Origin of the sequence: Moraxella boevrei DSM 14165 (genome assembly GCF_000379845.1) — a bacterium.
In the GTDB taxonomy this organism is placed as follows: Bacteria; Pseudomonadota; Gammaproteobacteria; order Pseudomonadales; family Moraxellaceae; genus Faucicola; species Faucicola boevrei.
Window position 1 is genome coordinate 173,014 of record NZ_KB903770.1, and the last position, 43,475, is coordinate 216,488.

The window sequence follows — 43,475 nt, forward strand, 5'->3', positions numbered from 1 at the left end:
TCATCTTCTTTCATACTGGTTGCTGATTTACCACGTCCGCCACGTTTTTGGGCTTGATAATCGGACAAAGGTTGGGTTTTGGCATAGCCAGTTTGTGAAATAGTCAAAACAATTTGCTCTTCAGGAATTAGGTCTTCTCGGGTAAAATCGGCTCGGCTATCCACGATTTCGGTTTTACGAACATCGCCAAAGTTGGTTAAAATCTCATTTAACTCATTTTTAATCACTTGCATAAGCTTGTCAAAATTTGCCAAAATACTTTGTAATTCGGCAATTTGGGCCAAAATTTGTTTAAATTCCGCTTGGATTTTGTCTTGTTCCAAGCCTGTCAAACGGTGCAACTGCATATCTAAAATCGCATTGACTTGGTCAGGCGATAGGCGATAATGCTGATTGTTATCAATCAAGCCAAACGGTGCGTTCAAATCTTCGCCTTCGATAAATTCTGGACGAATTGAGCCACTGCCAGCCGATTCCAACATGGCAATCACACCACCAGATTGCCAAACATTTACCAATAAATTATCACGGGCTTGTTGGCGGTTGGCAGATTGTTTAATGGTTTCAATGATATTGTCAATATTGGCTAAAGCAATGGTTAGACCTTCTAATAGATGTCCACGAGCCAACGCTTTTTTTAGCTCAAAAATAGTACGGCGAGTAACCACTTCTTGACGATGTCGCACAAAGGCAGAAATCAAATCTCGCAAGGTCATAAGCTTAGGCTGTCCATTATCTAGGGCAACCATATTAATACTAAAACTGGATTCTAATGGTGTTTGTAAAAATAAATTGTTTACCAAGACTTCAGCATTTTCACCACGTTTTAAGTCAATGGCAATTCGCATACCATCTTTGTCAGATTCGTCACGGATTTCGCTAATGCCGTCTAATTTTTTATCACGCACCAATTCGGCGATTTTTTCAATGAGCTTGGCTTTATTCACTTGATAGGGAATTTCGGTAAAGACAATGCGTTCACGGTCTTTATTTGCACCACTTTCTGCCATTTTTTCAATGTGATAACGCCCACGCAAATGCAAGCGACCTTTACCAGTGCGATACGCATCTACAATACCACTGCGACCATAAATAATGCCACCTGTCGGAAAGTCAGGACCTGTGATATATGCCATTAAGCCTTCACCTGTGATGTGTGGATTGTCGGCATAGGCAATACAGGCGTTGATAACTTCGGTTAAATTATGAGGTGCCATATTGGTCGCCATACCGACGGCAATCCCTGTTGCACCATTTACCAACAAATTTGGAATACGAGCAGGTAACACAGAGGGCATTTGCTCTGAACCGTCATAGTTGGCTTCCCAGTCAATCGTGTCTTTGTCAAGGTCGGCAAGCATTTGATGGGTGAGTTTTTGCATACGCACCTCGGTGTAACGCATGGCAGCTGGCGGGTCGTCATCAACCGAGCCAAAATTTCCCTGACCATCAACGAGCATATACCGCATACTAAACGGCTGTGCCAAACGCACAATCGCATCATAGACGGCGGTATCACCATGTGGGTGATATTTACCAATAACATCACCGACCACACGGGCAGATTTTTTATAAGGTTTGTTATAATCATTAGAAAGTTCGTGCATCGCATACAGTACACGGCGATGAACAGGCTTTAGCCCATCTCGTACGTCTGGCAAGGCACGAGAAACAATCACACTCATGGCGTAATCTAGGTAGGATTGTTTGAGTTCATCAACAATGCCAATGGGGCTAATTGAATCGGTCGTCATGGGTGTTCCTTAAAATACGGTTAACAAATTCGCCAAAATTTTGTTCGTTAATTTTTAACAAGCACAGCGAATATCACAAAGGCAACATTATAACACAATTTACACTTTTTTTGCTTGATTTTGCTTAAAAATTAGCGAAAACCATTATCGAACCGAGTCAAATAACCGTCAGGTTTTTGCATGGTTAATTGCCAACAAGTCTCCTCCCTTGCCAAATATTTCACTTCAAAATGTGTGCGTTCGCTATCGCTTGGCACGGTGGTTTTTTGCGTGGGTAATTGCCAAATATCTACCGCTTTTTGTAAGGCTTCATCTGCATAATCAGCGATATTGGTCGCCAAAATCAGCTCTCCGCCCACTTTTAACCGAGACAATAAAAACTCAAAAAACGGCATATTTAGCCAACGTTGATTGGCATTATGTGGTTCTGGATTGGGGTATAAAATAAAAATTTTGCTTAGGCTATTTTTTGGTATACCATGCACCACCCACGCCACCGCATCGGCATGAATGATGTGTAAATTGGGTAAATTTGCCAGCGTTGCGGATTTTTGCATAGCGGTAAATTTTTCTTGCGTGCGTTCAATCGCAATCAGCTGAGCGTCAGGATTTTGCGTGGCGAACTGCATAGCATGCTTGCCCTTGCCTGCCCCAATTTCCAAACAAATATTGTCTTTTTGCCAAAAATCTGCTGATAAAGGCTGAAAATCTCTGGGGTGACGGATTTTATCGGCTTGAAAATAGCGTTCGGCACGGTGTGAAAGGTGGGATAAAGATTGGTTTAACAGGTTTTGGCTCATAAAAACTCTTTTTCATCTTGGCAAAAAATGCTATAATTTTGGCAAATTTTAACAACTAATCACCACAATCTCAAGTCATTCGACCCACACTGCAATATTATGGCTAATTCAGAAAACTTTACACAAAACCTTTCAGAAAACCCAAGCAACCTCAATGAAAATCAGCCAATTCAACCGCTTAAATCCTACCCTTGCCCACAATGCAAAAAGTTAACCGCTTGGCAAGGTAATGAATTTAAGCCGTTTTGTAGTGAACGCTGTCGCTTGATAGATTTTGGGGCGTGGGCAAATGAAGATTATAAAATCCCAACCCAAGAAATCGATTTTTCACAGCAGTTTGAACACTAAAAAATGATTAAATCATCTGATGATTTGCTAAAAAATTATCGCTTATCGTAGAATTTTTGGTTATAATCTGTGGTTAAATTTCACTTATTTTAAGGGAATTCTGATGCCTTACAATCTTAACAACCGCCATTTATTAAGCCTTGTCAATCATACTGAGCGAGATTTACACTTTTTATTGGACTTATCTCGTGATTTAAAACGTGCCAAATACGCAGGCACTGAACAGCAACATTTAAAAGGCAAAAATATTGCGTTAATTTTTGAAAAAACTTCTACCCGTACACGTTGTGCCTTTGAAGTCGCCGCTTACGACCAAGGGGCAAACGTTACCTATATTGACCCAAATTCTTCACAAATCGGTCATAAAGAAACCATGAAAGATACCGCTCGTGTGCTAGGGCGTATGTATGATGCCATTGAATATCGTGGTTTTAAACAAAGCGTGGTGGAAGAATTGGCAGAATACGCTGGTGTGCCTGTGTTTAACGGCTTGACCGATGAATACCACCCAACGCAAATGCTCGCAGACGTTTTGACCATGCGTGAACACAGCGACAAGCCATTGCACGAAATCAGCTATGTTTATGTTGGCGATGCTCGCAACAACATGGGTAATTCGTTGTTATTGGTCGGTGCAAAATTAGGTATGGACGTGCGTATCTGTGCCCCAAAAGATTTGCAACCCCACGAAGCATTGATAACAATATGTGAAGAGTTTGCAACATTAAGCGGTGCAAAAATCACCATTACCGAAGACGTACAACAAGCGGTAAAAGGCGTGGACTTTATCCATACCGATGTTTGGGTGTCTATGGGCGAGCCAATTGAAGCGTGGGGCGAGCGTATCAACCTACTTATGCCTTATCAAGTCAATATGGATTTAATCAAGGCATCTGGCAATCCACGTGTGAAATTTATGCACTGCTTGCCAGCGTTTCACAATACTGAAACAAAAATCGGACAGCAAATTGCTGAACAGTATCCACAGCTTACAAACGGCATTGAAGTTACCGAAGAAGTGTTTGAATCCCCCTACAACATCGCCTTTGAACAAGCAGAAAACCGTATGCATACTATCAAAGCGGTGATGGTCAGCTCATTAGGTGGTCTGTAATTTGACTTAATGATTAAATTAATTTTATTTTAAAAAAATTGATAAAAATATGAAAAATGCACTTACTTTAAAAGACATTCCTAACCCCAGCCAAACAAAAGTCATCGTCGGTATGTCAGGCGGTGTGGACAGTTCGGTGTCAGCGGTTTTGTTAAAAGAAGCAGGTTTTGATGTTGAAGGTCTGTTTATGAAAAACTGGGAAGAAGATGACGGCACCGAATACTGCACCGCTCTCACCGACCTTGCGGACGCCCAAGCAGTGGCGGATGCACTCGGTATCAAACTTCACACAGCAAATTTTTCGGCGGAATATTGGGACAATGTCTTTGAGCATTTTTTGGACGAATATAAGGCAGGTCGCACGCCAAATCCTGATATTTTGTGCAATAAAGAAGTTAAATTCAAGGCGTTTTTGGACTATGCAACCAATCCCAAATTCGGGCTTGGGGCAGATTATATCGCCACAGGACATTATACTCGCAGAAGCTTTAGCGAAAATGGCAAAGCCGAGCTTTTGCGTGGGCTTGACAATAACAAAGACCAAAGTTATTTTTTGCACGCAGTATCAGGCGATAAAATCGCCAAAACTTTGTTTCCTGTGGGCGAATTAGAAAAACCGCAAGTGCGTGAAATTGCCGAACGTTACAACCTTGCCACCGCTAAGAAAAAAGATTCTACAGGCATTTGTTTTATTGGCGAACGGCGATTTAAAGACTTTTTACAACAGTACCTGCCTGCCCAAAAAGGCGATATCTACACCGATGATGGTCTAAAAATCGGTACACATGACGGATTGATGTATTATACTATCGGTCAGCGTGGTGGTATCGGTATTGGTGGGGTGAAAAATCGCCCTGAAGAGCCGTGGTTTGTCTTGCATAAAGACTTAAAAAATAACCGCTTAATCGTGGGTCAAGGGCACGACCACCCACAAATGCAATCCAACCAGCTCATTGCCTACAAATTAGACTGGATAACTAATATTCCTGCTGAAATTTTTAGCGAAAATGGTTATAAATGCACCGCTAAAACTCGCTACCGCCAACCTGACCAACGTTGTACAGTTTTTGCAACAGATGACACAGGGTTACAAGTCAAAGTCATATTTGACGAGCCACAACGAGCGGTTACTTGCGGACAGTCCTGTGTATTTTATAATGGTGAAATTTGCCTAGGTGGTGGCGTGATTAAGTGGGTAAATACCCCTGTTGAATGTTAAATAAATTTATATGATAATGAAGCTATGTTAAATCATTTTATTGCCATTTATCCGTCATATTTTTCATATTCACTTAGCATTATCCTTATTGTGAAAATGCTAAAAAACCGCTACAATAACCCACCTTTTAGCAAAAAACAACACCGATGACAAGCTTGCCATTTACCCCACATATTTTGATTATTGAAGATGACCCAGCCATTGCCAGTACCCTACAATTTGCGTTAGAACGTGAAAATTGGCAAACCACGTGGCTAGATACCGTCAACCAAGTCAAGCCATTTTTGCAAACAACCGAACAATTATCGGTTATTATTATGGACGTGGGCTTGCCTGACGGCGATGGTTTTTCGTTGTGCCAACAAATCCGTTTTGGCGACTGCCACCAACACATACCGATTTTATTTTTGACCGCAAGAGATGACGAATTAGACAAAATTATCGGCTTGGAAATGGGGGCGGACGACTATATCACCAAGCCGTTTAGCCCACGAGAAATCATCGCACGCGTTAAAGCTATGCTCCGCCGTGAGCAAATGCACCAAGCAAGCCACCAGTTAGAGACAGCTACTAATTTGGGCAAAGATTTTCACAAAACCTTAAATTCAGGCGAATGGCAATACCTAGATGACGTGTGTCATTTAACTTGGCAAAACCAAGTGCTAAATTTAAGTAAAACTGAATTATCAATTATGCTAACCTTATTAAATAATCCAAGCCGAATTTTGAGCCGTGAGCAAATTTTGGCAACTATCAGCGATTTTCCTGAACACCGTTTAGCACGCACCATTGACAGCCATGTCAAAACTTTACGCCAAAAACTTGCCGAAATACAGCCTGATTGTGAAGTAATTATCACGCATCGTGGACTCGGTTATAGTTTGTCATGATTGAGCATTTTTACATAATGATTTGTTTAATATTTTTACAATTATGTGTCAATGAAGATAACGATAAACTTGTTATCAAGACTTGATTATAGTAGAATAAATCCAGAATTTTCTAAAAAAGGAGCTTTTATGAAATCACCTATCTATATCATGTCATCATTGATGCTGTTAAGCTCGCTCACAGGCTGTAGCAGTAGCCTTGATTTAGGCAAACAGCTTAACGCTCAAAATCCTACCAATCCAACCACCCCTTCTAAACAAGACATCGCCCCAGAGCAGGGCTATGGATTGACAGAGCAAAAACTCACCCATTCCAAAGACTTTATGGTTGCCAGTGCAAATCCGTTGGCAACACGGGCAGGTTATGATATTTTGGCAAACGGTGGTACGGCGGTAGATGCCATGGTCGCTGTGCAGACGACTTTAAGCCTTGTAGAGCCTCAGTCGTCTGGGCTTGGCGGTGGGGCATTTGTGGTATATTGGGACAATGAAAACAAAAAATTAACCACCTTTGACGGACGTGAAACCGCCCCCATGTCGGTAGATGAAAATCTGTTTATGAAAGATGGCAAACCTATGGGCTTTATGGACGCTGTGGTTGGCGGTCGTTCGGTGGGTGTGCCTGCCATTCCGCTATTAATGCAAGATTTGCACAAGCGTTATGGCAAATTGGAATGGAAAAACCTCTTTGGCACGCCTATCCGTCTTGCAACCGACGGTTTTAAAGTGTCGCAACGCATGGCAAACTCCATTGAAAGCAATCAAATTTCACTATCAAAATATAAAACCACGGCAGACTACTTTTTGCCCAATGGCACACCACTCAAAGCAGGCGATTTGCTAAAAAATATTGAATTCGCCAAAACGGTACAAACCCTTGCTAACGAAGGCAGTGAGCCATTTTATCACGGCAAATACGCTCAAAATATCGTACAAGTTGTCAATCATGCCGATAATAAAGGCACGCTTAACATGGCGGATTTTGGGGCATATCAGGTGATTGAACGCACGCCTGTTTGTGCCGATTATCGCCAATATCAAGTCTGTGGCATGGGAGCTCCAAGCTCGGGCGGTATTGCATTGGGGCAGATTGTTGGCATTTTGAACCAATTTTTGCCAAATCAATTGCCGATTAATCACGACCATACTTTAAGAGTGCTTGGCGATGCGTCAAGACTTGCATTTGCTGACCGTGAACAATATGTTGCCGACCCAAAATACGTTAACGTTCCCACCGCCCAAATGCTCTCTAAACAATATCTGGCACAGCGTGCAGAGCTGATTAAAACCAGCAATGTTTCCCTCAAAAACGTCAAAGCAGGCGAAATATCCACAACTTTTGCCCCCGCTCCAAGCCTTGAATTGCCCTCTACAAGCCACATCAGCATTGTCGATAAATATGGCAATGCGTTATCCATGACGACTTCTATTGAAAACGCCTTTGGCTCAACTTTAATGGCAAATGGCTATCTGCTAAACAACGAATTGACCGATTTTTCTTTTGAACCAAGCAAAAACGGCAAACCTGTCGCCAACCGTGTGGAAGGTGGTAAACGCCCACGCTCATCGATGGCACCAACAATTGTTATGAAAGACGGTAAGCCTTATATGGCAGTCGGCTCACCAGGTGGCTCTCGCATTATTGGCTATGTTGCCAAAACTTTGGTCGCTCATGTGGATTGGGGCATGGATATTCAACAAGCGATTAATTATCCAAACGTGTTAAACCGTTTTGGCAGTTATGAAATTGAAAAAAGCAGTAGGGCTGAAGAGCTGAACACGCCTTTAATGAATTTGGGATATAAAACCGATATCAGAGACCTAAATTCTGGTGTACAGGGCATTATCATTACCGAGACAGGTTTGCAAGGTGGTGCTGACCCTCGCCGTGAAGGTAGAGTCATGGGTAAATAATGCGTTATTTTTAATCATTCATGATAATCAAGATTCTTCAGGTTAACTTGGCTAATCTTGTTTTATTTTAAACATTTTTTTAGCACAATCTCATTCCCAGTTATCATTATTTTGCTAAATAATGTTATAATAGCTGTTTTTATTTAGCAAAACAAGATTATGAAATTTACACTCCACAAAACCGATAAATCCACACGAGCCAGACGAGGCACAGTTCACCTTGCACACGGCGATGTCCAGACGCCCGCCTTTATGCCTGTTGGCACGTACGGCACGGTTAAAGGTATGCTACCACGAGATATTCACGCCATCGGAGCTGATATTATTTTAGGCAATACTTTTCATTTGTGGCTACGACCGACCACAGCCGTGATTGATAAATTTGGCGGATTGCATGATTTTATTGGTTGGAATAAGCCGATTTTGACCGATTCTGGCGGATTTCAGGTGTTTTCATTGGGAGCCATGCGAAAAATCAAGGAAGAAGGCGTATATTTTCGCTCACCGATTGACGGGGCAAAGGTGTTTTTATCACCTGAAATTTCCATGCAAATTCAAAAATCGTTAAATTCTGACATTGTCATGCAATTTGACGAGTGTACACCTTATCCTGCCACCTACTCAGAAGCAGATAAATCACTTGAATTGTCGTTACGGTGGGGCGAGCGTTGTATTAATGAACATCAAAAATTGGGTAATAAAAACGCCTTATTTGGGATTATTCAAGGCTCGATGTATCGGGATTTGCGTGAAAAATCGTTGCATAGCTTATTACAAATGCCGTTTGACGGCTACGCCATTGGCGGACTGTCGGTCGGTGAGCCAAAAGATGAGATGCTTGGTGTGTTAAATTATCTACCTGATATGATGCCAGCCGATAAGCCACGCTATCTGATGGGGGTGGGTACACCCATTGACATTGTGGAAGCGGTACGCCGTGGGGTGGATATGTTTGACTGCGTGATGCCAACTCGTAACGCACGGAACGGGCATTTGTTTGTGTCCACAGGTGTCGTTAAAATCAAAAATGCGGTGCATCGTTTTGACGAAAGTCCGCTCGATAGCGAATGTGACTGCTACACGTGCCAAAACTTTAGCCGTGCCTATCTACACCATCTGCATAAATGTGGCGAAATGTTATCTGCTCAATTAAACACCATTCATAATTTACGCTTTTATCAAAATCTTATGCAAGGCATTCGTGATAGCCTAGATAATGGCACGTTTGATGAATTTGTCAGTGAATTTTATCAAAAGCAGGGGCTTGAGAAGCCGAGTCTAACCCATTAAACGTGATGAAAAAGGTAATTTCGTAAGCTATTGCCTTTTTTCTCAAGACAAATCAAGTTAAACAACATGACCCAAAACCAGATTAAAGTTTACTTAGTCGGCGGTGCGGTGCGTGATACGCTGTTAGGTCGCTCCATTACCGAACACGATTATGTCGTGGTTGGAGCAACGCCAGAATACATGGTTGCCAAAGGCTTTGTCCAAGTCGGAGCGGATTTTCCCGTATTTTTGCACCCAATCACCCATGACGAATACGCCTTAGCCCGCACCGAACGCAAGACAGGCAACGGCTATCTTGGCTTTGCCGTCCACGCCGACCCAAGCGTCACGCTAGAAGATGACCTAATCCGCCGAGATTTGACCATTAACGCAATGGCAATTGAAGTCGGCGGTTTGTTTGACAGCAATTTTAAATATGGTAAATTTGACAAAAATTATGTCATTGACCCTTACGGTGGATTAAATGACTTAAAAAACAAAAAATTACGTCATGTATCGGACGCTTTTGCCGAAGACCCTGTGCGAGTATTACGCTTGGCAAGATTTGAGAGCCGTTACGCACCGCTTGGCTTTAGTATTGCTGATGAAACGGTAGCATTGGTGCAAAAAATGCGAGATGACGGTGAATTAAACCACCTAGTCGCCGAACGTGTGTGGGCAGAAACTCACAAGGCATTAAGCCAAGCATGGGCAGACGTGTATTTTTCTACTTTAAGCAAATTGGGCGTATTAGGCATTATCATGCCTGCGTTAAGTATTGCCAGAGATGAAGGGCTTTATAGCGAAAAGCAAGCGATTGTCAGCCACGCATTACGCCTTGCTCACGAGTTTCACCTAAATGAAGTCAGCCGTTTTGCTTTACTTTGCACAGCTTTTTTGAATGTTGAAAATAATAAAAATCTAAAATATTGTGAGCTCTTTAAGGCTTTTTACCAACAGTTAAAAGCCCCAAAATCTTACAGTCACTTTAGCCAATTATTTTTAACCCAGTTAGACAATTTAGAAAACTTTAATCAACTGACTAGTGAACAGCTTTTTGACTTAATAAAAACTTGCAATGCGTTAAAACAACCCGAACTTTTACAGCAACTTTTAAGCCTTGTTAAAGTCTATCAACTGGCTTGTGAACAGGTTATACTGAATAAAATCATTAGCACATTACAGCCTATTTCAGCCAAAGACGTGAGTAGCGAATTGACAGGCAAAGCGATTGGCGATGCGATTGATACGTTGCGTTTGGCAAAATTAGATGAAATTATTTCAGCAAAAGGATAAAAAATGAAAAAACATATTTTAGTGATTAACGGTGCAAACTTAAATTTACTTGGCAAACGAGAACCGCAGATTTACGGCTACCAAACCTTAGCTGATATTGAAGTAGATTTAGCACAGCGAGCGTTAGCACATGGTTTACAACTTACATTTTTTCAGTCCAATGCCGAATATGAACTGATACACAAAATTCAATATCACGGGTTATTAACTCTAGATGAGCGGGAAAAAATTGATGCCGTGATTATCAATCCTGCAGGCTTTACGCACACATCTGTGGTACTGCGTGATGCGTTGTTGGCGATTGACAAGCCGTTTGTAGAAGTGCATTTATCCAACATTCACCACCGTGAACCGTTTCGTCATCATTCATTTTTTAGCGATAAAGCTGATGCGGTGATTTGTGGTTTAGGGGCGTTGGGTTATATATCAGCGTTGGATTATTTTATTGATAAATTTGCTAAGTGATTGATAAATAATTGTTTTCAACTTAAAATACGAGCTATTCTGTCATCAAATTAAAAAGGCAAACGAATTTGTTTGCCTTTTTTCTTAAAGCCAACTTATTAATTTACAACAAAATTTTACGTGGGTCTTGCAAAAGTTTTGCGATGTAACGTGTGAACACAGCGGCATCCGCCCCATTAATCACACGGTGGTCGTATGACAATGACAGTGGCAACATCAAGCGTGGCTCAAACTCTTTACCATTCCAACGTGGTTGGAAAGTAGACTCTGACACGCCCAAAATCGCAACTTGTGGCCAGTTAACGAGTGGTGTAAAGTACGTTCCGCCTAAGTTACCTTGGCTAGAAATGGTAAATGATGCCCCTTGCAATTCTTTGACAGTTAACTTGTTATCACGGGCTTTTTTGGCAAGTTCGCCGATTTCTTTGGCAAGTTGCACGATGCCTTTATCTTGCACGTTTTGGATGACAGGCACAGTAAGACCATTATCAGTTGCCACTGCAAAACCCATATGTACCGATTTACGTACGATGATTTGGGTATTATCATCGGATAAATGGCTATTGAATTTCGGATGTTTTTGCAAGGCATACGCAGTTACTTTCATGATAAATGCAAGGATTGTCAAAGACACGCCTTGTTTTTTCATGTCGTCTTTTAACTCGCCACGCAGATTTTCGGTGTCGGTAATATCCGCCAAATCAAACTGGGTTACCTGTGGCAACAGGGTATTATAATTTAGCTGTGGAATAGACACTTTTTGCAAACGACTTAAATCTTCGGTATAAGTCTCTCCCCAAATATCCACTTTTGACATATCAGGTAGCGGTGGCAAGCCTGCACGCACGCCTGTTGTTTGTGATATAGTGGTGGTTTGTGGGTTTTGCAGTTGTTGTTTTACATAGGCAAACAAGTCTTCTTTGACCACACGCCCGTTAATGCCTGTGCCTTTAACTTGGGTAATGTCCACGCCAAGCTGACGGGTAAGTTTACGCACGGCAGGACCTGCATACGCATCGCTTAATTTAGCGTTTACTTGTTGCTCAGTTAATGCTGAGGCTTGGGTTGGTTTAGTATCCGCTTTTGGTGCAGGTGCTGATACGTTAGTTGTAGCAGTCGGTGCAACGCTTGGGCTTTCTGCTTTTGGGGCAGTTGGCGTGCTTGGCGTGGTTGCAACAGGGGCAGAACCCACGGTTTCAATCACGATAAAATCTTGTCCATTTTTGGCAACATCACCTGAGTTTAACAAGATTTCTACCACTTTACCGCTCGCAGGGGCAGGCACTTCTACTGATGCTTTGTCAGATTCTACCAAAATCACAGGTTGGTCGACTGCTACTGTATCGCCCACATTGACCATAATTTCAGCAACTTGGGCTTCTTCCACGCCCAAATCAGGCAAGGCAAACGTTTGTTCACCACCCGACTGCATTGGCAACTCATTTGTTTGTGGAGTCGTTTGTGCTTGAGTTGGTTGTTCCGCTTGTTCCGCTGTTAGCCTTTGGGGTTCGGCTTTTGGGGTTTCGGTTGTTTGGCTTTGTATCTGTTGGCTAGGCTCAGCTTGGGTGTTTGCACCGTCTGATTCTAGGGTTAAAATCACGTCGCCTTCTTTGAGTTGGTCGCCAAGCTTAATTAAAATTTCGGTAATTTTACCTTGTGCGGTGCTTGGTACTTCTACTGATGCTTTGTCAGATTCTAACAGTACAATGTTGTCATTGACGTTAATCACATCACCAACTTTTACCATAATTTCGCTGACTTCGGCACTTTCAACGCCTAAGTCTGGGAGTGTCATTTGCATGATTTATCCTTTTTTAAATATAAATTTAGCAAAAATTAATTGAATTATTAAATTTTTGATAAGTGCCCAAAAATAATTAGCATTTTAATTTGGTGGGTTACGCCAAAATTATGACTAACCCACTCCTTAAAATAAATTAAGCATTAATGAATAATTATTTATCATCTAACACAGGGGCATCGGCTTTATCTTCAGCTTTGCCTTCACTTGAGATTTGGTCGTCATCTTCTTCTACCAACTGCGGTACAGGTTTGACATTCACGCCTGTGCCTTGAGTAATCGGTGCGTCAGGCGATTGGTCAATTTGTTGCTGTGGGTGCCAAGCAGGGCTAGCATCAGCATCAATACCAAGGCTTACAATCGCATCTTTGACAAGACGTGGCTCAACTTCACCAACATCTGCCAGTTGTTTTAAGGTGGCAACCACGATGTGAGCGGCGTCTACTTTAAAGAAACTACGCAAGTTTGCACGGGTATCCGAACGACCATAGCCGTCTGTACCAAGCGTGGCATATGGGCGACCTTCTGGTAACCATGCACGGATTTGTTCTGAGAATTGACGCATATAGTCGGTTGATGCCACCACGATACCATCATGTTGGGCAAGTTGTTCGGTTACCCATGCCACTTTTTGTTCTTCGGTTGGGTGCAAACGGTTGTATTCATCGCACGCCATGGCTTCACGCGTTAGTTCGTTAAAGCTGGTTACGCTCCAAACGTTTGCCGAAATGTTAAATTCTTCTGCCAAAATTTCGGCAGCTTTTTCCACTTCACGCAAGATGACACCTGAACCGAGTAATTGTACTTGTTTTGAACCATTGTCTTTTAACAAATACATACCTTTTTTGATGCCTTCTTCCACATATTCACGATTGGCAGGCAAGGCAGGCTGTACATAGTTTTCATTCATCAAGGTAATATAATAATAAACACGCTCACCTTCACCGTACATACGGCGTAAACCATCTTGGATAATCACTGCCAACTCGTAGCCATAGCATGGATCGTAAGTGACACAGTTTGGAATGGTATTAAATAAAATCAACTGATGCCCATCTTGGTGTTGCAAACCTTCACCGTTCAAAGTCGTACGTCCTGCCGTACCACCGAGCAAGAAGCCTTGTGCTTGGCTATCGCCTGCTGCCCACGCCAAATCACCCACACGTTGGAAACCAAACATTGAGTAATAAATGTAAAATGGTATCATCGGCAACGCATTGGTTGAGTAGCTAGTTGCCAACGCAATCCACGCACTCATCGCCCCTGCTTCGTTGATACCTTCTTCTAACATATGTCCGTCAACCGCTTCACGATAACCCATTAAGGCCTCGGCATCTTCGGAAACATATTTTTGTCCATTGGCAGAATAAATACCTAACTGACGGAACATCCCTTCCAAACCAAAAGTACGGGCTTCATCAGGCACAATTGGCACAACACGGTCTTGAATGGTTTTGTTTTTTAACAAGGCAGATAACAAACGCACAAACACCATAGTCGTAGATTGCTCTTTATCGCCACTGCCTTGCAATACTTTATCAAACACATCAAGGCTTGGAATTTCGAGCGGAATGTGTCCACTACGACGACTTGGCAGATGTCCACCCAACGCCTGACGGCGACCCATCAGATATTTATATTCGGTAGAATTTTCATCTGGACGATAGAACGGCAACTCTTCTAGCTGTTCATCGGTAAACGGTAAATCAAAACGGTCTCTAAAATATTTTAGATTTTCAATTTCTAATTTCTTAATTTGGTGGGTTTTATTCACCGATTGTGATTGAGCGGATAAACCATAGCCTTTTACCGTTTTTACCAACACAACGGTTGGCTGACCTTTAGTTTTCATCGCTTCACTAAAGGCACTATAAACTTTGACAGGGTCATGACCACCACGGTCAAGGTGTTGAATTTCGTCATCGGTCCAATCTTTCACCATTTCGGCAAGTTCTGGATACTTGCCAAAAAAATGCTCACGCACAAATTTACCATCACGGGCTTTGTATAGTTGATACTCACCGTCAACCGCTTCTTCCATGCGTTGTTTCAATGCACCTGAGTGGTCTTTATCTAGTAGCGTGTCCCATTTTCCGCCCCAAATCACTTTAATTACTCGCCAGCCTGCACCACGGAACACAGACTCAAGCTCTTGAATAATCTTGCCATTACCACGCACTGGTCCGTCAAGACGTTGCAGGTTACAGTTAATCACCCAAATCAAGTTTTCTAATTTTTCACGACCTGCTAGGCTAATCGCACCAAGGCTTTCTGGCTCATCGGTCTCACCATCGCCCAAGAACGCCCAAATTTTACGCCCTTGTTTTGGCAATAAACCACGGTTTTCCAGATAGTTTTGGATATGTGCTTGATAAATAGACATCAATGGACCAAGACCCATTGATACCGTTGGAAATTGCCAATAATCAGGCATTAAGTACGGATGCGGATAGCTTGACAACCCTTTGCCACCCACTTCACGGCGAAAGTTAATCAGTTGCTCTTCGCTCAAACGTCCCTCCAAAAACGAACGAGCATACATCCCCGGTGAACCATGACCTTGATAATAAATCATATCACCACCAAAATGCTCATCTGCGGCACGCCAAAAATGGTTAAAGCCCGTTTCATAAAGCGTTGCACTGGATGCAAAAGTCGCCAAATGTCCGCCTAAATCATCGTCATTTTTGTTGGCACGCATCACCATTGCCAACGCATTGTAACGGATTAACGCACGGATTTTACGCTCGAGGGTTAAATCCCCCGGATAAGACGGTTGGTCTTCCACAGGAATGGTGTTAATATATGCGGTATCAAGGCGGTTAAACAACACGCCTTCTTGTACCGCTTTATTATACAAGGCTTTTAACAAAAATGTCGCACGCTCTTTATCGGTATGTTTAATCACTGATTCAAAAGCATCAAGCCATTCTTGGGTTTCTTGTTTATCAGCATCATTGTAGTAAGTCATGATGATTTCCTATAGGTTGTGAAAAATAAAACAATGTTTTAAAAGGGTTTACAATGGATAAAACTTAACAAAAAATTAACAAAATTTTATTAACAAAATTTTATTAACAAAATTTTATCCCTAATCCGCATTTTACCGCAAATCAAGGATTTTTTGTATTTCGCTAATTTTTGACAAACATATTTGGTATTTATTTAAAAAATAACAAATAAATACTGTTGAATAGCTATTATTGATATAAAAACACCGCTTTGTCAGATGAAAGATAGCAAAATGGTCAAACCATAAACATGTTTGACACTTTAACAAGCTAGGTACAAATGAGCGTTAGCTTAAAATTGATTTTCTCCACCTTTTGCTACCGCTTGTTGGTAGGCAGGACGAGCATGGCAACGTTTTAACCAGTTATAAATATTGGCAAAACGTGGCTCAAGTTGGCGAGTTTTTTGCATGGCGTCAATGGCAAATTCTAACTGAATATCCGCCCCTGTAAACTGCTCGCCTGCCACCCAATCATTTTGTGCCAAATGTTTGTCCAACATTAATAATTCTGCATTTAACGTTTTATTGAGATACGATTGTTCCACACCTTTGCTAAGTAATTTTGCCACTTGTTTGATACCGATTGGCGATTGTTGAACCATTTTACCAAACAATAATCGGATAATTAATAAAGGCATCAACGAACTTTCGGTAAAATGCAACCAATAACGGTAATGTTCATAGGCTGTCGTACCGTAGTCAGGACGAAACTGTTTGTTAATCACTAAATTTGCCAACAATTCAGGCTTAAACTCTGCCATATTTTTACCAGCCATGTCATAATTATCAATCAAATATTCAATGATATGTGCCGACTCAATCAACGTTTTTTGTGCATCTTGTAAAATTGGAGATTTTCCCATAGAATGAACGGTTTTGAGCGATTTTGGGGCAAGTCCATTCTCACGGTCATAGCTAGTCAATTGATAAGGAATACTTAACTCTTCTAGTAGCCAAATGATACGAGAAGAGCGAGAATTTTTTAGGTGATGTAGGTGCAAATTTGACATAGATTTTCCTAATTTTGCAAGTTTTTTTAAAATGGTTAATCAAAGATTTTAGCTGTAAAATCGGTTATCCACTAGCCTACTATTTTTTATGATGAATGAAAAGCAAAAAGGTGTTGTTATTTTGTTGAGATGTGTTATTATTCTCACTTAATTGCAAAACAAATTTTGCAATCCTGCTATTTTTTAGTCCTAAAAACCCAAACCAATCAAATAACCAAAGAAAAAGGTGTCCTATGGAAGAAGCAAATTTTTCAAACAAAACCGACAAAGAGCAATTTGAGCAAGCTGCTCTACACTATCATGCCAATCCTGTGCCAGGTAAAATCGCCGTCACACCAACCAAACAACTGGCGAACCAACGTGACCTAGCGTTGGCGTATTCACCAGGGGTTGCTGTGCCATGTTTAGAAATTGAAAAAGACCCAAAGTTGGCTGCCAAATATACCGCTCGTAATAACCTTGTTGGTGTCGTAACCAATGGTACGGCGGTGCTTGGTTTAGGAAATATCGGACCGCTTGCATCAAAGCCTGTGATGGAAGGTAAAGGTGTTTTGTTCAAAAAATTTGCGGGCATTGATGTGTTTGACATTGAAGTTGCCCAAAATGACCCTGACAAGTTTATTGAAGCCATTGCATCGCTTGAGCCGACTTTTGGGGGTATTAACCTTGAAGATATCAAAGCCCCAGAGTGTTTTTATATTGAGCGTGAATTACGTAAACGCATGAATATTCCCGTATTCCACGATGACCAACATGGGACGGCGATTATTACTGCAGCGGCGTTGTTAAATGCGTTGCAAATCACTGGCAAAAAAATTGAAGAAATTAAAATCGTGTGTTCTGGTGCAGGGGCAGCGGCGATTTCTTGCTTAGATTTAATCGTGGCACTCGGTGCGAAAAAACAAAATATCACGGTTGCCGACTCTAAAGGTATTATTTCTACTTCTCGTGAAAATTTGGACGAAAGCAAACAACGCTATGCCATTGATACGACAGCAAGTAAACTTAGCGAAGTGATGAATGATACGGATATGTTTTTGGGATTATCGGCGGCGGGCATGTTGACCCAAGACATGGTCAAACAAATGGCAAAAGACCCGATTATTTTTGCCCTTGCCAATCCAAATCCAGAGATTTTACCTGAAGATGCCAAAGCGGTACGTTCCGATGTGATTATTGCAACAGGTCGCTCGGATTATCCAAATCAAGTGAATAATGCGTTGTGTTTCCCTTACATTTTCCGTGGGGCGTTAGACGTGGGTGCGACCACCGTTAACGAAGAGATGAAAATCGCCTGTGTGAAAGCGATTGCTGCCATGGCTCACGTAGAAGCCACACCAGAAGCTGGACAAAAAGACACGGATGAAAGTAAACGTTTTGGACGTGAATATTTAATCCCCGGTCCGCTTGAACCAAATTTGATTTTGGAAATCGCCCCTGCGGTTGCCAAAGCTGCAATGGAGTCTGGTGTAGCAACCTTACCGATTGATGATATGAAAGCCTATCGTCAAAAACTCTCAGAATTTGTGTACAACTCAGCGTTTGTCATGAAACCGATTTTTGCCAAAGCCAAAGAAAATCCAAAACGCATTGTGTTTTGTGAAGGTGAAGATGAGAACGTATTACGTGCTGTTCAAGTCGTCATTGATGAAGGTTTGGCATACCCAATTTTGGTCGGTCGTCCAGAAGTAGTTGAGCATCAGATTGACCGTTTAGGCTTACGCATTCAAGCAGGCAAAGACTTTGAGCTGATGTATGCTGAAACTGACCCACGCTATGATAGCTATGTGGATTTTTACTACAAAAAAGCCAACCGTCAAGGCATTACCCTAGAATTAGCTCGCCGTGACGTACGCCGTAAAACATCGCTGATTGGTTCGCTCATGGTGGAACGTGGCGAGGCAGATGGGATGATTTGTGGTACTTTTAGCCATTATCACCACCACTTACGCTATGTCACCAAAGTGATTGACAAACAATCACACGTCAATGAATATTACGCAATGAATGCGGTGCTGATGCAAGGGCGTAATATCTTTATCGCTGATACTTACATTCACGAAGACCCAACTGCCCAGCAACTTGCAGAATTAACGGTGCTTGCTGCCAATGAGATGAAACGCCTTGGTATTACCCCACGTGTGGCGTTGTTGTCGCATTCTAACTTTGGTACATCAAACTTTGACAGTGCCAAAAAAATGCGTGAAGTACACCGCCTGCTAACCGAGATGGGGGTAGATTTTGAATTTGACGGTGAAATGCACGGCGATTCGGCATTAGACGAGAACTTGCGTAACCGTAACTTTGATTTTTCAACGTTGAAAGGTTCGGCGAACTTGTTAATTATGCCTGATTTAGATGCAGCCAATATTTCGTATAATCTGTTAAAAACCGCAACCAACAGTGCGGCGATTGGACCATTCTTACTTGGGGCGGATAAACCTGTGCATATCTTGACTCCGTCAGCAACCGCTCGCCGTATCGTGAATATGACAGCGATTGCAGTAACTCAAGCTCAAGATTTGGCATAATAATTTTTTAGTCAAACCTTAAAAAAGGCAATTTCTCAGGATATTGCCTTTTTTACGTGAAATTTTGCATCAAATTGATTTGGCATTTTTAAGCATTTAAATTTAATTATTTTTTAATAAAGATTAAAAGAATTAGCCTCATGAACCAACCTTTGTTAAATCTTTCTACCCAAGAAGCCGTTATTATCGCCAGCATCATTGTCGCCCTGATGGGCGTGATGATGATTGGATTGGGGTTTACCCCACATTTGGCGTTAATTGTAGTTTTATGTGTGTTATTTGCGTTTGGCAAATTCAAAGGTTTGGACTTTGAGGTATTGCAACAACATATGGCAAACGGCGTCATGAGTGGCATTGGGGCGGTTTATTTATTCTTTTTTATTGGGCTATTGGTAGTGTCGCTGATGACTGCAGGGACAATTCCAACTTTGATGTATTATGGTTTTGAAATCATTTCGCCCAATTTATTTTATCTGTCGGCTTTTATTTTGACATCCATTATCGGCATGGCGTTGGGCAGTAGCCTAACGACCTGTGCGACAGTTGGTGTCGCCTTTATGGGTATGGCGACAGCATTTGGGGCAAATCCTGCAATTGTCGCAGGAACGGTGGTGTCTGGGGCATTTTTTGGCGATAAAATGTCGCCATTGTCGGATACAGGCACGATTGCGTCATCGGTGGTTGGTATTGATTTGTTTACCCATATCAAAAATATGATGTACACCACCTTTCCTGCATGGCTACTCTCGGCAGGAATTTTTTATGCGTTATCAAGCTCGCTACATCAAGCGAGTTTGGCAAATATTGAACAAATGCAACAACTATTGATAAATAGTCAGCTCGTGCATTTGAGTGCGTTTTTGCCGATTGTGGTGTTAATTGGCTTAATCGTGCTTCGTGTCAATGCGATTTATACCATTATTTTGAGTATTTTGGTGGCGATTATCATCACTTATAGCCATTCTAGCCCAAGTATTCAGGATATGGGCAGTTATTTTTTTGCTGGGTTTAAAGCCCCACAAGAGCTTGGCGTGGTGGCGGATTTATTATCACGTGGCGGGTTAGAAAGTATGTTTTTTAGCCTTGCGATTGTGATGCTAGCGTTGTCATTGGGCGGTTTGTTACAAGCATTGGGCATATTGCCTGCGTTACTCAATGCGATGAAGCATCTATTAACCAAACCAAGCCGAGCCATTACCGCTACGGCGTTCACAGGGCTTGGCATTAATATTTTGATTGGTGAACAATATTTGAGTTTATTGTTGAGCGGGCATACATTTCGTGAGTTATTTGCCAAATTTGATTTGCACCCAAAAAATTTATCTCGCACTTTAGAAGATGCAGGTACGGTGATTAACCCGCTCGTACCGTGGAGCGTGTGCGGGGTGTTTATCAGTCAGGTGCTAAATGTGAGTGTACTCAGTTATCTGCCGTATGCGTTTTTTTGTTATTTTTGTTTTTTATTGACGTTGATTTTTGGTATAACGGGGTTTACCATCAGTAAAATTGATGAAAAATAATGATTTTGTTGGTTTTTTAATTGGAGTGCTAGACTACAATTTTAGCCTGTGTTAGACTAATAGCCTATTTTACTGAATGGTTTTGAATACGTTGTTTGGCTTGGTGCAAAAAAAGGTCAGTTATGTTGAATAGAGATGTATAAAATGACAGCTCAAGTTAGTGAAAATCTGGTTATAGCAAACGAAAATTATTGGATTAGTGACTTTTCAACTCAAATGTAATGTATAGCGAAAGAAATTAATTTCTGATACAAAAAGGCGAACATCTTTCCTTATATATTGAAAATGGCATAATCACAGGCTTGCCTGAATATAAAAAAAATTAGTTCCACTTGATAGTTTTAATATTTAAAAAGAAAAACCATGAAAAATCAAACCCTTATCCAAGTTACAAACCTAACCAAAAAATACGGCACGCCGGAAAATGTTTTTGAAAACGTCAATTTTGACATTTATAAAAATGAATTTATCTGTTTAATCGGACATTCTGGCTGTGGCAAATCCACGATTTTAAACGCTTTGGCAGGATTAGAAAACGCCACCAGTGGACAAATTCTCATGCACGACAAAGCAGTTACCAAGCCAAGCCTTGAACGTGGCGTAGTGTTCCAAAGTCATGCCTTGTTACCGTGGCTAAGCGTTGCTGACAACATCGGTTTTGCCCTAAAAGCCAAAAATCCCAACATTAAAGCAGACGAACTTCACCAAAAAACTGACCACTATTTAAATCTAGTCGGTCTTGGCAAAGTCAAAGACAAAAAACCGTCCGAACTGTCAGGCGGTATGAAACAGCGTGTCGGTATTGCTCGTGCCTTTAGCACCGAGCCAGAACTGCTACTCATGGACGAACCATTTGGAGCGTTAGATGCTCTCACTCGTGGCGTTATTCAAGACGAACTTGTAAACATCGTGGAAGACACGCACCAAACGGTGTTTATGATTACTCATGATATTGACGAAGCGATTTTGCTCGCTGACCGCATTTTTTTGATGAGCAATGGTCCACAGGCGTTTTTAGCCGAAATTGTGGAAAACACCATTCCAAAGCCCCGCCACCGTGATAATATTCACCACAATAGTCAATATTACGCCATTCGCAATCATTTGCTTGACTTTTTGGTGCATCGCAGTAAGTCACTCCAAGCCCAAGAATATCGTCCAAATGAACCTGCCGTGATTAACTTCAACCGAGAACAATGGAGTGGTTTGTAATTCATGATGAAGATTGGCTAAACTAAATAGCTAAATAGACCAATCTTCCACTGCCCAATGATGTGCCAACGCATGAGCGTGCAGACGTTCGTCAGGTGACACACAGACCGCCATATTTGCCCATGCTAATAATGGCAAATCATTAAACGAATCGGAATAAGCGTAGGTTTTCTTATAGTGGACACCCTGTTGGTTTTGCTTGCTAATCCATTGATTTAAATGATAAATTTTACCATCTTTAAAGTTCGGTCTTCCTGCTACTTTACCTGTATAGCCTTGTTCGGTAGCTTCTAATTCGGTTGCCAAAATATTGTCAAAAGCCACGCCAAATAGCTGATTGGCAATCGGTTTTACCACAAACGCATTGGTCGCCGATACCACGAGAATATCATGCCCTGCATTGCGGTGTTTTTGTAGGGTTTGCACTGCTTTTGGACGGACAAACGGTGCGATTTCATCTACGATATAGCTTGCTCGCCAATCGTGTAGCTGTGCTAAAGAATGCTGTTTTAAAAAATTGGCGACAAATTCATTATATTTCACCGCATCTAGCGTACCTGCGATATAATCTTCATAGAATTCACGGTTTTTGGCACGGTAGTCCGCTTCGTTGACGAGCTGATTTTTTACCAAAAATTCGCCCCACATATAATCGCTGTCAGTGTTGATTAGGGTATAATCTAAGTCAAACAGTGCCAACTCTTTGCTAATTACGGTCATTTTTTCACCATTTTATCAAGCTATTCATAAGGATTTGCCACGCCAAGCGTGTTTAACACGGAAATTTCAATACTTTCCATTTCGTCTTGCTCCGCCTGCCCAAGTTCATGGTCAAAACCCAACAAATGTAAAACACCATGTACTAACAAATGAGTCAAATGTTGCTCAACGGTTTTTTGCTGTTCATCCGCTTGTTTGGCAACCACATCATGACAAATAATTAGCTCGCCAAGTGGCAAGCTCGGTATCATTTCGGCAATATTTGACGGTAAATCACTTGGATACGATAAAATATTGGTCGCATAATCTTTACCACGAGCCTCCAAATTAATCGCCCTTGCTTCCACAGGCTTGGTCACATAAATATCTAATTCTAATGATTTTTTTAGCCAATCACGTTGTAGATTAGGAATGATAATTTCTGTATGATTGTCTAAATAAGTTAAAGTTTTTGATAATATTTGATAAATTTTATCAATATGATAATAATTTTCAGTATCAGCAAAATTTTGTTGATTAATTAGGTCTTCATGAAAACTTACCACGATGTCTAATGTTTGCTTACTCGTCATTTTTCACCATAACATTTGCTGAAATATTGTCAACATCATCGGTTAAATGTTGAGCAAGCGGTTGTTCGAACTCTGCCAATTTTTGAGCCAAGCGTTCTTGTTTTTTGGCTTGTTTAATTGCTTCTTGTTCTTCATCAAATTTATCATAAGCTTGCACGATTTTTTGCACCAACTGATGACGCACCACGTCTTTGCTATCAAATTTGGTAATGTGAATTTCGTCAATATCACTTAGAATATGCAAAGCTTGGCGTAAACCTGACTGCGTGCCACGGGGCAAATCCACCTGCGACATGTCGCCCGTAATCACCGCACGAGAGCCGAAACCGAGCCGAGTTAAAAACATTTTCATCTGTTCGGGCGTGGTGTTTTGGGCTTCGTCCAAAATGACAAAACTATTGTTAAGTGTTCGCCCACGCATATAGGCGAGTGGGGCAACTTCAATAATCTGACGTTCCAAAAGCTTGCCCACTTTTTCAAAGCCCAACATTTCGTACAACGCATCGTATAACGGACGCAGATAAGGGTCAATTTTTTGAGTCAAATCCCCCGGCAAAAAGCCCAATTTTTCGCCTGCTTCCACTGCAGGACGTACTAGCAAAATCCGCTCAATCTCGTTGCGTTCTAGCATATCCACCGCACACGCCACTGCCAAATAGGTCTTGCCCGTCCCTGCAGGCCCAATGCCAAATGACACATCGGATAGCAGAATTTTTTTCACATATTGCTGTTGGTTATAACCGCGGGGAATAATTTTACCTTTGCGAGTTTGTAGACTAATCGGCGTAAACTCATGGGCAGGTATCGCTTCACTAGTGGATTGATGTGGTTGGTTTTTTTGGTCGGCAATAGGATTATTGGTCAACATTGGCTCTCTTGCAAAACTGGTTTGGATAAACAAATGTAGGGTTTCTGGGCTAATATGTTCACTAATTTCAAGCTCATCAAGCATCTGCTCAAGCACTTGCTCAGCACGTTCCACCGCCCCCAAATCCCCTGACAATACAAGGGTGCTTCTACGCTGTTGAATAGTCAGCTCAAGGCGGTGGGTAAGGTAATTTAAATGGGTGTTATATTCGCCCAATAGGGCTTTAAAAATTTGGGGAGAAAGTTCGCTAAAATCAAGGGTTCGGCTAATAGTATCGGTCAAGTGATTGTCCTTTTTTTGACAAAATTTTTGTAAAAATATTAATATAATGGTTAATATGGTAAATTTTTACCAAAATTCAAGCAAACAGCGTGAAAAAATCTTAAAAAATTACAAAAAAATCAAACAGCTTTTGTGTTAAAATTTAACCGAATAATTGATGCTAACAAATTCTGTAAAAATTAGGAATATAAAATGACAATACCAACCGATTTACAAATTCATTATTTAACCAATGCCGATTATGAAACTACGCATGATGCGATGTTAACTAAAACTTTACAACGCATTGAGCAAAAAAAACAAGGCATCACCACGCCTGATGAGTTGTGGATTGTGGAGCATCAAGACGTTTATACGCTTGGACAAGCAGGCAAACCTGAACATATTTTACAAAAAAATGATACGCCAATTATCAAAACCGACCGTGGCGGTCAAGTAACATGGCACGGCAAAGGGCAATTGGTAGTGTATTTTTTGTTTGATATCAATGAATTAGGTTGGGGTGTACGAGATTTGGTAACCCATGCCGAAAACATCATTATTGCGACGGTAAGACCGTATTTGCCAAGTAATTTTAGCGTAAAAGCACGCCAAGATGCCCCCGGTGTCTATGTTTATAACGCTGATGATATGGAACTTGGCAAAATCGCATCGCTTGGGTTTAAGATTAAACATGGCTTTAGCTATCATGGGATTGCGTTAAATTTGGTGAACGATTTGACCCCATTTAACTTGATAAATCCGTGTGGCTATGCAGGGATGGCCATGTTACGGTTGGCGGATTTTGCTAAGATTGACATGGCACAAGTTACCCATGAGTTTATTGAGCAAGTTCGGCTCACTCGTCAAACTAAAACACAAGTATCGACTAAGGATAAAGCCAAAATTTACCCATAATCGTGAATTTTGGGCTTTTTATCCAAAATGTTAAGTAAATGTTGCTAATCGTTGCAGATTTTATGTTAAAATCGCCCAAAAAATTTTTAAGGATTTGCAACATGGCAATCAAACTTCCCAATCTAAAAAACAATTTGAAAAAAAAACCTGCTGAGCCAACTCAAAATATGGAATTACATGACTTGTTAAATGACATTCCAACGTTACCAACCAATTCGGCAAATGGGTCGGCAAAACCTGCAAAAAAACCATTATTCACCCTAAAACGCACGCCAAAAGTCGCTATCGCCACTGACGGCAAAAAACCAATCGACAAAAAAACCATGATAATGGCAGGTTTTTTGGGATTTTTGGTGGTAGTTGGTGCGTTGATAATGTTTGTTTTGCCAATATTGACGAAAACCGAAGAGCCAACCCCTGTCGCTGAGCGAGTTGCTACCCCTGTAGTCGAACCAACCGCCACCGCTTCCAACCCTGTAACGGCAAATGCCAGTGCGACAGCAGACAACCTACGCACCGAAGAAGTCGTAATTACAGGCGAACAGCTCGGCAACGGCGTGCCATCTAGCACCGCATCTACCCCTGTTGTAGCGACCGAAAACCCACCAAATGCAGACAATTCAGACAACCAAGCAGTCATTGTCGCAGAAAGCGAAACCACACCGCCACCTGCTGAACAGCCAAGCCAAGAACTCATGCAAACCGAACAAAAATCCAAAAAAGGCAATGCAATTAGCAGTGGACAAAAAGGCACGATGTCATATGCCGAGTTTGTCAAAGCATCAGAACAGCAAGTATTTAGTGATAGATAAGCGTTTGATAAATACCAGGTTATTGTATCACAAACTCTTTTAACACAGCGATTTTATCACGGATTTTCATTGCCTCTTCAAATTTCAATTCTTTTGATAAGGCTTGCATTTGCTTTTGTAACTGCATGATATGTTTTGCCAACAAATCAGGGGATCGCAAAATCTGCATATCCACATCAGCAATCGCTTGATGTTTGGCGGTATCTTGGATAAACATCTGATTATCGTTGAATTCTTCTGTGTCACCTACGTCAATCTTATCCGTAATTGCACGTTTAGCCGATGTTGGCGTGATATTATGCACTTTGTTAAAGGCGATTTGCTTGGCACGACGCCGTTCGGTTTCATCCATCGCTTTTTGCATACTTGGGGTTATGCTATCAGCGTACAAAATTGCCTTACCATTGAGATGTCTAGCCGCTCGCCCAATGGTCTGAATAAGTGACCGCTCTGAACGTAAAAATCCTTCCTTGTCCGCATCGAAAATCGCAACCAAACTGACTTCTGGCATATCAAGCCCTTCACGCAGTAAGTTAATACCGACTAGCACATCATACACGCCTGTGCGTAGCTCATGAATGATTTTCATACGCTCCACCGTGTCAATGTCGGAGTGTAAATAGGCGACTTTAATGCTGTATTCTTTTAAGTAGCTTGTCAAATCTTCCGCCATGCGTTTGGTTAAAACGGTGATTAACACCCGTTCATCAAGGGCTTTACGGCTATTAATCTCACCAAGCACATCATCAACTTGCGTAAGTACTGGGCGAATTTCTAAAATAGGGTCTACCAAACCTGTGGGTCGCACCACCTGTTCAACAATTTGCTGTGATTTTTCAAGCTCGTATAACGCAGGCGTTGCCGAGACATAAATGGTCTTGGGAGCAATACGTTCAAATTCTTCAAATTGCATCGGGCGATTGTCCATCGCTGACGGCAAGCGAAAACCGTAGTTTACCAGTGTTTCTTTTCTTGAACGGTCGCCCTTATACATCGCCCCAATTTGTGGTACGGTTACATGACTTTCATCAATAAACAAAAGTGCATCCGATGGAATATAGTCAAACAAAGTCGGCGGTGCTTCCCCCGCAGGTCGCCCCGACAGATGACGAGAATAATTCTCAATACCGTTACAATAACCAAGCTGTTGAATCATTTCCAAATCATACTGGGTACGCTCTTTTATCCGTTGGGCTTCAATGAGCTTGTCATTATTGCGAAAATATTCCAAGCGTTCGGCAAGCTCTTCTTTAATGGTTTCGGACGCTTTTTCTAATTTTTCTTTTGGTGTGACATAATGCGACTTTGGATAAATGGTAATGCGTGGCACAGACTTGATATTTTTACCTGTCAAAGGGTCAAACCACGTGATTTTTTCCACTTCATCATCAAAGAGTGCCACACGCACCGCAAGGCTCTCGCTTTCAGCAGGATAAATGTCAAGCGTCTCGCCACGCAAACGATAAGCCCCACGTCCAAAGTCCAATTCATTACGCTCATATTGTAGTTCAACTAAACGCTTAATTAAGGCATTTCTATCCACACGGTCACCCACGACAATGTGTAACAGCATTTTTAGATAACTTTCGGGGTCGCCTAAGCCATAAATGGCAGACACGCTCGCCACAATAATTGCATCTCGGCGTTCTAGCAAAGCACGAGTGGCAGATAGTCGCATTTGATCAATATGGTCATTGATTGCACTGTCTTTTTCAATAAACGTATCACTTGCAGGCACATAGGCTTCGGGCTGATAATAATCGTAATAACTGACGAAATATTCCACCGCATTATTAGGAAAAAATGCCTTAAACTCGCCGTATAATTGGGCAGCTAGCGTTTTGTTGTGTGCCATGATAACGGCAGGGCGACCGCTTTTGGCAATCACTTGTGCCATGGTGTAGGTCTTGCCTGAACCTGTTACGCCAAGCAAAAGTTGGTCGTGATAGTCTTTGTCAATACCGTCCAATAATTTGGCAATCGCTTCTGGCTGGTCCCCTGATGGAGAATATTCAGTCACCATTTCAAAGGGACGATTTTCTACTTGCGTCCCTGAGAGATTGACGCCTGTGCGGACGGCTTCGTCTTGGAGTTGGCGGGAGAGTTGGTTTAGTTGAACTTCAGAGCGGGTTTGTTTAGGTGGTCGCATAATAGTGTCTTTTTTGTTAAAAATAAACAATTTTATGGGGTTTTTTTACCAAATTAAAACCTATTTTTAACATTTAACATCAACTATCCAACGAAAACTCTTCGGCATAAGTGTTCCACCCCAACTTCGTGCGACACGCCTCAAAAAAATCTACATCAAGTGGGTGGAGCAAGGTTAATTTATCAGGGTGTTTACGGATTATCAACCGTTGATTTTGATTTAATGGCACTGACGCTTTACCGTCTGCACTGACCATAGGTTGGGTGCGATTGTCTTTATGAATACGGATTTTAATCACACTACTACCACTCACTACAATCGGACGGCTAGACAAGGTATGCGGATGCATGGGCACAAGACTAATCGCATCAAGGCTTGGGTGCAAAATCGCCCCGCCCCCCGACAACGCATATGCTGTTGACCCTGTCGGCGTGGACACAATCAAACCATCACTATGCTGACGATACACATCCAAACCGTCAATTTTTAGATTAAAATCAAGCATATGCACCGATTTTCCTGCGTGCAACACCACATCATTTAACGCCATATCTTCATAAATCACATGGCTACCTTGCCAAATCTCCATTTTTAACAAAAAACGGTGGTCCAATTGGTAAGACCCATTTAAAATATTGCTAAGCTGATTTGGTAAATCGTCAGGATTAATATCCGCTAAAAAACCCAAACGTCCACGATTCACCCCCACCACAGGCACAGGATATTTTGCCAACACTTGGGCTGACTGCAACAGCGAACCATCACCACCAACTACCACCACCAAATCACAGTTTCCACCCAACAAATTGCGTTCAACCACTTCGATATTACCAAGCCGAGCCGTGTCCATTGACGGCAAGCGATAAGTTTGATGATCAATCAAAATCGGCAAATTTTGCTGATGAAAAAAATCACAAAGTTGATAAATACTGATTAAAATCGTGGCTTTATTGGCTCGTCCCATGATACCAATACGGCGAAAGGCAGGGTTTTTGATGATTTCGCTACTCATATTTTTTCAGATAAAGTTAAAAAAGACAGCTTATTTTAGCATAATTTAGCCAAATTCTTTACAGAGTTTGGGTATTTTTTTGGTGGTTTTGTCAATTTGTTGAAGTTTTGTTTAACTTTGCGAAACAAGTCTTTAAATTTTTGCCATTTTCCCCATTAATTCTAATAACAAAAAAAATTCTTAAAATATTGCTAAAAAAACTGTACAAATGGTAATTTTTTTGTTAAGTTAAGGCTTTAAAAAATTTCATTAAAATTTTAAACAGGTAGGAAATTGTTTATGGCAAATCCGATTTTATCTAGTGTAGATATGGCGGTCAGCACGACACCGATGACCATTCAGGGTGTGGTACGCAAGACAGCATTTTTGTTGGGTATCTCTGCATTTACAGGCATCAGCTTTTTTATGTTTGCGGTATTGGCAGGGTTAAGTAGTGGCTTTATTTATGGGGCAAGCCTTGTCAGTATTTTGGTGGCGTTTATCATGGGTTTTGTGGTGATGTCAAAACCACATCTTGGTAAAGTGTTAGCCGTACCGTATGCGATTTTTGAAGGGATTTTAATTGGGGCGATTTCGTTATTCGTTACCACCCAATTTCCCACTGTTGCAGTCACCGCAATGGTTGCAACCTTTGTTACCGCAGGCGTGATGTTGGCGTTATACCGTGCCAATGTGATTAAAGTTACCGAAAAATTCCGCTCGGTGATGATGTCAGCAATTATCGCGATCAGCCTTGTGTATTTGGTGCAAATCGGCTTGAGCCTATTTGGTAACTCTATTCCGTATCTATTTAGTGGTGGTGCAACGGCGGTAGCGTTTAGCTTGTTAGTCGTTGTGATTGCATCATTTAGCTTGTTATTGGACTTTGATAATGTAGAACGGGCTTATCAATCAGGCGTGGACAAAAGTTTTGAATGGGTACTCAGCATTGGTATTTTATCAACGTTGGTTTGGATGTACATTGAGTTTGTACGTTTGTTAAGAAATTTACAAGACTAACTTTCACTCATCATGATAATCAAAAACACGATAATCGCAAAATTATCGTGTTTTTTTATGTCAACAGTTATGCTAAAATGCAAAAGTACATTTTTTAAATCAACCCAACCCACCCAAATAAATCCCAAATAAAAAATAAAAAAGGAAATTTGATGAAAAATTTTAGCAAAATCCTAACCTTAACCGCCCTGTTATCCGCTCTTAGTATGTCTGCCATGGCTTGCGAACTTGAAGACGATTATCAATTATCACAAGGTTTGAGCTTTGACTATTATTGCGAATTTAGCGATGATGAAAAAAACGCCGTTGCTTTGGCTTATCGTGAATTAGCAAAATCCGATGACGTGCGATACGGTTTTGTCAATCGTCAAGGCAAGTTGGTTATCCCTGCGATTTTTGAAGAAGCTAATCCATTTTCCGAAGGTTTGGCATTGGTTTACAAAAAAGACCAACCGATGTTTATTGACAAAACAGGCAAAGTGGCGATTGCCTTAACCGATTTTGACGAAGTGCATGATTTTAGCGAAGGTTATGCGGTGTCAAAAAAAGACGGTAAATGGGGTTATTTGGATAAAAAAGGCAACTTTGCCATTGAGCCAACTTATGACGATGCCTATGGCTTTAGCGAAGGTTTGGCGTTAGTATTAAAAGACGGCAAATACGGTTTTATCAACCCAAAAAATCAAACGGTGATTCCTTTTGAGTATGATGAAACCAGTCATTTTTTCTATGAAGATGGCTTGATTTATGCCAAAAAAGGCGAAAAATATGGGATTATTAATAAAAAGAACCAAGTGATTTTACCCTTTGACTATGATTATGTAGACGAGGAATTGTTTTATGAAGACCTTGTACTCGTTGCTAAAATTCAAGGTGTGGACGACATGGGTGAGCCAAAGTATAAATACGGTTTTGCCAATCGCAAAGGCAAAATCGTCATTCCGCTAAAATACGACAGTATCAGCAACTTTGCGGATGGATATGCCACCATTATTAAAGAAAATGGCGATGATTATCAAGAGATTTTTATTGACACCAAAGGCAATGTGATTAACCAAGATTATTAACATTTTTCCAACAACAAATTAAGAAATATGATTAAAAGAGTAGTATCTTGTTAAGTTAAATTGTATTTATTTGTGCAAAATTTTCTTGTTAAAATGTTACGCTATGTTATATTTTCACAAAATATAGATATTTACCGCTAATTTTTTGTGTTTTATCCGTGACTTTTTGGGCTTAATATGGTTAAATTGCCTTTAATCTTTTCAAAATTATCTTTTATATATCATAAACCGTTGAATTGTTTAGGAATTGTTATGTCACAGTTATTGTCTTTTAGCCAAACCAGTTTTAGCAAAAACTTCAAATTCCACGCAAAATTAGCCACTGCAGTATTAGTCGGCGTGACCTTAACCGCATGTTCTACATCAAAGATTAGTACCAACAAAGCCAAAACTTACTACCCATCCGCAATACCGAGCCATTATATCGTGCAATATGGTGATACTTTGAGCAAAATCGCTCAGCGTTATGGTTTGGATTATCGGCGAATTGGGGCATTAAACGGTTTGGACAGTAACTACACGATTAAAGTTGGACAACGCCTCATGCTGACCGCACCGAACCAACGTCAGCAATACCAAAAACGCCAAAACCAACCCGTCAGTAATCAAAAACCGACTACCGCTCGCCAAACCACACCTGTCAATAGCGTACCAACTTACGCCAGCTCAAAATGGCTCGTGCCTTTGAATGGGCGATTGTTACGTGGTTATGATGAAAGTATCGGTACACGTGGCGTGTGGTACTCGGCACAATATGGCACGCCTGTAGTCGCCAGTAAAGGAGGAACCGTGCTATATGTCGGAAACGGTCTGCCTGAATATGGCAATTTGGTAATGATACAGCACAGCGATGACTATATCACCGCTTACGCACATTTGGGGGGCTTTAATGTCAAAGAAAAACAAGTGGTACAAGCAGGACAACAAATTGGCATCGTCGGTCATGTGGCAAGTCTGAACCAACCTGCGTTAGAATTCCAAATCCGCTACCGTGGTTTGCCGATTAATCCGATTAATATGTTAAAATAATTTAATTGATAACCAACTGATTTAACAAATCATTCTTGTAGGTTGGGCTTAGCCCACCCTACGCATTTAAGCAATTAAGATTTCGCAAATAACCACGCATTTAATACCGCCATTGCAGGGTTGGTGTTGCTCTGTTGTCTAAGCCATTCACTGGTTTTGGCAAGGTCAACTTGTTGGCGTTCAGCGGTGTCAATCGCAAGGTTTTGAGCCACGGTTCGGCGGATATTATCAGGATTAGCATCGTGTTGAATGAGTTCAGGGACAATCGCTTTATTTGCCAAAATATTCGGTAAAGCGACATACGGAATTTTTACCAAACGTTTTGCCAACCAATAAGTGACTGATTTCATTGAATAAATCACCACCATTGGACGGTTTAACAACATCGCTTCCAACGTTGCAGTTCCCGATGCTAACAATACCAAATCCGAAATCGCCATAATACGTTGGCTAAAATCTGCCACCGTTTCATCACAGCATACTACCACACGGGCTTGTAGTTCGCTCGGTTCGTTTTGTAAATATTGCTGAACGATACGTTTATAATTTTGATTCACTGTTGGAATCACGAAACACAGCTGATTATCGGTCAAATACAGCTGATACATACTGGCAAGTAGCTTTGGCAAAATCGCTGAAATTTCGCCACGCCGAGAACCTGGCATCACCGCAATCAAATGACTCATTTCGCCTTTGTTCGGATTTTTATCAAAAGTGGCAAAAAAGTGTTTTAATTCAGGTGTTTCCCAAATCATGTTGAGCCGTTTTTCCAACATAGATGTGGTAATTAAACGTTGGTCAATGGTTTTTAACAGCGGATGTCCGACACATACCGCAGGGTGATTGTGTTTTTCATACACCGCCAATTCAAACGGAAACAGACACAGCACTAAATCGGTGGATTTTTTGATATTATGAATGCGGTTTTCCCGCCACGCCCAAATGGAAGGACTGACATATTGCACACTAAAAATACCATGGGCTTTGAGCTTTTTGCCCAAGCGTAAGTTAAAATCTGGGGCATCAATACCAATAAATAAATCAATGTTTTGCTCAAAAAATACCTGCAAAATTTCATCTTTGGCTTTGAACAAATCGGGTAAATGTGCCACCACTTCCACCAACCCCATAACCGCAAGCCTTGACATATCAATGATTGCGTGTAAACCTTGGGCTTGCATTTGCCGACCGCCAACGCCGACCCACACGATATCGCTGCGCAGATTATTCATCTGACGCATAAAATCCGCCCCCAACGCATCACCCGACACTTCCCCTGCGACAATCCCAATCACCAACGGACGGTATTTTGGCACAATCGCAAACGGAGCATTCGGTACATTTTGGTGTGGCGTGGTCGTTATCATCGGTTTTTTCCAAAAATCAAGCAACAGTGGGCAAAGGTAAATTGTATAGCCAAATGCCTAAAAAGTAAATCGTAACTTAACTTAAGGTTATGCCAAATCAAACTAAAAGTAGGTTTTTTAAATGTAATCTTAGAGTGACAAAATCGCTTTTTTGGTTTATAGTAATGTTTTTTTAGGTCAATGGAAAACTGTGAACGCTATGACTATTTTTTCTCAAACTGATAATGCTGATATTGACAACGTGAATTTAGACGCAATTTTACCCCTAGCCACACCAGCCGAGCTAAAAACCGCTTTGCCACTTACCGAAAAAGCCTACCAAACGGTACTTAAAGGGCGTGAAACGGTAAAAAATATCCTAAATGGTACGGACAAACGCCTGCTGATGGTGATTGGACCTTGTTCCATTCACGATATCAAAGCCGCTCATGAATATGCCGATAAATTGGCAGTGCTTGCCAAAGAAATTGAAGATACCATTTATATCGTCATGCGTGTGTATTTTGAAAAACCACGCACCACCGTGGGTTGGAAAGGTCTGATTAACGACCCTGATATGAATGATAGTTTCGATATTAACAAAGGCTTGCACATTGCTAGACAATTGTTGATTGATTTAAACGAAAAAGGCTTGCCATGTGCTACCGAAGCCCTTGACCCCAACACACCACAATATATCCAAGACTTAATCAGCTGGTCAGCCATCGGTGCAAGAACCACCGAAAGCCAAACCCATCGTGAAATGTCATCAGGCTTGTCTTGTCCTGTTGGGTTTAAAAACGGTACGGACGGCGGTATGACCGTTGCGGTAAACGCCATGCAAGCGGTAAAATATGGGCATAGCTTCTTGGGATTGTCATCAGACGGTAAAGTATCCATCATCAAATCTAAAGGCAATCCGTACTCGCACGTAGTGTTGCGTGGTGGGAATGGCAAACCAAACTATGACGCCGCTGCTGTTGCCCAAGCAGAAAATGAATTGGCAAAAGGTAAAGTATCAGGCAAAATCATGGTGGACTCAAGCCACGCCAACTCTAACAAAGACCCGTATTTGCAACCGATGGTTATCCATAATATCGGCGAACAAATCGCGAATGGCAACCGTTCTATCATCGGCATGATGGTGGAAAGTCATTTAAAAGGCGGTCGCCAAGATTTGACGGCGGATTTATCCGCTTTAGAATATGGTAAATCAATTACCGATGGTTGTTTGGACTGGGAAAGTACGGTTGCATCGTTATATCAGTTACGTGAATTGGTAAAAGATATATTACCAAATCGCCAGTTAAATGATTGATTTTTTTAGCAATTTTTAGTTTTATCACATTAAAACCAACAAAATCATTTGTTGGTTTTAACGTTAGAATTATCTATTACTGTCCCTAAATTTAACGATTAAATTAATGCAAAAAGATAAATTTTGCCAATAAAATCACCGTTAACACCCAGACTGCCAAGCTCACCTCACGATGACGACCGCTCACCAATTTTCCAATTGTATAAGTAATAAAGCCCAACGCAATACCGTCCGCAATAGAAAACGTCAACGGTGTTAATAACAACACCACCGCCACAGGTGATGCTTCGGTCAAATCATCCCAATCAATCTCTCGCAAGGTAAACAACATCAACACCGACACATAAAAAATCGCCCCTGATGTCGCATACGTAGGTATCATGCCAGCAAGCGGTGCAAAAAACAACGCCAACAAAAACAATACACCCACCACAATCGCCGTAAATCCCGTACGACCACCTGCCGCTACGCCTGCTGTACTTTCCACATAACTCGTCACGGATGATGTACCAAGCAACGACCCTGCCACTGCCGCCATTGAGTCAGCGAATAAGGCTTTGCCAAGATTTGGAATTTCACCATCTGCTTTCATCAGCCCTGCCTTTTTGGTAACGCCAATCAACGTCCCTGACGTATCAAACAGCACAACAAATAAGAACGCAAAAATCACGCTTACCATACCCACATCCAACGCTCCTGCAATATCCAACTGCATAAAAGTCGGTGAAATGGATGGCGGTGCTGACACCAAGCCTTGATACTGGGCATGACCTGTTAACAAACTAATCACAGTAACAATCAAAATAGACAACATCACCGCTGCAGGTACTTTGCGTTGCACGAATATCACAATCAAAAAGAAACTCAAAATCGCCATGGCAGGAGCAAAATCGGTAATTTTCCCCATACTGACAAAGGTCGCAGGATTTGCCACGATAATGCCCGCATTTTTTAACGCAATAAACGCCAAAAATGCCCCAATCCCTGCGACGATGCCTTGTTTTAAGGTATAGGGAATGGCATTGATAATCCATTCACGCAGTTTAAACGCACTGATCAAGACAAACAAAAGTCCAGAAATAAACACTGCACCCAACGCCACTTGCCAACTTTTACCCATACCTAACACCACGCTAAAGGTAAAAAACGCATTTAAACCCATACCAGGAGCAAGAGCCACAGGCAAACGGGCAATCATTCCCATTAAAAAACAGCCAATGGCTGATGCCAAACAGGTAGCGACAAACACTGCCCCTTTATCCATACCCGTTTCGGCAAGCATAGACGGATTAACAAAAATAATGTAAACCATCGTCAAAAACGTGGTAAAACCTGCCAAAATCTCAGTTTTTATCGTGGTATTGGTGCCGTCAATGCCAAAATAGCGTTGTATTGCGTTCATAATCAACTCGGTAATATTGAGAATTGTGAAAAATTGTTAACCGAAATTTAAGCAATTTGTGTTAATCAATGGTTAACAATGTAACGTATTGTAAAAACCGCCTATTTTAGCGAAATTTGGCAAAATTCACAATGTTTTTATCAAGAAAACCTTCATTTAAGAAAATGGCAATACTTGGCGGTTAAACACCACAATTTGGCTGGTTTGTTGGCTAATTTGTTGCGTTGCTTGGCTAGGATTATCGCTTTGCGGTGGTTGAATTTTGGCAAGCTGACTGCGAAATACTCGCTGTTTTTCGTCAATTTTTACCACGGTTTTTAACCCAAAAGCCCTACTTTGCACGTCTAGCAACGTTGTCATGACTTGCTTTTGACTGTCGGATACGCCTGACATGGCAGGGATTTGCCATACACTATCCACCGTTTCAAACGGCATGGCGGTATTTCTGCTGTTTGCCCAATCGGTCAATGCCAATAAATCCAAACCACCTTGAGCAGTTGCCGAAGGTTGGTTCTGATTGTCAGCTGTTGGCGTACTGGCAGGAGCGGATGCGTTATTTGCAGGTTGCGAATTTTCTGTATTGTCTTGCTTGGCATTAACAAGGCTTATTACCGACAAAAGTTCAGGTTTTATGGTGTTAACATTCATCGGTAAAAAAAATGGCATAACCGTTAATAACGGTTGGATTTTTTGCAATTTTTCTTTATCCATACCACGCACATATAGCAGTTCATGCACGGCGGTAAACGGCTGATTAGCAATGGCTATTGGCATGGGTTTACCCAAACTTTGGTAATAATCGGCTTCTGCACCGCCATCACCTGTCATATCGCTGTCAGGGTCTTGCCAATCTAGCACCGCTTCAGCAACACTCGGCTCAATGCCGTTGGCAGTGAGTAAGGCTTGAAAATACGCCATTGCCGACTTATCCACCGTACCGTTGTGATATAAGTTATTGATATTAAACAAACTACTTTCATCAATTAGCGTCATTTGTACATTAGCACCGTTGAGCGTTTGCGATGGAAGTGGTTTTGCCCAAATATCTTGTGGGCTGTCCGTTTGGCTAATTTCATTATCTTTTAGCAACATTTGTATAATACTGGCTTCGGCAAGTTGGGCGGATTGTTGCATTTGGCTTTGCGATTGCGTGAGCTGATACTCACGGAGCATAACCCGTTGACTTGCCAACATACTGCCCGCCACCACGACAATCGCCACTACTAGCAACAAAATGGTTAACAATGCCACCCCAGATTGAGGGTGAAACGGTGGTTGTAGGGTCATTTTCATCGATTAACCTTTAATTGTTTTGATTCGGATTTTGGTCAGCACTGTTGTTAACATTGTTATTTGCATTATTTGGATTGTTGTTCTCGTTCCTATTTTGACTATTGTTTTCATTAACATTTTCGCTCATCGGTTTGAGCTGACTGGGCGCTTTTGGCGTTAAAGCAAATTGCCAAACAATCGGCTCATCATGATAAGTAAAACTTAAGGTAACGCCTGTTGGCAACTGCTGATAAACGGTTAAATCTTGCCAATTTTCAGCACTATTTTGAGTTTGAAAACTGTTTTGAGCATTGTTTTGGCTATTCGTTTGATTTTGTTGCTTATTTTTGTAGCGATTTTCACGATTTTTGGCAAATTCAATCGTTTTATTATCAGGAAATTGCTTCACCATTTCTGGCGTGTCTGTCGCTGTCCATGCCGTCCATTTGATATCTTTGACGTTGGTTAATAACACGCTTTGGCTAAAATTTTGACTGCCATTTTGTGAATTATTGGTTAAGTCTTGGTTAACTAGTTGATAACTTCGCTGTTTTACCAAGGCGTTATTTTGGCTGACATACTGAATTTTTGTCAACGTTGGTGACACATTAAAACGTGGGTCAGGGCTGGCAAAACGAATAAAACTCAACGATTGTTCATTTAAAGTAAACGTCGGTGCTATCGTTTGGGTTAAATGTGTCAAATTTTGTCCATTTTGGTTACCAGTTGTCGAAAGCCCAATCGGTACAGGCACATAGCTAGTAACCTGCGAAAAATCCTGTGAAAGCTGTAAATAAGCGTACTGCAACTGACTTAATCGGTCAATTTGTAATCTAGCACGTTGCTGAGTTTTGCTTAGGCTATCCATAATTTGCCAACCTGCCAAGGCAAGCATGGCAAAAATCAACATTGCCACCAATAACTCAATCAAGGTAAAACCTTGCACCGCTTGATGATTTGACAGATGTTGTCGCATTGGCTTGCCCCTTAGTGCCAGTTATTGTGCTGTCGGTTTTAACAAAACGCCTTCAATGCTAACAATGCTATTTTTCACCACACCGTCTGACACAGGGGCGACATCAATGGTGATTTGGCGAAAGGTAGGATTGCTATTTTCACTGAGGCTACTTTGAGTGTTTGGACTAATCGTTACTTGCCATTCTCGTCCTTGAGCTTGGATTGTTTCAGTTTTAGCATTGCTTAACCATTGATTTTTAATTTGTAATTCTGCTAACGTATTTTGGGCGACAAAATTTGCCAACGTGCGAGTTTTCATATTGCCAACCGAATTGATATAACTGCGACTGGCATGGCTTGCCGAAATTGCCACGACCGCCAAAATCGTTAAAGCAACCATTACTTCTAAAAGCGTAAAACCTGTTTGTTTATTCATTATTAGCAATCATCGATTAAAAATTTATTTAGTATTGATAAAAAATTAAGAAAATGGTTCAATTATTCATTCACTTGCTCTATTGCCCCTGAACCATTGATAATAATTGGGCTAGCAATAGGATAGATTTTATCATCATTGCTATTTTGTTTCTGCACTTGAATTTGTACCGCCGTGGCTTCGCCTGTACCAAACCAGACGATTGGCGGTGCGTCATTGCCTTGCAAATAACTCGGCAAAAATTGACTATCTTGTAGCACCCTATCCAATGGCTGAATATCCACACGCACGCCAGTCGGCACATCTAGCGGGCTGATGCTTTTTTCTAGTACCCAAGTTGGCGTGTTTTTCTCGGTGTTTTGTAACGTGGCTTGTGAAACATTTTGACTGACATTTTGGCTAGGATTTTGACCGATATTGTGATTGCCAAACGCATTTTCCAATTTGACCACCACCAGTTGCGTGGGATTGTCATCTTTTGCCAAACGAATTGCCACGCCATAAGGTTGCATCTGCTCGGCAGATAACAGGCGTACATAATTCATATTACTTTGCAAATGTTCATAAAAAGCCAAATTTTTGCGATTCTCGCTACTGCCCACCGATAAGGTCATCATGCCTGCAAATACCGACAAAATCACAATCACAACCATGACTTCCACCAAGGTAAAACCTTGTTGTTTTGTTGAAAGTGTTCTTATAATCGCTTGTTTTTCAAGTTTTTTTGTCATATTGTATGATTATTTTGCAGGGTCAGGGGCTGAGTGTTGTTTTGGCAAATCCAAAATTTGCTGAACCAAGGTCAATCGTAACGTGTCACGCCTGCCCAAATAACGTTGATAAAAGCTAGAGTTTAGCAAGCCTGCACCGCCCTGCCCCATGACCCAAATCGTCGCCAAATAATCTCGTGTCGTCATCAAGCTATTTTGCGACTGCAAATAAGCGGTGGTAATGTTAATCAGTTGCCTCATACGCTCACGCCGAATAGCGTACAACTCGCTGAACAAGCGGTTTAAGCCCGTTGCTGAATTAGCCAAACGTTCTTCAATTTGGTTTAACAACATCGCCCGTTGCGGATTTAGCAAATGGTACAAAATCACCCGAGCCACACCTGCTGACGGGTCATCGCCAATCCGACTATTAGCAAGTAAGTGCTCTTCATGCCGAATAATAATCCGCAAGAATAGCTCATCTTTGCTAACAAAATGCTTGTACAATGTCCCTTTAGCAAGGTCTAATTGCTCTGCCAAACTATCCAAGGTAATATCACCGTCGCCAGACTCCAGCAATAACTGCTCAGCAACGGCTAAAATGCTCTCTTCACGTTCTTTAAATTGTTGTTGACGGCTCATTGATAACACTAATCCAATACAAAATTCTTAAAATAACGCAACTATGATACCTGACTGATAAGTCATTTTCCAGTCATTTTTTAAAACTTATTCTAATTAGTGAGTTTTTATACATATTGATTTAATAAATTATCAAAATTATCATTGGTAATTTTGGCAAAATTTTCCAATGGCATAGCATATAAATTGGCTAAAAATTCCGCCACATACGGCACAAATGCAGGTTCATTTGGCTTGCCACGCTTTGGCACAGGAGCAAGATAAGGGCTATCGGTTTCTATCAAAATACGGTCAAGCGGTAATTTTTTGGCAACATCTTGCAACTCCGTCGCATTTTTAAACGTGACAATCCCTGATAACGAAACGTAAAATCCCAAATCTAAGGCTTTTTTGGCAGTGTCATAATCTTCGGTAAAACAATGAATAATGCCGTGTTCCGCTTTTTCCGCCTTTAATAAATCAATGGTATCATGACGAGCATCACGGGTATGTACGACAATCGGTTTTTTTAGGATTTGGCTAACGTGAATGTGCGTGGCAAAACTGGATTTTTGTTCGTTAATATGGTCTTTTGACCAATAATAGTCCAAGCCTGTTTCACCGATTGCCCAAACATGGTGGGCTTTTGCCAAATCCAATAAGCGTTCAGCAGTTACTTGCTTGAGCGTATCTTGGCAAGGGTGGATGCCCACGCTCATGCCGAGCGTCATGCCGTCAATCGGGGTGTGCATAATAGATTGGATGTCGTCATATTCATCAAAATCGCACATAATCGCCATGATGCGATGTACGTTAGCACTTTTGGCGGTTTGTAGGGCAGTTTGGAGTGTGCCGTGTTTTGCCAAATCCAAACGGTTTAAATGGGCGTGGGTGTCGGTAAACATTTTTAATCCTTTGTTTTAATTATTTTTTTGATTTTTTAAAAGGTATTTGTAAAAAATAACGATTTATTTCACTATTTTAGATAAGGTTGAAATTTTAGCATAAATCAGCCCGCCACATGTATAGTTTTTTGGTGTAAAATCATTATTCTATCAAACAAACTTTTGAGGCAGAAAAGCAAACTTTTATCGCGAAAAAAATTAATTTTTGCTACGAAAACCGTTCACACTGAGCTGTCGAAGTCTCGGTTTTCTTTTGTGAGGAGCGTCGAACCATAACCGTAAACGTATCATTTTTTCATTTCTTTTACCATATTTTGTGTTTCAAAGTGAAAATTTAATTGTTTAAGGCGGTGGATACAGGTTTTTACATGAGCATAGAAAGCAAAGCTATCACATTTTTGTTTAAATCACTTTTGAAAAAGCCTAAGATTTGCTAAAATCTGTGCTTTTATTTTACCAAAAACGCATCCACTATGACAACTCACCCCCTTTTACAACCCCTAAAAATCGGCAATGAAACAGTCACCAATCGCATTTGGCTCGCTCCTATGGCGGGCGTAACCGACAACCCCTTTCGACGATTGGCAAAATCCTTTGGGGCGGGTCATGCCGTATCAGAAATGATGACCTCCGATGCAACTTTGTTTGCCAATCACAAAACCTTGTACCGAGCGAATTTTGACGGCGAAATCGCCCCAATTTCTGCCCAAATTGTTGGCTCAGAACCGACAAGATTAGCCGAATCTGCCCGTTTTCAAGTGGCGAATGGGGCAAAAATCATTGACATTAACATGGGTTGCCCTGCCAAAAAAGTATGTAACAAATTGGCGGGTTCAGCATTGTTAAAAGATTTGGACTTGGTAAAAAAATTGCTGGAAGCAACGGTCAAGGCTGTGGACGTGCCTGTTACTTTAAAAACTCGTTTGGGTTTTGAAAATGGCAAAGAAAATATTTTGACAGTGGCAAAAATCGCCGAAGATATGGGCATTCAAGCCCTAACTATTCACGGACGCACCCGAGAAGACAAATATTTTGGGCAGGCACGGTATGAGCTGATTACCAAAGTTAAGCAAAACTTAACAATTCCTGTAATTGCCAATGGCGATATCGACAGTCCACAAAAAGCCAAAGCTGTATTTGATATGACAGGGGCGGATGCCATTATGATTGGACGTTCGGCTCAAGGTAAGCCTTGGATTTTTGAGGAAATTTCCCATTTTTTACAAACCGGTGAAATTTTACCAAATCCAACGATTGATGAGTTAAAAGAAATTGTGTTAACCCATTTGCAAGAATTATATGCGTTTTATGGCGAATATTCAGGCTGTCGCATCGCACGCAAACATATCGCTTGGTACACATCTGGCATTCAGTTTTCTAACGAATTTCGCCAAGCCATGTACCAAGAAGACACTACCGCAGGGCAATTTGCGGTGGTTGAACGGTTTTTAAGTCAAGCGGATTATGATTAGTATTTTAAATTTCTTTAATGAAAACATATTTTTATGAAACATAATTTTCAAAATAAAGAACTTCTATATTATGCACATAGTATATTCATATCTAAATCATAACCAGCATTTTTCAGCTCTTTTGCGAGTGTTAGTTCCCATGCTTTACTCTTATCCATATCAATATAAACCACACCTGATTGATGCCGAGCGTTATAAATTTGCGAAAATTGCGTTATAAATGACTTATCTTTTTATTTCATTCTGTGCAATACTATTTTAAAAACTCTACTGTAGTGGCATAATAAACCTAGACAGCTGCTAAGAGATTATAATAGCCCAAACGGAGGCATAATCTCATGACAAAAGTACGTAAAACATACACACCCGAATTCAAATTAGAAATGATAAAACTCATAGAAGAACAAGGGCAAAAACCAAGTAATGTTGCAACCCAATATGAAATAGCCGAATCCACACTCGAAAACTGGCTA

At 41.2% G+C, this 43,475-nt stretch carries 37 protein-coding genes (1 of these 37 running past the window's edge); 19 read left to right on the top strand and 18 right to left on the bottom strand.

Translation table 11 applies throughout. The features are described 5' to 3' along the window. Positions 1 to 1,754, bottom strand: the 5' portion of a protein-coding gene (gyrA, locus tag A3G3_RS0100885) for a DNA gyrase subunit A (RefSeq protein WP_019518657.1). The gene continues 955 nt to the left of window position 1, outside the view; 1,754 of the gene's 2,709 nt are visible here — the first part of the coding sequence; its start codon is at positions 1,752 to 1,754; the stop codon falls past the left edge of the window. Positions 1,755 to 1,885: 131 nt separating this feature from the next. Next, the gene (gene trmB / locus A3G3_RS0100890; RefSeq protein WP_019518658.1) at positions 1,886 to 2,554 is read right to left on the bottom strand and encodes a tRNA (guanine(46)-N(7))-methyltransferase TrmB; all 669 of its coding nucleotides are present in this window, start codon (positions 2,552 to 2,554) and stop codon (positions 1,886 to 1,888) included. A 168-nt stretch (positions 2,555 to 2,722) separates the two neighbouring features. Here trmB and A3G3_RS0100895 point away from each other — a divergent pair, with 168 nt between their 5' ends. The 8 genes from A3G3_RS0100895 to aroQ all read left to right on the top strand — a co-directional run bounded on the left by A3G3_RS0100895 (position 2,723) and on the right by aroQ (position 11,069). Further along, complete coding sequence (locus A3G3_RS0100895) at positions 2,723 to 2,902, top strand: DNA gyrase inhibitor YacG (protein ID WP_026212770.1); 180 nt, start codon at positions 2,723 to 2,725, stop codon at positions 2,900 to 2,902. A gap of 103 nt (positions 2,903 to 3,005) precedes the next feature. Further along, complete coding sequence (locus A3G3_RS0100900; RefSeq protein ID WP_019518660.1) at positions 3,006 to 4,016, top strand: ornithine carbamoyltransferase; 1,011 nt, start codon at positions 3,006 to 3,008, stop codon at positions 4,014 to 4,016. A 49-nt stretch (positions 4,017 to 4,065) separates the two neighbouring features. Continuing rightward, entirely contained in the window at positions 4,066 to 5,235 is a 1,170-nt protein-coding gene (gene mnmA / locus A3G3_RS0100905) for a tRNA 2-thiouridine(34) synthase MnmA (RefSeq protein ID WP_019518661.1), read from the top strand. A 146-nt stretch (positions 5,236 to 5,381) separates the two neighbouring features. After that, a complete protein-coding gene (locus A3G3_RS0100915) occupies positions 5,382 to 6,125 on the top strand; it encodes a response regulator (protein ID WP_019518663.1) in 744 nt (247 codons plus the stop codon). A gap of 129 nt (positions 6,126 to 6,254) precedes the next feature. Continuing rightward, on the top strand, positions 6,255 to 8,039 hold the full coding sequence (ggt, locus tag A3G3_RS0100920) for a gamma-glutamyltransferase (RefSeq protein ID WP_019518664.1): 1,785 nt from the start codon (positions 6,255 to 6,257) through the stop codon (positions 8,037 to 8,039). A gap of 159 nt (positions 8,040 to 8,198) precedes the next feature. Beyond that, positions 8,199 to 9,329 (top strand): tRNA guanosine(34) transglycosylase Tgt, encoded by a 1,131-nt coding sequence (tgt, locus tag A3G3_RS0100925; RefSeq protein ID WP_019518665.1) that lies wholly within the window; start codon positions 8,199 to 8,201, stop codon positions 9,327 to 9,329. Positions 9,330 to 9,395: 66 nt separating this feature from the next. Further along, positions 9,396 to 10,604, top strand: a complete 1,209-nt coding sequence (locus A3G3_RS0100930; RefSeq protein ID WP_019518666.1) for a CCA tRNA nucleotidyltransferase — start codon at positions 9,396 to 9,398, stop codon at positions 10,602 to 10,604. A 3-nt stretch (positions 10,605 to 10,607) separates the two neighbouring features. Continuing rightward, on the top strand, positions 10,608 to 11,069 hold the full coding sequence (gene aroQ, locus A3G3_RS0100935; RefSeq protein ID WP_019518667.1) for a type II 3-dehydroquinate dehydratase: 462 nt from the start codon (positions 10,608 to 10,610) through the stop codon (positions 11,067 to 11,069). A 103-nt stretch (positions 11,070 to 11,172) separates the two neighbouring features. On the opposite strand, the gene aceF is transcribed toward aroQ, so the two are convergent. The 3 genes from aceF to A3G3_RS0100950 form a co-directional block, all read right to left on the bottom strand. After that, positions 11,173 to 12,870, bottom strand: a complete 1,698-nt coding sequence (gene aceF / locus A3G3_RS0100940; RefSeq protein ID WP_019518668.1) for a dihydrolipoyllysine-residue acetyltransferase — start codon at positions 12,868 to 12,870, stop codon at positions 11,173 to 11,175. Between the two features lie 154 nt (positions 12,871 to 13,024). Then, complete coding sequence (gene aceE, locus A3G3_RS0100945; RefSeq protein ID WP_019518669.1) at positions 13,025 to 15,841, bottom strand: pyruvate dehydrogenase (acetyl-transferring), homodimeric type; 2,817 nt, start codon at positions 15,839 to 15,841, stop codon at positions 13,025 to 13,027. Positions 15,842 to 16,173: 332 nt separating this feature from the next. Next, positions 16,174 to 16,893 carry a glutathione S-transferase gene (locus A3G3_RS0100950; RefSeq protein WP_019518670.1) on the bottom strand — a complete coding sequence of 240 codons (720 nt, stop codon included), beginning with the start codon at positions 16,891 to 16,893 and terminating at the stop codon, positions 16,174 to 16,176. A 233-nt stretch (positions 16,894 to 17,126) separates the two neighbouring features. Here A3G3_RS0100950 and A3G3_RS0100955 point away from each other — a divergent pair, with 233 nt between their 5' ends. The 3 genes from A3G3_RS0100955 to A3G3_RS0100965 all read left to right on the top strand — a co-directional run bounded on the left by A3G3_RS0100955 (position 17,127) and on the right by A3G3_RS0100965 (position 22,156). After that, positions 17,127 to 19,424 carry an NADP-dependent malic enzyme gene (locus tag A3G3_RS0100955; RefSeq protein ID WP_019518671.1) on the top strand — a complete coding sequence of 766 codons (2,298 nt, stop codon included), beginning with the start codon at positions 17,127 to 17,129 and terminating at the stop codon, positions 19,422 to 19,424. A 140-nt stretch (positions 19,425 to 19,564) separates the two neighbouring features. After that, positions 19,565 to 20,944 carry a Na+/H+ antiporter NhaC gene (nhaC, locus tag A3G3_RS0100960; RefSeq protein WP_019518672.1) on the top strand — a complete coding sequence of 460 codons (1,380 nt, stop codon included), beginning with the start codon at positions 19,565 to 19,567 and terminating at the stop codon, positions 20,942 to 20,944. A 363-nt stretch (positions 20,945 to 21,307) separates the two neighbouring features. After that, entirely contained in the window at positions 21,308 to 22,156 is an 849-nt protein-coding gene (locus A3G3_RS0100965; RefSeq protein WP_019518673.1) for an ABC transporter ATP-binding protein, read from the top strand. A gap of 30 nt (positions 22,157 to 22,186) precedes the next feature. Here A3G3_RS0100965 and A3G3_RS0100970 read toward each other — a convergent pair whose 3' ends face one another. The 3 genes from A3G3_RS0100970 to A3G3_RS0100980 are packed head-to-tail and all read right to left on the bottom strand — an operon-like array spanning position 22,187 to position 24,598. Then, a complete protein-coding gene (locus tag A3G3_RS0100970) occupies positions 22,187 to 22,876 on the bottom strand; it encodes an HAD family hydrolase (RefSeq protein WP_019518674.1) in 690 nt (229 codons plus the stop codon). A 20-nt stretch (positions 22,877 to 22,896) separates the two neighbouring features. Beyond that, entirely contained in the window at positions 22,897 to 23,448 is a 552-nt protein-coding gene (gene ybeY / locus A3G3_RS0100975; protein ID WP_019518675.1) for an rRNA maturation RNase YbeY, read from the bottom strand. After that, complete coding sequence (locus A3G3_RS0100980) at positions 23,438 to 24,598, bottom strand: PhoH family protein (protein ID WP_019518676.1); 1,161 nt, start codon at positions 24,596 to 24,598, stop codon at positions 23,438 to 23,440. The genes ybeY and A3G3_RS0100980 overlap by 11 nt, the downstream gene beginning before the upstream one ends. Before the next feature lie 192 nt (positions 24,599 to 24,790). On the opposite strand from A3G3_RS0100980, the gene lipB reads away from it, so the two are divergent. Both lipB and A3G3_RS0101000 read left to right on the top strand, forming a co-directional pair. Continuing rightward, on the top strand, positions 24,791 to 25,495 hold the full coding sequence (gene lipB, locus A3G3_RS0100990) for a lipoyl(octanoyl) transferase LipB (protein ID WP_019518677.1): 705 nt from the start codon (positions 24,791 to 24,793) through the stop codon (positions 25,493 to 25,495). Between the two features lie 101 nt (positions 25,496 to 25,596). Further along, positions 25,597 to 26,307 carry a hypothetical protein gene (locus A3G3_RS0101000; protein WP_019518679.1) on the top strand — a complete coding sequence of 237 codons (711 nt, stop codon included), beginning with the start codon at positions 25,597 to 25,599 and terminating at the stop codon, positions 26,305 to 26,307. Between the two features lie 19 nt (positions 26,308 to 26,326). Here the strand turns inward: A3G3_RS0101000 and uvrB are convergent, their stop codons facing one another. Both uvrB and A3G3_RS0101010 read right to left on the bottom strand, forming a co-directional pair. Next, entirely contained in the window at positions 26,327 to 28,456 is a 2,130-nt protein-coding gene (uvrB, locus tag A3G3_RS0101005) for an excinuclease ABC subunit UvrB (RefSeq protein ID WP_019518680.1), read from the bottom strand. A gap of 79 nt (positions 28,457 to 28,535) precedes the next feature. Beyond that, positions 28,536 to 29,468 carry an NAD(+) kinase gene (locus A3G3_RS0101010; RefSeq protein ID WP_019518681.1) on the bottom strand — a complete coding sequence of 311 codons (933 nt, stop codon included), beginning with the start codon at positions 29,466 to 29,468 and terminating at the stop codon, positions 28,536 to 28,538. A gap of 279 nt (positions 29,469 to 29,747) precedes the next feature. On the opposite strand from A3G3_RS0101010, the gene A3G3_RS0101015 reads away from it, so the two are divergent. The 3 genes from A3G3_RS0101015 (at position 29,748) to A3G3_RS0101030 (ending at position 32,563) form a co-directional block, all read left to right on the top strand. Next, a complete protein-coding gene (locus A3G3_RS0101015) occupies positions 29,748 to 30,467 on the top strand; it encodes a Bax inhibitor-1/YccA family protein (RefSeq protein ID WP_019518682.1) in 720 nt (239 codons plus the stop codon). Positions 30,468 to 30,619: 152 nt separating this feature from the next. Beyond that, positions 30,620 to 31,534: a WG repeat-containing protein gene (locus A3G3_RS0101025; protein WP_019518684.1), complete on the top strand. Its 915-nt coding sequence runs from the start codon at positions 30,620 to 30,622 to the stop codon at positions 31,532 to 31,534. Positions 31,535 to 31,786: 252 nt separating this feature from the next. After that, entirely contained in the window at positions 31,787 to 32,563 is a 777-nt protein-coding gene (locus tag A3G3_RS0101030; protein ID WP_019518685.1) for a M23 family metallopeptidase, read from the top strand. Positions 32,564 to 32,637: 74 nt separating this feature from the next. On the opposite strand, the gene A3G3_RS0101035 is transcribed toward A3G3_RS0101030, so the two are convergent. Then, the gene (locus A3G3_RS0101035; RefSeq protein ID WP_019518686.1) at positions 32,638 to 33,930 is read right to left on the bottom strand and encodes a lipid-A-disaccharide synthase; all 1,293 of its coding nucleotides are present in this window, start codon (positions 33,928 to 33,930) and stop codon (positions 32,638 to 32,640) included. Positions 33,931 to 34,129: 199 nt separating this feature from the next. On the opposite strand from A3G3_RS0101035, the gene A3G3_RS0101040 reads away from it, so the two are divergent. Beyond that, a complete protein-coding gene (locus A3G3_RS0101040) occupies positions 34,130 to 35,227 on the top strand; it encodes a 3-deoxy-7-phosphoheptulonate synthase (protein WP_019518687.1) in 1,098 nt (365 codons plus the stop codon). A 103-nt stretch (positions 35,228 to 35,330) separates the two neighbouring features. Here the strand turns inward: A3G3_RS0101040 and A3G3_RS0101045 are convergent, their stop codons facing one another. The 7 genes from A3G3_RS0101045 to A3G3_RS0101075 all read right to left on the bottom strand — a co-directional run bounded on the left by A3G3_RS0101045 (position 35,331) and on the right by A3G3_RS0101075 (position 41,530). Next, a complete protein-coding gene (locus tag A3G3_RS0101045) occupies positions 35,331 to 36,629 on the bottom strand; it encodes an NCS2 family permease (protein WP_019518688.1) in 1,299 nt (432 codons plus the stop codon). 156 nt (positions 36,630 to 36,785) lie between these two features. Then, positions 36,786 to 37,922, bottom strand: coding sequence for a type II secretion system minor pseudopilin GspK (gspK, locus tag A3G3_RS0101050; protein ID WP_019518689.1), 1,137 nt, complete (start codon positions 37,920 to 37,922; stop codon positions 36,786 to 36,788). Positions 37,923 to 37,932: 10 nt separating this feature from the next. Beyond that, positions 37,933 to 38,877 (bottom strand): PulJ/GspJ family protein, encoded by a 945-nt coding sequence (locus A3G3_RS13865; RefSeq protein WP_019518690.1) that lies wholly within the window; start codon positions 38,875 to 38,877, stop codon positions 37,933 to 37,935. Positions 38,878 to 38,898: 21 nt separating this feature from the next. Continuing rightward, positions 38,899 to 39,294: a type II secretion system minor pseudopilin GspI gene (gspI, locus tag A3G3_RS0101060; RefSeq protein ID WP_019518691.1), complete on the bottom strand. Its 396-nt coding sequence runs from the start codon at positions 39,292 to 39,294 to the stop codon at positions 38,899 to 38,901. A gap of 62 nt (positions 39,295 to 39,356) precedes the next feature. Continuing rightward, on the bottom strand, positions 39,357 to 40,025 hold the full coding sequence (locus A3G3_RS0101065; RefSeq protein ID WP_019518692.1) for a prepilin-type N-terminal cleavage/methylation domain-containing protein: 669 nt from the start codon (positions 40,023 to 40,025) through the stop codon (positions 39,357 to 39,359). A gap of 9 nt (positions 40,026 to 40,034) precedes the next feature. Then, a complete protein-coding gene (locus tag A3G3_RS0101070) occupies positions 40,035 to 40,646 on the bottom strand; it encodes a TetR/AcrR family transcriptional regulator (RefSeq protein ID WP_019518693.1) in 612 nt (203 codons plus the stop codon). Positions 40,647 to 40,753: 107 nt separating this feature from the next. After that, complete coding sequence (locus A3G3_RS0101075; protein ID WP_019518694.1) at positions 40,754 to 41,530, bottom strand: TatD family hydrolase; 777 nt, start codon at positions 41,528 to 41,530, stop codon at positions 40,754 to 40,756. A 473-nt stretch (positions 41,531 to 42,003) separates the two neighbouring features. Here A3G3_RS0101075 and dusB point away from each other — a divergent pair, with 473 nt between their 5' ends. Further along, entirely contained in the window at positions 42,004 to 43,002 is a 999-nt protein-coding gene (dusB, locus tag A3G3_RS12835) for a tRNA dihydrouridine synthase DusB (RefSeq protein WP_019518695.1), read from the top strand. A 338-nt stretch (positions 43,003 to 43,340) separates the two neighbouring features. Further along, a partial coding sequence (locus A3G3_RS14905; RefSeq protein ID WP_019518696.1) for a transposase occupies positions 43,341 to 43,475 on the top strand: 135 nt, incomplete at its 3' end.

Excerpts from the sequence above, each read along its gene's own strand:
- trmB (WP_019518658.1), bottom strand. The coding sequence starts at position 2,554 with ATGAGCCAAAACCTGTTAAACCAATCTTTATCCCACCTTTCACACCGT.
- A3G3_RS0100900 (WP_019518660.1), top strand. The coding sequence starts at position 3,006 with ATGCCTTACAATCTTAACAACCGCCATTTATTAAGCCTTGTCAATCAT.
- mnmA (WP_019518661.1), top strand. The coding sequence starts at position 4,066 with ATGAAAAATGCACTTACTTTAAAAGACATTCCTAACCCCAGCCAAACA.
- A3G3_RS0100915 (WP_019518663.1), top strand. The coding sequence starts at position 5,382 with ATGACAAGCTTGCCATTTACCCCACATATTTTGATTATTGAAGATGAC.
- ggt (WP_019518664.1), top strand. The coding sequence starts at position 6,255 with ATGAAATCACCTATCTATATCATGTCATCATTGATGCTGTTAAGCTCG.
- tgt (WP_019518665.1), top strand. The coding sequence starts at position 8,199 with ATGAAATTTACACTCCACAAAACCGATAAATCCACACGAGCCAGACGA.
- A3G3_RS0100930 (WP_019518666.1), top strand. The coding sequence starts at position 9,396 with ATGACCCAAAACCAGATTAAAGTTTACTTAGTCGGCGGTGCGGTGCGT.
- aroQ (WP_019518667.1), top strand. The coding sequence starts at position 10,608 with ATGAAAAAACATATTTTAGTGATTAACGGTGCAAACTTAAATTTACTT.
- aceF (WP_019518668.1), bottom strand. The coding sequence starts at position 12,870 with ATGCAAATGACACTCCCAGACTTAGGCGTTGAAAGTGCCGAAGTCAGC.
- aceE (WP_019518669.1), bottom strand. The coding sequence starts at position 15,841 with ATGACTTACTACAATGATGCTGATAAACAAGAAACCCAAGAATGGCTT.
- A3G3_RS0100950 (WP_019518670.1), bottom strand. The coding sequence starts at position 16,893 with ATGTCAAATTTGCACCTACATCACCTAAAAAATTCTCGCTCTTCTCGT.
- A3G3_RS0100955 (WP_019518671.1), top strand. The coding sequence starts at position 17,127 with ATGGAAGAAGCAAATTTTTCAAACAAAACCGACAAAGAGCAATTTGAG.
- nhaC (WP_019518672.1), top strand. The coding sequence starts at position 19,565 with ATGAACCAACCTTTGTTAAATCTTTCTACCCAAGAAGCCGTTATTATC.
- A3G3_RS0100965 (WP_019518673.1), top strand. The coding sequence starts at position 21,308 with ATGAAAAATCAAACCCTTATCCAAGTTACAAACCTAACCAAAAAATAC.
- A3G3_RS0100970 (WP_019518674.1), bottom strand. The coding sequence starts at position 22,876 with ATGACCGTAATTAGCAAAGAGTTGGCACTGTTTGACTTAGATTATACC.
- ybeY (WP_019518675.1), bottom strand. The coding sequence starts at position 23,448 with ATGACGAGTAAGCAAACATTAGACATCGTGGTAAGTTTTCATGAAGAC.
- lipB (WP_019518677.1), top strand. The coding sequence starts at position 24,791 with ATGACAATACCAACCGATTTACAAATTCATTATTTAACCAATGCCGAT.
- A3G3_RS0101000 (WP_019518679.1), top strand. The coding sequence starts at position 25,597 with ATGGCAATCAAACTTCCCAATCTAAAAAACAATTTGAAAAAAAAACCT.
- uvrB (WP_019518680.1), bottom strand. The coding sequence starts at position 28,456 with ATGCGACCACCTAAACAAACCCGCTCTGAAGTTCAACTAAACCAACTC.
- A3G3_RS0101010 (WP_019518681.1), bottom strand. The coding sequence starts at position 29,468 with ATGAGTAGCGAAATCATCAAAAACCCTGCCTTTCGCCGTATTGGTATC.
- A3G3_RS0101015 (WP_019518682.1), top strand. The coding sequence starts at position 29,748 with ATGGCAAATCCGATTTTATCTAGTGTAGATATGGCGGTCAGCACGACA.
- A3G3_RS0101025 (WP_019518684.1), top strand. The coding sequence starts at position 30,620 with ATGAAAAATTTTAGCAAAATCCTAACCTTAACCGCCCTGTTATCCGCT.
- A3G3_RS0101030 (WP_019518685.1), top strand. The coding sequence starts at position 31,787 with ATGTCACAGTTATTGTCTTTTAGCCAAACCAGTTTTAGCAAAAACTTC.
- A3G3_RS0101035 (WP_019518686.1), bottom strand. The coding sequence starts at position 33,930 with ATGATAACGACCACGCCACACCAAAATGTACCGAATGCTCCGTTTGCG.
- A3G3_RS0101040 (WP_019518687.1), top strand. The coding sequence starts at position 34,130 with ATGACTATTTTTTCTCAAACTGATAATGCTGATATTGACAACGTGAAT.
- A3G3_RS0101045 (WP_019518688.1), bottom strand. The coding sequence starts at position 36,629 with ATGAACGCAATACAACGCTATTTTGGCATTGACGGCACCAATACCACG.
- gspK (WP_019518689.1), bottom strand. The coding sequence starts at position 37,922 with ATGAAAATGACCCTACAACCACCGTTTCACCCTCAATCTGGGGTGGCA.
- A3G3_RS13865 (WP_019518690.1), bottom strand. The coding sequence starts at position 38,877 with ATGCGACAACATCTGTCAAATCATCAAGCGGTGCAAGGTTTTACCTTG.
- gspI (WP_019518691.1), bottom strand. The coding sequence starts at position 39,294 with ATGAATAAACAAACAGGTTTTACGCTTTTAGAAGTAATGGTTGCTTTA.
- A3G3_RS0101065 (WP_019518692.1), bottom strand. The coding sequence starts at position 40,025 with ATGACAAAAAAACTTGAAAAACAAGCGATTATAAGAACACTTTCAACA.
- A3G3_RS0101070 (WP_019518693.1), bottom strand. The coding sequence starts at position 40,646 with ATGAGCCGTCAACAACAATTTAAAGAACGTGAAGAGAGCATTTTAGCC.
- A3G3_RS0101075 (WP_019518694.1), bottom strand. The coding sequence starts at position 41,530 with ATGTTTACCGACACCCACGCCCATTTAAACCGTTTGGATTTGGCAAAA.
- dusB (WP_019518695.1), top strand. The coding sequence starts at position 42,004 with ATGACAACTCACCCCCTTTTACAACCCCTAAAAATCGGCAATGAAACA.